Origin of the sequence: Sphingopyxis solisilvae (genome assembly GCF_015475875.1) — a bacterium.
Taxonomy (GTDB): Bacteria; Pseudomonadota; Alphaproteobacteria; order Sphingomonadales; family Sphingomonadaceae; genus Sphingopyxis; species Sphingopyxis solisilvae.
Genome location: NZ_JADKYM010000021.1, coordinates 1 through 53492 on the forward strand (window position 1 = coordinate 1; position 53492 = coordinate 53492).

The window sequence follows — 53492 nt, forward strand, 5'->3', positions numbered from 1 at the left end:
GAACCCCCCCCGTCTGGGGGGGAGGGGGACCGCCGCCGCAGGCGGTGGTGGAGGGGGCTATCGGCCTGACGCGCCGCCGAAGGGCGCCACCCCCCCTCTCCGTCAGCGTTTCGCGCTGCCACCTCCCCGCAAGCGGGGAGGATTTGCCGTCCACACCTCCCCAAAACCGCCATCTGCGCGCTTCGAACCTCGGCAAAGGCCCCTTGTCGCAGCGACTTGCCAGCCGCGCCGATCCCCGCCAATTTGGTTTCGAAAAGAAACCAACGGAGCGGACCATGATCGACGATTTCGAGCAGCAGCGTGTGACACTTTCCACCGGCATCGAACTCGATGTCGTCGACATCGGCCCGCGCGATGCGCCAACGCTGATCTTCCTTCACGGTTTTCCCGAATCGCACCGCACCTGGCGGTATCAGCTGCCATATTTTTCCGACCGATACCGGTGCATCGCGCCCGACCAGCGCGGCTATCGCGGTTCGTCGAAGCCGCAGGACGCCAAATCCTATACCCCCGACAAGCTGATCGCCGACATCTTTGCCCTTGCCGACGCGCTTGGGGTCGGAGAGTTCACCATCGTCGGTCACGACTGGGGCGGGGCGATCGCCTGGGGCGTGGCGCTTGGCGGCCAGCCGCACGGGCTGCATCCGGCGTGGTCGGGGCGCGTCACCCGCGCCGTCATCGCGAATGCCCCGCATCCGGCGATCTTCCAGCGCCTGTTGCACACCAACGCGCAACAGCGCGCGGCCAGCCAATATATCCGGACCTTCCGCGATCCGGCGAGCGACCCGATCATCGCCGAACATGGCATCGCAGGGATATTGGCGCACGCCTTTGCCGGGCGCGTGCCGAGCGGTGGGATCCAGCCGCCCGACGAGATCGCACGTTTGCTAAAGGATTGGGAAGACCGCGACAGCTGCCGCGCGATGATCAACTGGTATCGCGCCTCGCCGACGGACGTGCCGCCGATGGACGCACCCTATGCCGAGCCACCGGCGGCGCCTTTTCCCAAACTCCACATTCCGACGCTGGTGATCTGGGCGCTCGACGATGTCGCGCTGCCACGGTGCAATCTGGATGGAATCGAGGCGCTTGTCTCCGATGTCACGATCGTCGAGGTTCCCGATTGCGGCCATTTCGTACCGTGGGAAGCGCCCGATGCGGTCAATCTGGCGCTGAACGAGTTTCTCGCCGTCAACTGATCGGAACCGCTCGACGTTCGGGGCAAAAAAGTGGCGGGCGGCATAGGCGCCGCCCGCCGTTGGGGGGGGGTCTGAATGGCGCGCCGCGATGGCGCGCGAAAGGGTCTCGTCACTGGCAGTTTTTCCCCGTTTTCTGCCAGCGGTCCACGCATTGGAACGGCGAGTTAACCATAGATTCGGCCGATATGGCAGGCTTTCACATTCTCCCCAACTTGCCATACTCGCGACATGGAAGTGGGAGGACTCAGCGTCGCCGTAAAGGTCGACCGGATTGACGGGCCAACGAGTTGGACCGTCGAACAGGACGACCACATCCTCTATCTTTATGAGGCGGGAAGCTATCACTGGCTGGAAACCTGGCTCGACGACCGGCGCACGTCGCTGGGCGATCCGTTGCCCGGCGAAATCTGGTTGGCGCCCGCCGGTCAGCGCTATCATGGCACCGCAAAGGGCGCGGCGGTCCGCTATATCGAGGTGATAATCCCGCCGACGCGGCTTACCGTCACACCCGGTACCCGGCCGCTTGCGGGTCATTATGATCCGGCTTTGGCGGGTGAGGTGCGCGCGCTGGCCGCGGGCGACACCGCGGCCGCCGAACGATTGCTGGCCTCTCTGGCGGCGACGCTGGGCGGGATGGCAGCGCGGCGCGAGGCGCCCGCGGTCACCCAGCGCATCAACGACTTGATGGCTTATATCCAGACCCAGCTCGAATTGTCGCTGACCGTCGAGGACATGGCGGCGCAGGCGGGCATGTCGGTCAACAGCCTGATCGTGCATTTTGCCCGCGCGACAGGCTACACTCCGGCGCAATATATGTTGCGCCAGCGGCTGCGCCGCGCATGCTGGTTCCTGATGAACCGCCCGCTGTCGGTCGCCGAGATCGCCTTTGCCACCGGATTTTCGAGCCATGCCCATCTGTGCGCGATTTTCCGGCGCAAGCTTGGTATGTCGCCGGGCGAGTGGCGGCGGCGCCATGTTTCGGCTACCCTCGAACCGCCCTGGGAGGATTGACGATGTCCCACACCGCCATGATGTTGATTGCCGGAATGGGGCTGCTGATGCTGACCCGCTTGGTCCAGCGTGACGCGGCGCGGGCCACGCGGTTGTTCCTGATCCTGTGGTTGATCGTTTCGATCGGCAACCTGCTGGTCGGCGTCTTGTACGCCGGATACGGCTGGAGCGAAGAGGCCGCGATCTGGCTTTTGGTGTTCGGCCTGCCCGCCGCGATCGCGCTGGCGGCAAGGCGGATCGGCGGTTGAGCTGTCAGTCTTCCGGGCGCAACAGGCAACCGCTGGCGCCCGCATAGCGCGCGCTGCGCGAGGCGAGGAGCGGAACGCTGCCGGTGACGGTCTTTGTCGCGGGATCTTCGGCCAGCGACACCATCTCCATTCCGGGTTCGAAATCGCTCTGACAGCTTTCGAGGCTGCGACCCTGGACATAGCGGCACGAACAGCCGACGCGCGCGGCATAGGCCGAACCCAGTTCGGCCTGCGCCTGGAATGCCGGAAACTTCCACACCAGCCCGCCAACGAGCAGCGCGGCCAGCAGGATTGCCCAAGGTAGGCAGCCGCCCCAACGACTTGGCTTTTTCGCGAGGCGGACAGGGGCCGTTTCCGGCGCAGCCGCGGGGGCCGGTCGGTCGGGCGTTGAAGGATCGGTCGGGTTGGTGCTAGTCACCGGAACCATGATCACGAAAAAACGCCTGCTGGCAAGTGCCGCGCTGACCGCCCTTGGCGCCTGGTCGCTGACGCAGGCGGCGGGGCAGGGCGCGCTGGCCCCCGCCGCGCCCGCGCCCAAGTTCGGGGCTTCGCTCGACAATGTCGGTGCGGCGGAGGCGCCGCAGCCGCTGCCCACGCTGCCCGCGCCGGTCAAAGCGCGCGCCGATGCATTGTTCGTCGATGCCGAAAACGTCGGTGAAACGCGCGCGCTGCTGGTACTGCGCGACGGCGAGCCGATCTACGAGCGCTATGCAGCGGGATTCGGCCCCGATTCAAAGTTGATCAGCTGGTCGATGGCCAAGAGCATCACCGCGGTGCTCACCGGATTTCTCGTTGCCGACGGAAGACTGGCACTTGATGGCCCCGCGCCGGTCGCGGCGTGGCAGCGGAGCGGCGATCCGCGCGGTGCGATTACCCTGCGCCACCTGCTCCATATGTCGGCGGGGCTCGAACATATCGAAAATGGTGATCCGGTCTGGCGCGGCGATACGGTCGACATGCTGTTCGGCCCCGGCGCCGGTGACATGGCGGCCTTTGCCGAGGCCAAGCCTGCGGCAGCCCAGCCCGGCGAGATATTCAACTATAGCTCGGCGACCAGCGTGATCCTGTCGGACATATTGGCCGACACGCTGACCCCGTCGCAGAACCCCGACGCGCGCCGCGACGCGATGCGCGAGTTTATCGCGGGGCGGCTTGCCGAACCGTTGGGGATGACGAGCCTGACCCCGGAGTTCGATGCCAGCGGCACGATGATCGGCGGGTCGATCATGCACGCGACGGCGCGCGACTATGCGCGGTTCGGCGAGTTTCTGCGGAACCATGGAGTCGTGAACGGCCAGCGGCTGCTGCCCGAAAGCTGGATGAAATTCATGCTCAGTCCTGCGGCCACCGACGGCGGCTATGGCGGGCATATCTGGCTCAATCGCAGGCGTCCGGCGGGGGCGCAGGCTGCGCTATGGCCCGATCGCGGTCCGAACGACCTGTTCGCGTGCATCGGCCATCAGGGGCAATATATCATCGTCTCGCCATCGCAGCGGGTGACGATCGTGCGGCTGGGAGTCACGAAAGGCGACCAGTTTCCGGCGCTGCGCCGTCATCTGGCCGATCTGACCGCCGCCCTATAACAGGAAGTCGCCGACCAGCGTCGTGACGCAAGTGCCGGTCAGTTCGACCATGTCGCCGTCGAGGCGGCAGCCGACATGGCCGCTGCGCGCGCTCGCCTGATACGCCGCAAAGGCGTCGCGCCCGAGCCGCGCTGCCCAAAAGGGTGTGAGGACGCTGTGCGCCGATCCGGTGACGGGATCCTCGTCGATCCCGGCGCCGGGAGCAAAGGCACGGCTGACGACATCGGCGCCGGACGGATCGCCGACGCCGGGTGCGGTGGCGATGTACAGGACATCGCCGCCTTCCCTGAGCGCGCGAAAATCGGGCGCCAGCGCCCGCACGCTCGCCGCGTCGGGATAGACGATCAGCGCGTAACCGCCAGCGTGCCACAGCGTTTCGACCGGCTCGCGGCCAAGCGCCCGCACGACGTCGGGCATCGCCTTCGGTGCGGGTGGGTAAGCGGGCAGCACCATGCGGTAGCCGTCATCCTCGCCGTTGCGCGCGACCCGCAATATCCCCGCCTTGCGGGTGCGAAAGCGCATGTCGCTTCGCCATTGCGCCGCCGACAACAGCACATGTCCGCTCGCCAAGGTGGCGTGGCCGCAGAGCGTAACCTCGACCGTCGGGGTGAACCAGCGCAGCTCGTAATCCGCTTCGCCGCTTTCGTCTGGGACGAGGAAGGCGGTTTCGGAAAGATTATTCTCCGCGGCAATTGCCAGCAGGGTCGTGTCATCGAGCCATTCCTCCAGCGGCATCACCGCCGCCGGATTGCCGGTGAAGGGCCGGTCGGCAAAGGCATCGACCCGGCTGATCGGAAGGCGTCGCGCGGCGCTCATGGATAGAGAAATCCCATCGTCCAGCCGTCACCTGCCCGCTCGAACAGCGTCCGTTCATGCAGCCGGTGCGCGCGGTCCTGCCAGAATTCGATGCGCTGCGGCGTCACGCGCCAGCCCGACCAACGCGGCGGACGCGGGACGTCCTGTCCCGCAAAGCGCGCCTGCATCTCGGCAAATCGGGTTTCAAATGTGGCCCGATCGGCCAGCGGGCGCGATTGGTCGCTGGCCCAGGCACCGAGTTGGCTGTCGCGACTGCGCGTGGCGAAATAGGCGTCGGCCGTCGCGTCGTCTACCGGGGCCACGGGCCCCTCGATCCGGATCTGGCGGCGCAGCGATTTCCAGTGGAAAAGCAGCGCAACCTGGGGGTTCGCCGCCAGCTCGCCGCCCTTGCGGCTGTCGAGATTGGTGTAAAAGACGAAACCGTCCGGCCCGTGGCCTTTCAGCAGCACCATACGAATGGAGGGTGCGGCGCCGGGCGTCGCTGTCGCCAGCGCCATGGCATTGGCATCGTTGGGCTCGCTGGCGCGCGCTTCACCGAACCATGTGTCGAAAAGCGCAAAAGGGTCATCGGTCATGCGCGCGGTCATAATGCGAGCTGATGGCGGGGAGCAAGCATTAAGCCCCTCCCCTTCAGGGGAGGGGTTTGGGTGGGGCCCATCGGCCTTGCGCAAGGACGATGGGCCCCACCCGCTGCGACTAGCGAACAAGTTCGCAAGTCTCGCTGCCCTCCCCTGAAGGGGAGGGCGTGGATTGAGGCAAACTTGATCGTGCTCGCGCCCATTCCCACATGGCCGCGCAATGGGCCTTCACGGCCCGTCACTAATCGGGCTACAGGAGCATGATGGCCGATCCTTATTCCACCCTGGGTGTTACAAAGACTGCAAGCGATGCGGAGATCAAGTCCGCGTATCGCAAGCTTGCCAAGGAACTCCATCCCGACAAGAACAAGGACAATCCGAAGGCGTCGGAACGCTTTTCCGACGTCACCAAGGCCTATGATATTTTGTCGGACAAGACCAAGCGCGCGCAATTCGATCGCGGCGAGATCGATGGGGACGGGAACCCCGCCATGCCCTTCGGTTATGGTGGCGGCGGTTTTCGCGGCGACCCGCGGGGCGGTGCTGGCGGCTTTTCGGGTTTTGGCAACGAAAGCGCGGATTTCGGCGATATTTTCGAAGGTCTGTTCGGCGGCCGCGCCGGCGGCGGGCCGTTCGGCGGTTTCGGCGGCCGCAACGCGCCGCCGCAAAAGGGCGCGAATGTCGCGTACCGTTTGGCGGTGTCCTTCATCGATGCCGCCACGCAAGCGCCGCAGCGGATCACGCTGGCCGACGGCGGCACGATCGACCTGAAGCTGCCCGCGGGGGTCGAGACCGGAACCCAGATGCGGCTCGCCGGTAAAGGCCAACCAGGACCGGGCGGCGCGGGTGACGGGATTGTCACGATCACGGTCAAGGACCATCCCTTTTTCGAACGCGACGGGGCCAACATTCGGCTCGACCTACCCGTGACGCTGGATGAGGCGATCAACGGTGCGAAGGTTAAGGTGCCGACGGTCGATGGTCCCGTGATGCTGTCGATCCCCGCCGGATCGACCTCGGGCAAGGTGATGCGGCTGAAGGGCAAGGGTTTCAGCCAGAAGGGCGGCGGGCGCGGCGATCAACTAGTACGCCTGATGGTCGATTTGCCCGCCGAGACCGGCGACCTGGCTGCCTTGCTGGGCGACTGGACCGACACGCGCGCCATACGAGCCGACCTTGGCGTGTAAAGCGTGAGCGGGGAGACGGACCAGCAGGCCGCCGAAGCGCTGGCAAAACAGGTCGCAAAGGAAGTCGACGAGGAGTTTCTGGCCGAAGGCCATTCGCCGCATTCGCCCGAAGCGCGCGCGGAGCGCGCCAAGCGGATCAAGCTGCGCGCACGGGCGCAGGGCGTCATCGACGCCAGTCGCCAGCGGCTCGGTCCGGGAACACGGGTTTTCCATATCGTCCGACGCGTCGTCGTCGGCACCTATACCGACGGGTTCATCCATGCGGGCAATCTGGCCTATCTGGCTTTGATCGCACTGTTCCCGTTTTTCATTCTGGTGGCGGCGGTGTTGTCTCTCATCGGTGGCAGCGTTGGCGGGGAGGCGGCGATCGAGGCGGTGTTTTCAACGATGCCGCCGTCGGTCGCGAATGCGCTGGCCGGGCCGATCCGCGAGGTGATGAGCGCGCGCACGGGCATCTTCCTGTGGCTCGGCGCACTGGTCGCGCTATGGACCGTGGGCAGCCTGATCGAAACGGTGCGCGACATTTTGCGCCGCGCGTATGGAACGAGCTTTTCCAAAGGCTTTTTTCACTATCGGCTGATGTCGATCGGCATCATTACCGGCGCGGTGGTGTTGATGCTGGTGTCGTTCAGCATGCAGGTGCTGATCGTCGGGGTCGAACAGTTTGTGACGCGCGTGCTGCCGCAGGAATATCGCGCTTTGGGCGTCGTCGCGATTTCGCGCGGGGTGTCGGGACTGGGGCTGTTTCTCGCAATTTATATGTTGTTCTACAGCCTGACCCCGTCGAAATACCGGCGCTTGAAACAATGCCCGAAATGGCCGGGCGCGCTGTTCACCACCCTGTGGTGGATCGCGGTCACGCTGGCCTTGCCGCCGCTGCTCGCCAGCTTGCTCAGCTATGACGCGACCTACGGTAGCCTCGCAGGCGTCATGGTCGCGCTATTCTTTTTCTATCTCGTCGGATTGGGTATGGTGATGGGAGCCGAACTCAACGCCGCACTCGTCGAGGTTGAGGATTTGGGCCATGACGCTATTGGGCGCGTCGACAATGTAACCATAGCAAGGGCCGGAGACGCAGAATGACGGGTTTGATGCAGGGCAAGCGGGGGCTGATCATGGGCCTCGCCAATGACAAATCGCTCGCCTGGGGCATCGCCAAGGCGCTGAACGCGCACGGTGCCGAGCTGGCAATCAGCTATCAGGGCGATGTGATGCTGAAGCGGGTCAAGCCGCTCGCCGACGAACTGGGCTGTGATTTTCTGATCGATTGCGATGTTGCCGACATGGGCAATCTTGACGCCGCCTTTGCGACGCTGGCCGAGCGCTGGCCGACGATCGACTTCGTGGTTCACGCGATCGGCTACACCAACAAGGAAGCACTGCGCGGCAAATATGCTGACGTCACGCTCGATGATTTTCTGATGACGATGAACATCAGCGTGTACAGCTTCACCGCGGTCGCCGCCCGCGCCGCGGCGATGATGACGCCTTTCGATCCGGAGACGGGCAGGGGCGGTGGCTCGATGCTGACCCTGAGCTATTATGGCGCCGAAAAGGTGATCCCGCATTACAACGTCATGGGCGTCGCCAAGTCGGCACTGGAAACCAGCGTAAAATATCTCGCCAATGATTACGGCCCGCAAGGCGTGCGCGTGAACGCGATCTCGGCGGGGCCGATCAAGACGCTCGCGGCATCGGGCATCGGCGATTTCCGGCTGATCCTGAAATGGAACGAGCACAATGCCCCGCTCCGCCGCAACGTGACCATCGACGATGTGGGCGGTTCGGCGCTCTATCTGCTCAGCGATCTGGCGTCGGGGGTGACGGGCGAAACGCACCATGTCGATGCCGGATATCACACCGTCGGCATGAAACAGGAAGACGCCCCGGATATTGCGCTTGTCTAGAACCCTCTCCCCTTGGGGGAGAGGGAGGGGCCCGTCGCGAAGCGATGGGAGGGTGAGGGTCTGACAAAGAGCCGCTTCACGACCGATGACGACACGGTTGACCGCGCACGCCGTCTCCGGCGTGACGCGACGCCTGCTGAAAAGAGGCTTTGGTCTGTTCTTCGCGGCAATGGGCTTGGCGGCTTCAAATTTCGCCGCCAGCAACGGCTTGGCCCGTTCATCGCTGACTTCGTCTGTCAATCGGCGCGACTGGTGATAGAGGTCGATGGTGATAGCCATGCGGCGCAAATCGACTATGACGCGCGGCGAACGGACTTTCTGGCGCGAGAGGGATATCGGGTGCTGCGTTTCGCAAATAGCGATGTGATGGAAAATCTGGACGGTGTGTGCCGGGTGATCGAGGCTACGCTTGCGGACAGTCCCTCACCCTCCCACGCGGCTGCGCCGCGCGGGCCCCTCCCTCTCCCCCAAGGGGAGAGGGGAGTATGAGTTTCAATAGCTTCGGGCGCGTGCTTCGCTTTACCACTTGGGGCGAAAGCCACGGCCCCGCGCTCGGTGCAGTCGTCGACGGCTGCCCGCCGCGGCTGTCGCTCAGCGAAGCCGATATCCAGCCCTACCTCGACAAGCGTCGTCCCGGCCAGTCGCGTCACACGACGCAGCGGCAGGAGCCCGATCACGTCCGCATCCTTTCCGGCACCTTCGAGGGCAAGACCACCGGCACGCCGATCAGCCTGATGATCGACAATGTCGACCAACGATCGAAAGATTATGGCGAGATCGCACAGGCCTATCGCCCCGGCCACGCAGATTACAGCTATGACGCCAAATATGGCATCCGCGACTATCGCGGCGGGGGCCGGTCGAGCGCGCGCGAGACCGCCGCGCGCGTCGCCGCTGGCGGCGTCGCGCGGCTGGTGATTCCCGAAGTGCAGATCCATGCCTGGGTCGCCGAAATTGGCGGCGATGCGATCGATCCTGCCAACTTCGACCTCGAAGAAATTGATCGCAATCCCTTTTTCTGTCCCGATCCCGCTGCGGCGCAGCGCTGGGAAGGCCTTATGGACGCCGCGCGCAAGTCGGGCAGTTCGCTCGGCGCGGTCATCGAATGTGCCGCGAGTGGTGTCCCGGCGGGCTGGGGCGCACCGATCTATGCCAAGCTCGACAGCGACCTGGCCGCGGCGATGATGGGGATCAACGCGGTCAAGGGCGTCGAGATCGGCGCCGGTTTCCAAGCGGCGCGGCTACGCGGCGAGGAAAATGCCGATCCGATGCGCCCCGCGACCGACGGCAGCAACCGCCCCGATTTCCTGTCGAACAACGCCGGCGGCATCGCGGGCGGCATTTCGACCGGCCAGCCGGTGGTGGTCCGTGTCGCATTCAAACCAACCAGCTCGATCCTCACCCCGGTGCCGACCGTCAACAAGGCAGGCGAGGCCGCCGACATCGTGACCAAGGGGCGCCATGATCCCTGCGTCGGCATCCGCGGCGCGCCGGTGGTCGAGGCGATGATGGCGCTGGTGCTCGCCGATCACAAGCTGCTCCACCGCGCGCAATGCGGCTGACGCGGAGATGATCGAGGCATTGCGAGTCGCGGTTGCGGAGCATCAAGCGACGATCGGCCTGGTGGTGCTGGGCCTGATGTTTCTGGGTTTCGTGCTGGAGCGGTTCCCGGCCACCGTCGTTGCGATATTGGGTACATGCGCTTTTCTGTTTCTCGGCATTTTGTCGGGAAAAGATTTGTTTTCGGTCTTTTCCAACCCGGCGCCGGTGACGATCGGGGCGATGTTCATTCTGTCGGGGGCGCTGCTGCGGACCGGCACCCTCGACGCCATCGCCAACCGCATCATCGCCCGGGCGCAACAACATCCGCGGCTGGCACTGGTAGAGATGTTCGTCGGCGTTTACGTCGCGTCGGCGTTCCTCAACAACACGCCGGTCGTGGTCGTGATGATCCCGATCATGATGAAACTGGCGGGTGCATTGGGACTGAGCGCCAAACGGCTGCTGATGCCCTTGTCCTTCGTCGCGATTTTGGGCGGGACGACGACGCTGATCGGGACGTCGACCAACCTGCTGGTCGCGGCAGTGGCCGATGCCAACGGGCTCGACCGGTTCGGCATCTTTACCATCACCCCGGTCGGACTGGTCGCCGGAGTGGCGGGCGTGACGGCGCTGCTTTACATTGCGCGCCGTTTCCTGCCCGACGAGGCGCCGAACCAGATCGCGTTGAGCCAGGAACATCGCGGATTCCTGTCCGAGGTCCGTATCGTCAAGGACGGCAATCTGGTGGGCAAGCCGGTCGGCGAGGTTCCGTTTCTGAAGCGGGCGAGCGTCAAGTTGGTCGGGCTGAAGCGCGGGGCCACGCTGCGACGCACGGGCATTGCAGACGAAGTGCTGGAGGCGGGAGACCTGCTGGTGCTGCGGCTGGAACTGGCCGAACTGCTGTCGTTGCGCGAAAACCGGAACGTTGTCATCGGGCTGACCGCCGGGCATGACGACATCGCCCACGACAGCGAAGAAATTGTCGAGGCCATGATCGCACCCAGCCATCCGGCGATCGGGCGCCGCCTGATCGAAATTCCGTTCCTGTCGGCGCTGCGGGTGCGCATTCTGGGGGTCGCGCGTTTTCGCAAGACCCCGGGCCCGGACTTGCCGAATGCGCGCATCCAGGCCGTCGACCGGGTATTGGTCACCGGCCCCGCCGACCAGATCGAGCAAATGTACGCCAATCCCCACCTTTACGGTGTCGGATCGACCACCGAGCGCGAGTTCCGGCGCAGCAAGGCGCCGCTGGCGATCGGCGCGCTGCTGGCGGTTGTTTTGCTTGCCGCTTTCAACATCATGGACATCGGCGTCGCCGCGATCATCGGTGTCGGTTTCATTCTCGTCACGCGCTGCATCGACGCCGACGAGGCGTGGGATTCGATCGACGGCAATGTGCTGGTGCTGATCTTTGCGATGCTGGCGGTCGGGCTGGCGCTCGAAAATTCGGGCAGCGTTGCCCTGATTGTCGGCGAGTTGACACCGCTGCTCCGCGACGTTCCGCCCTGGGCATTGGTCATCGCAACCTATGTCGTCGCCGGTTTGCTGACGGAAATCATCACCAACAATGCCGTGGCAATCCTGGTGACGCCGCTGGTGATCGCGCTGGCACGCGAATTGGGTGTCGATCCCTATCCACTGGTGATCGCCGTCATGTTTGCGGCTTCGGCCAGCTTTGCGACGCCGATCGGTTACCAGACCAACACCCTGGTCTATGCGGCGGGCAACTATCGTTTTGCCGATTTCCTGCGGGCAGGGATTCCCATGATGCTGGTGGTCGGCACGGCGACCTGCGCCGCCATCGCGCTGCTTGTCTGAACGGCGCGTCGCCTGACATCGACGGGGTGGACGTCGCGGCGCAATTGGTGAAGGATGGTTTTTCGGGCGCCGCAAAACGGGCGGCACCGGACCAAGGGAAAGGGTGATATATGGGGTGGTGGTTCCGGATTCCGTTGTGGCAGCGTGTCATCGCTGCGTTGATTCTCGGGGTCATCACGGGGTTTGCATGGGGACCGGAAGCCGCCAGTATCAAATGGATCGGCGATTTCTTCATCAAGGCGGTGAAGATGCTGGTCGTCCCGCTGATCTTTTTCTCGCTCGTATCCGGGGTCGCCGCGATCGGCGACCTGCGCAAACTGGGCAAAGTCGGCGGGCGCGCCATGTTGTTGTTCGTCATATCCGGACAGATTGCGGTGTGGCTGGGGCTGATGCTGGGAAGCTTTGCCCGGCCGGGCATCGGGGTCGATACCAGCGCGATCCAGCGTGGCGCGGTTCCCGAACCTAACGCCGCCAGCTGGACCGACATGATCCTGTCGATCGTACCCGAAAGCCCGGTGCAGGTCATGGCCGACGTCCAGGTGCTGCCACTCATCGTTTTTGCGCTGCTCATTGGCATCGGCATCTTGATGGCAAAGGACGAGGGGGCTCCGGTCGCGAAAATTTTCGATAGCGGCGCCGTCATCATGCAAAAGGTGACGATGATCGTCATGGAACTGACGCCGTTCGGCGTGTTCGCGCTTATGGCGTGGGTTGCCGGGGTGCTCGGACTCGACGCGCTCCAGTCGCTGGCGAAGCTGGTGGCGCTCAACTATATCGGCTGCCTGTTCATCATTCTGGTGCTGTATTCGGCGATGATCCGGTTTCTGGCCAAGGTGCCGGTGGTCGGTTTTTATCGCGGGATGATCGACGCGATCGCGGTCAGCTATTCGACTGCCTCGTCAAACGCGACATTGCCCGTAACGCTGCGCTGCACCCAACGGAATCTTGGGGTTTCGCCCAGCGTGTCGAGTTTCGTCGTTTCGTTGGGGGCGACGATCAACATGAACGGCACGGCGATGTATCTCGGCCTGGCGACGCTGTTCGGCGCGCAGATTTTCGGCGTCGATCTCAGCTGGGGCGACTATATCATGATCTCGGTAACCGCCACGCTGGGCGCGATCGGCGCCGCCGGCATTCCCGGTGCGGGCCTGATCATGATGGCGCTGGTCTTTGGCAGCGTGGGCGTGCCGCTGGAAACCATCGCGTTCGTCGCCGGTGTCGACCGGATTATGGACATGATGCGCACCACGACCAACGTCACCGGCGATGCCGCAGTTGCGGTGACCGTCGCGTCGATGACCGGCGAGCTCAACGTCGAGGAACTGGTGTCGTCGGACGACGTCTAGGGCCGGAACCCTAAGCCCGCCCGGACCGCCGCGCGAAAACGGCGTGCCGGCTTCGATCAATCCGGATGGGCGTTTTCGTCGCGGCTTCCGCGGAACCGGCCGTCGCTGCGCGACGGGCGCGCCTCGGGAACGGTGACGGGCGCCTCGAACGTGCGTGGCGGGGGCGGTGCGGGCTGGCGAACGGTCGTTGCCGGATGCTCGAACGCGGGCGCCCGGTTTGGCCGCGCCGCAGGGGCGCTGGCGCCGTCGGGGGCTGGGCGCCGCATTTCGCCGTTGGTACGCGGCGCCGGTCGTGTCCTGGCGCCCTGCTCGTCAGCAATCGGTGCCGCGCGAACCGGTCGCGGCCGGGAAACCGCGCTGCCATCTTGCGGGACGGGCTGCGGACGAAAACGATCGCGGTCGGGTCGGGTCGGATTGCCCGTTGCGGGCGGCGCGGCTTCGGTGCTGCTGCCCGGCCTGCCTCCGCGCCATGCGCCGCGATCCCGATTGTTGTCGCCGTCGCCGCGTTGCCAACGGTCCGGTCCACGGTCGGGCCGAACGGGAGGAGTGGCGGCAGGCGGCGTCCCGTCGGCACGTCCCGGACGGCCGCCGCGCGGGCCGTCATTGTCGCGATCGCTACGTTGCCATCCACCCGGCCGCGCCGGACGGCCATCGCCCGGGCGTCCGTCGCGGTCGCCGCGGGTCCAGCCGCCGGGGCGTCCCGGCTGACCATGGCCGCGGCTGCCATGATATTTCCACCAGGCGCGGCGTCCGCCCCAATAGTTCAGATAGTGATCGCGCAGCGGGTAACGGTTGCGATAGCGGTCGAACATCCACAGCCCGTGGCCGGGATAATAATAATTGTCGTACCAGCCGCCGCCGAACCCGATGTTGAGGAAGCCGCCGCCATAATCCGAAGCGTCGTAGCAGTCATAGCCGTAGCCGTCGTCATAGGCATAACCGTCATAGTCATAATAGCTGCTGCCGTAACGCGCCGCGCAGTCGCCGCCCGACGCATAGCCAGCGCCATAGACGTCGCCGTAATAACAGCCGCCGAGCGTGGTCGTGGCGAGCGCACCAAGTGCGACCGACATATGTCTTTTAAGCTTTCCGGGCATGACGCCATTCCTTTGCCAAACCGCAGGCAGCGGTTGTGTTGGCGATAGGCTGTACGAGTCGAGTTGAATTTGCGGTGAATGGTGGTCCATGTAGATTTCGGCGTTACTTGCAACAGTGTCAGTAGTAGTTTACGTCCGCTGTGGACTGTCCAGAGAACGAGGATGAACCGATGAACGCGCCAACCAAGATCGAATGGTCCGAAGCCCGTTTCGGCCCGGAGACGCAGCATTGGTTGCCGCGCAATCCCGACCATCTTCTCGACCATATTCCCGGCGAGGACGGGCTGCCGGTTATCGGCAACACGCTCGAACAACTCGGCGACTATCGCGCCTTCACCACCCGCATGGTCAACACCTATGGCCGGGTTTATCGGAACAACAGCTTCGGTGGCCGCAGCGTCGCGCTGCACGGACCCGAAGCGAACGAACTGGTGATGTTCGACCGCGAAAAGATCTTCTCGTCCGAACAGGGCTGGGGACCGGTGCTCAACCTGCTGTTCCCGCGCGGGTTGATGCTGATGGATTTTGAAAAGCATCGCGCCGACCGCAAGATATTGTCGGTTGCCTTCAAGCCCGAACCGATGCGCCACTACGCCGAATCGCTCAACGAGGGGATCCGCGACCGGGTCGCGGCGTGGAGCGGCAAGCGCTTCAAATTCTACCCGGCGATCAAGGAATTGACGCTCGACCTGGCCGCGACCAGCTTTCTCGGCATTCCCTGGGGGCCGGAAGCCGATAAGGTGAACAAGGCGTTCGTCGACATGGTGCAGGCGTCGATCGGTGTTGTGCGGGTGCCGATGCCGTTCACCGCCATGGGCCGCGGCGCGAAAGGGCGCGCCTATCTGGTCGACTATTTCGGTCGCATGGTGCCCGAACGCCGCGAAGGAACCGGCGAAGATATTTTCAGCCAGATTTGCCGCGCCCGCGATGACAATGGCGAATATCTGAGCGCCGATGCGATCGTCGATCATATGAATTTCCTGATGATGGCGGCGCACGATACGATCACCAGCTCGATCACCTCGCTGGTATGGATGCTGGCCAAACATCCCGAATGGCAGGACCGGCTGCGCGAAGAAATGCTGGCGGTGTCACCGGCGGGCGAGGGTGTCGGCCACAACAGCCTCGGCGAACTCGAACTGACCGAATGGGCGTTCAAGGAAGCGCTGCGGCTGGTGCCGCCGGTGCCGAGTTTTCCGCGCCGCGCGCTCAAGGATTTCGAATATGGCGGCTACCGGATTCCCGCCGGGACGTCGGTGGGGGTCAGTCCCGCCTTCACCCACATGATGCCCGAACATTGGCCCGAGCCCGAAAAATTCGACCCGATGCGCTTTTCGCCCGAAGTAGCGCGCGAGCGGCACAAATATGCGTGGGTGCCGTTCGGCGGCGGTGCGCACATGTGCCTGGGGCTGCACTTTGCGTATATGCAGGCGAAGATCTTTTTCCATCATGTGATCACGACGCACCGCATCGTCGTCGCGCCGGGTTACGAGCCGAAATGGCAGGTACTGCCGATCCCGCGGCCCAAGGACGGGCTGATGGTGACGTTCGAACCGCTCTGAGCTTGCACAGGGAAGCGCCGCACCCCATTGGAACAGGGTGAAAAACGCTCGTCCCTATCTGGCCTGGTTCGCCTTTGCGGTGTTGCTGGCGCTGGGCGCCATCCGCGCCATGCAGTGGGTCCGCGATCATCCCGAACATATGCCGACCGCTCGCTTCGAACTCGCGCACCCGCAAGGCTGGGCGACGCACCGCAAGCTCGTGGCGATGGTCAGCGATAACGACGCCTGCTTTGCGGCGCTCGACCGCGCCGGCGCGGGGTATGAGCGGCGGCCGGTCGTGGGCGAGGGCGTGTGTCGTGCGGCACAGCGGATGGTGCTGACCGGCGACCGGTTTGTGCCGACGATGCGGCCCTCGAACGCGGCGCCCGGCTGCGCCGTCTCGATCGCGATGGCGCTTTGGAACCGCGACGTTGTCCAGCCGCTGGCACAGAGATATTTCGGGCAAAAGGTCGTCGCGCTGGAAAATCTGGGAAGTTACAACTGCCGCAAGATTGCGGGGCGCGAGGCGCAGAGCGAGCATTCGACGGCGAATGCGATCGACATTTCGGCTTTCGTCCTGGCCGATGGCACGCGGATCTCATTGATCAACGACTGGGAAGAACCCGATGTGCGCCGCGAATTTCTGGTCGCGGTGCGCGACGGATCGTGCGGGCTGTTCAGCACCGTCTTGTCACCCGATTATAACCAGGCCCACGCCGACCATTTCCACTTCGATATGGCAGCGCGCACCGCGGGGTGGACTGTCTGCCGTTAGCGTAGGGGTTTCGCATAAAGAATTGTGCGTACCTCTTCGGCGAAACCGCAGGCTTCGTGCCATGCCTGACTGCCCAGATTGTCGAGTTCGACATCCGATCCGATTTGCGCATAGCCGCCGCTGCGTGCGCGCTGCTCGATCGCCGCAAGCAGCTGGCGTCCGGCGCCGGCGCGGCGATGCCCGGCGTCGATCCAGATGCCCTCGATGTGCGGATATGAGGGCACGACGCAGCCGTCGAACATTGTCCGCAACTGCACTTCGGCGAAACCTACCGCCCGGCCGTCCGCATCGGTCAGCATGAAATTCCACAAGCTTGGATCGGCCAGCATCGCCGGCAATTCGCTGGCGAGCTCCGCCGCCTCGGCATCCGGCCACAATCGGGCGCGCATCGCCGCCCATGCGCCGACATCGTCAAGTCGTGCATCGCGAACAATCATCGTCAAACGGTAAAGCTCTCGCCGCAACCGCACGCGCCCTTGGCGTTCGGATTTTCGAACACGAAACCGGCAGCGAAATCATCCTCGACCCAGTCCATCGTGCTGCCGATCAGGTACAGTACCGACGCGCCGTCAATGTAGAAGATGCCGCCCGGGGTCTCGATCTTCTCGTCGAACTTCGCTTCCTCGGTCACATAGTCGACCGAATAGGCAAGGCCCGAACAGCCGCGGCGCGGGGTCGACAGCTTCACGCCAATCGCTCCTGCGGGCGCGGCCGCCATCAACTGGGCAACGCGCGCTTCGGCGTTGGGGGTCAGCGTGACCGCGGCTGGGCGGGTTTTCAACGTCGTCATCTCACACTCCTTCCCCTCTCCCCTTGTGGGAGAGGGATGTGAAGACTTGGCAACTTGCTGCCTAGTCGAAGCTGGGTGAGGGGGTGCGGTCGAAGACCGCGCGAGCCTGCGGCTCGCAGACCCCTCATCCAACTGCGCCTAGTCACTTCGTGACAAGGCTTCGTATCCTTCTCCCGCAAGGGGAGAAGGCGGTTTTACAACATCCCCAGCTCCAACCGCGCTTCGTCGCTCATATTCGCGGGCGACCACGGCGGATCCCAGACCAGATTGACTTCGGCGTCGCCGACGCCCGGCACCGCGCCGACGCGCAATTCGACCTCGGCGGGCATCGATTCGGCGACGGGGCAATGCGGGGTCGTCAGCGTCATCGTGACCACCGCATGGCCCTCGTCGATCTCGACATTGTAGATGAGACCCAGATCATAGATATTCACCGGAATTTCGGGGTCGTAGATGTCCTTGAGCGCATTGACGACAGCTTCGTACAGATCGCCGCCGACGCCGTGCGGATCGACCGCGGCCGGTTTCTCGGCCAGGAAACCGGCGAGGTAGTCGCGCTTGCGTTCCAGCTTTGCGCTCATCGTTTCCGGCGCGCTTTCCGCGTCCGCAACGCGCGCTTTTGGTGGCGCATCGACGCTCGTAACTTCCTCGACCTTGATCATGCGGTCCTCGCTCATCCGAAAATCCTCTCGACGCGGGCGAGGCCGTCGATCAGCGCCGCCACATCGTCGTCATTGTTGTACACGCCGAAACTCGCGCGCGCGGTCGCGGGGACGCCCAGATGCTCCATCAACGGCTGCGCGCAATGGTGACCGGCGCGGATCGCGACCCCGCCTTCGTCCAAGATAGTGCCGATATCGTGCGGATGAACCCCTGCCATCGAAAAACTGACGATTCCGGCACTGTTTTCAGGGCCATAGAGAGTGATGCTGTTGCGCCGTGCCAGCGCCTCGCGCAAGCTGCCGACCAGCGCGCATTCGTGCGCGTGGATCGCCTCGACGCCGACCGCATCGACATAATCGACCGCCGCCGCCAGCCCGATCGCCTCGATAATCGCGGGTGTGCCCGCCTCGAAGCGGGTAGGGGCGGGTGCGTAGGTGGTCATTTCAAAAGTCACGCGGTCGATCATCGACCCGCCGCCCTGCCACGGCGGCAGCGTGTCGAGCTTGCCGCTCCACAGAACGCCGATACCGGTGGGGCCGTAAAGCTTGTGGCCCGAAAAGACATAATAGTCGCAGCCGAGCGCCGCGACATCGACGGGCAGCCGCGGCACCGCCTGACAGCCGTCGATGAGCAGCTCGGCGCCGACGCGATGCGCGAGTTCGGCCGCGCGCGCGACGTCGAGCGGGCTGCCCAGCACGTTCGAGACATGCGCGAAGGCGACCATCGTGTGTTCGGGGGTCAGCACCTTTTCGGCGGCGTTCAGATCGATGCAGCCGTCGGCGGTCAACGGGCACACGTCGACCTGCCAGCCCGCAAGCTGCCACGGCACGATATTGCTGTGATGCTCGAGCGTGGAGAGCAACACGCGGCCCTTCTTCGGGTGCGAATAGGCGACGAGGTTGATCGCCTCGGTCGCGCCCCGCACGAACACGACCTGATCGTCCTTCGCGCCGACAAAGGCCGCGATCCGCCGCCGCGCCGCTTCATAGGCGAGCGTCATGTCGGCCGAGCGCGCGTAGACGCCGCGATGCACGGTCGCATAGTCGCGGCCCATGGCGTTGACGGTGGCGTCGATGACGGCGTGCGGCTTCTGCGCCGTGGCGGCGGTGTCGAGATAGTGCCAGCCGGGGGTGAGGCCCGGAAACTGCCCCCTGATCCCGTTCGTGTCGAGCGAAGTCGAGACACGCTGGCGCCCGGCTTGACGTCCCTCGACTTCGCTCGGGACGAACGGAGAAGTGAGGCTGCTCACACCAACTCTCCCAGCTTCGCGAGCGCCAGCTCCTGCAACCGCGCCTCATCCTCGGCGCCGTCGAACACGCCGGCGACAAACGCCTGCAACATGAGCTTTTTCGCCTCGCCTGGCGGAATCCCGCGCGATTGCAGATAATAGAGCGCCATCGCGTCCAACTCGCCAATCGCGCACCCATGCGCGCATTTCACATCGTCGGCGTAGATTTCCAGCTCGGGCTTGGCATTGGCGGTCGCGCTGCGATTGAGCAGCATCGCCTTCACATCCTGCGCGCTGTCGGTTTGCTGCGCATCGCGCGCGACCGCAACTTTGCCGAGGTAGGTGCCCGTCGCGGTCCCGCCGAGCACCGAGCGCACGACCTGCCGCGACGTCGCACCGGGTTCGGCGTGGGTGACCGTCGTGACGATTTCCAGATTCTGCTCGCCGCCGCCGATCTGCGCCGCGCCGAGCGTGAAGTCGGCGCCTTCGTGCAGCGTGACCGTGAGTTCGATGCGGCCATAGGCGCCGCCGATGTTGAGGATATGCAACGCGGCGACCGCACCTTTGCCGAGCACCAGCTCGATCTGGTGGATCGCGCCTGCATCCTGCACAATCGCGCGGCGGAAATCTCCGCGCGCGGGCACAACGATGCTCTCGGGCGCGGGCAGCGGCCACGCCGCGGTCACCGCGTCGATGTTGCTATAGCGCCACGCTTCGTCGCGACGCGAGGGCAGAGGCGCGGCCATCACTCTGCTGCCCGACGTTGTTCGAGCCAGGCAGCAACAAGAATATGGGCTCTCTCTTCGGCACACTCATTGACCTGAAGTCCGACAAGGTCCCCACGGCGGGCGCGTTCAGCCTTGGAAATCTTGCGATCTTTCAGGGAGTCAACTTCGGCCCGGACATCTGGCGTGGTGCAAAAGATCATGGCGTCGCAACCGAGCTTGTCCACCATAGCGTTTTTGGTCGATTTCGTCGTCTTGCAGGTGACCACATCGCCATTCCATTTCACTGAACCGCGCCACTCGGTCATCTTGCGGGCAATCACGACAATATCGTCCTCGAGCGCGTCCGCTCGTGCGGTGTCCGCGACGGCGGGCTGCGGGGCGATCAGGAAAAATGCCGCCAGCATCACGCCGCAAGCTCCGCATAACCATGCGCTTCCAGCTCGCGCGCGAGGTCGGGGCCGCCCGACTTAACAATCCGCCCAGCGGCCAGAACATGCACAAAATCGGGCTGCACATAGTCGAGCAGGCGTTGATAGTGGGTGATCAGCAGCACCGCCTTGTCGGGGCGCCGCATGATCGCGTTGATCCCGTCGCCGACGGTGCGCAGTGCGTCGATGTCGAGGCCCGAGTCCGTCTCGTCGAGGATGGCGAACTTGGGGTCGAGAATCCCCATCTGCACCATCTCGTTGCGCTTCTTCTCGCCGCCCGAAAAGCCGACATTCACGGGGCGCTTGAGCATGTCCATGTCCATCTTGAGCAGCGCGGCTTTCTCGCGCGCGACCTTCAGGAATTCGCCGCCCGAAAGCGGTTCCTCGCCGCGCGCGCGGCGTTGGGCGTTGAGTGCCTCGCGCAGGAACTGGACGTTTGACACGCCGGGGATTTCGACCGGATATTGGAAGCCGAGAAACAGGCCGGCGGCGGCGCGCTCGTGCGGCTGCATATCGAGCAGATCCTGTCCCTCAAAGGTCGCCGACCCGTCGGTCACCTCATAACCCGGCCGCCCGCCGAGGACATAGGACAGCGTCGATTTGCCCGCGCCATTGGGGCCCATGATCGCATGGATTTCGCCCGCATTGATGGCGAGCGACAGGCCCTTCAGGATCGGCTTGTCGGCGACGGTGGCGTGGAGGTTTTCAATTTTGAGCATTATAGATCCGCAATAACTCAGGGTGTTGCTTTAGGTGGCGTGCGAGCCGCACGTCGCGAAGGCGTTTCAACAGTCGGTGAATATAGAAGAACGCGAGCAATGCGCCGACCGAGGCAGCTGTCGGATTATCCCGAGTGAAGCCGAGATAGCTGCCCGAGGAGCAGAGCAGGAGCATGAATAATGCAAACCAGAACTCGCTTCCGAGGTTTTCGGGCAAATCGTTGCTCACCCCACGCTCCCCTCGAGGCTGATCCCCAGCAATTTCTGCGCCTCGACCGCAAACTCCATCGGCAGCTGTTTCAGCACTTCCTTGGCAAAGCCGTTGACGATCAGCGCCACCGCTTCTTCCTGCCCAAGCCCGCGCTGCATGGCGTAGAATAGCTGGTCGTCGCTGATCTTGCTCGTTGTCGCTTCATGCTCGACGGTCGCGGTCGGGTTGCGGACCTCGATATAGGGCACAGTGTGCGCGCCACTGAGCGACCCTAAAAGCAGACTGTCGCACTGGGTGAAGTTACGCACCCCCTCGGCATTCGGCGCCACCCGCACGATCCCGCGATAGGTGTTGTTCGACTTGCCCGCGCTGATCCCCTTGCTGACGATCGTCGAGCGCGTGCGCTTGCCATTGTGGATCATCTTGGTGCCGGTGTCGGCCTGCTGGTAATTGTTCGTCACCGCGACCGAGTAGAATTCGCCGACGCTGTCGTCGCCGTTGAGGACGCAGCTCGGATATTTCCAGGTGATCGCCGAGCCGGTCTCGACCTGCGTCCACGACACCTTGCTGCGCGCGCCTTGGCACAGCGCGCGCTTGGTCACGAAATTATAGATGCCGCCCAGCCCCTCGGCGTTGCCGGGATACCAGTTCTGCACCGTCGAATATTTGATCTCGGCATCGTCGAGCGTCACCAGTTCGACCACCGCGGCGTGGAGCTGGTTTTCGTCGCGCATCGGCGCGGTGCAGCCTTCGAGGTAGCTGACATAGGCGCCTTTGTCGGCGATGATCAAAGTCCGTTCGAACTGCCCGGTATTCTCCGCATTGATGCGGAAATAGGTGCTGAGCTCCATCGGGCAGCGCACGCCTTCGGGGACGTAAACGAAGGTGCCGTCCGAAAAGACCGCGCAGTTGAGCGTCGCGAAATAATTGTCGTGCATCGGCACGACCTTGCCGAGCCATTTTTTCACCAACTCGGGATATTCGCGGATCGCCTCGGAGATCGACAGGAAGATCACCCCCGCGCGTTTCAATTCCTCGCGGAAGGTCGTCGCGACGCTGACGCTGTCGAACACTGCATCGACCGCAACCTTGCGCGCGCCCTCGACCCCCGCGAGCACCTTTTGCTCCTCGATCGGGATGCCGAGCTTTTTATAGACCTCAAGAATCTCGGGATCGACTTCGTCGAGGCTGCCTAGCTTGGGCTTCGGCTTGGGCGCCGCGTAATAGTATGCGTCTTGGTAGTCGATCGGCGGCACGTTGAGCTTCGCCCAATCGGGCGTCTCCATCGTCTGCCAGTGGCGGAACGCCTTCAGCCGCCAGTCGAGCATCCATTCGGGCTCGTTCTTCTTCGCCGAGATGAAGCGGACCGTATCCTCGGTCAGCCCCTTGGGCGCAAAGTCGGTCTCGATGGTCGAGGACCAGCCATGCTCATAATCGGCGACCTTCGCCGCGGCATCGTGTGCGGCCTGGTCTTTCACGGGGAGGTCTGTGTTGTCGGTCATGCTTCTATCCTCCCCTCCCGTTTGCGGGAGGGGTTGGGGGAGGGAATGTTCATTGGGTGAGCGACCTCTACAGGCCCTCCCCAAACCCCTCCCGCAGGCGGGAGGGGCTTACTAAGGCTCGCCAAACTGATCCCTGCCAGAGCCCCGCGCACCGCGCCGTTCACGACGCCCCAGTGCGGCTGCACCTTGCAGCTGCCCTCGAGCGAGCAATCATGGCGCCCCTCGGCAACGCAAGAGGTGAGGGCGATCGGGCCTTCGACCGCCTCGATGATGTCGGCAACGCTGATCGCTGCCGCGGGCCGCGCGAGCCGTACGCCGCCGCCGCTGCCGCGCGAGGCGACGAGGAGTCCGGCGCGGGCGAGGCCGCTCACCAGCTTTTGCGCGGTCGGTCCGGGAATGCCCGTCTGTTCGGCGAGCATGCCCGCGTGAATCGGCACCGACCCGCACTGGCGGGCAGCGGCGCTCATCAGCACCACGGCATAATCGGCAAGGTTGGACAGGCGCATAAGATTGCGAACGATTCTTAACTGGAGTAAATTACTCCACTTATATAGGCGAAGCCGTCCCACGGTGCAACCAACCGGCCTTTGCCGGGCACCAAGAAAAAAAAAGGCACCCATCTGGCCGGGGCCAAATGAGTGCCGAGATGAAGGTCTCAGTCCTCGTCAGAGGATGAGCTCTTCTGGGTCGCAAGGGGGAATTATGCCGACGCGCTGATTCGCGATTGTACGGAAACGCCAAAAACGGCCTAGTTCACATTTTGATGGTTAACGGGGCGTGGGCTCGGATTCACTCCCGATTCAATCGTCATTGCGAGCGCAGCGAAGCAATCCAGAGCGTTTTACGCAACTCTGGATTGCTTCGCTGCGCTCGCAATGACGATGTTGAGACTTGGAAGCCTATGTTTCGGACACCATCGGGCCGACCTTGCCGGCCAGTTGCTTGCGGCCCTTGGTCGTCGCCTGCGTATAATGGGTCGGCTTGCTCAGCTGGCCCGGGGTGGCACCGGCAAAGCGCTTGATCTCGCGGATCAGATGCGACTGGTCGTAAAAGGCGTCGCCGAGCTGCGCCGAATCGAGCCCTTCGCCGCGCGCGAGCGCCGACGCGGCGCGCACGGCGCGATATTTGCGCGCCAGCATCCGCGGCGACAGGCCGTAATAATGTTTGGTCATGCGCTCGACCGAGCGGATCGACATGCCGGTGGCGTCGACCAGATCGGCGACCTGCGGCGAGGGCGAGGCGGTCAGCCATTCGTCGACGGTGCGGATGAACCACAGCGGCGCCGCTTCGCCGCGCGTCAGCACCTCGCGCGCGAAATTATTGCCGATCACCAGCCGCGCGTCGATATCGGGTGCCTGTTCCAGCGCCGCCGCAACCTCCTCGATCCACGGCCCGAAGCGCTGAACCGCATCGATCGCACGGTCGGTCAGCTTTTCGGCATCGTCGCCCATCAACGCCGCCCAGCCCGCGGGCAGCAGGCCGAACCCGAACAATTGTGCGGGACAATTGCTGATCGCGCGTACCCGCCCGCTGGTCGGACCGATGATGATCGCCCGCGATACCGGGGCGGTGTGGCCATCGGCAAAGATATATTCGCCGTCGGCGTTCGTCACGAAGCGGAACTGCGGCCGGTCGGCGCGTTCATATTCGTCGAATTTCGGCAGGTTGAGCCGCGCGAAATAGAAGCTCGACACCATGTCCGCCAGATCGGGATCGGGCGGGAAATAGTGCAATTCGAACGGCGCGCTGCCGTCCGCGTCCAAACGCGAGGATGAAGCTTCTGACATGACGAACCCAGACCATGGCGACCTTTCCCTGGCCGCTTTGTTATCTGGAGCAAATCATTTGCATTTCTTCCCTGCGCGTCAAGTGCGAAGTTTGTTATTATATTACGTTCGCGATGCGGCGATCCATGCGTCGACGCGCCGTTCCAGTATGTCGAGCGGCACCGGCCCCGATTCGAGCACGACGTCGTGAAAGGCGCGATAGTCGAAGCGCTCACCCATCGCGGCTTGAGCGCGGCCGCGCAGTTCCATTATCTTGAGCTTGCCGACGGTGTATGCGGTCGCCTGGCCCGGATAGACGATATAGCGTTCGATCGCCTTTTCGATGTCGCCGTCGGGGTTGGGAGTATTGTCCTTCAGATATTGGATCGCGCGTTCGCGGCTCCAGCGCTTGTCGTGAATGCCGGTGTCGACCACGAGGCGGCAGGCGCGCCACAGCTCCATGCCGAGCCGGCCGAAATCGCTGTAGGGATCGGTGTAAAAGCCCATGTCCTTGCCGAGCTCCTCCGAATAGAGTCCCCAGCCTTCGGTATAAGCGGTGAAACCGCCGAAGCGCCGGAAGGGCGGCAGGCCGGTCAGCTCGGTCTGCACCGCGCGTTGCAGGTGGTGACCGGGGACGCCTTCATGATAGGCGAGCGCTTCCAGTTCGGTCTTGGGCATGTCGCGCAGGTCGTAGAGGTTGACATAATAGGTACCGGGTCGCGATCCGTCGGGGGAGGGCGACTGGTAGAAGGCCTTGCCCGCCGATTTCTCGCGGAACGCCTCGACCGCCTTCACCTGCAGCGCGGCCTTGGGGAGGGTGTTGAAAAAGGCGGGCAGGCGCGCTTCCATCGCCTTGGTGCGCTGGTCGACTTCGGCGAGATAGGCCTCGCGCGTCGTGTGATAATATTGCGGGCTGGTGCGCAGATGTTCGAAGAATTGCCGCAGCGTGCCCTTGAAGCCGACCTTGGCCATGATCGCCTTCATCTCGCCGTGGATGCGCGCGACTTCCGAGAGACCGAGGTCGTGGATCTCGGTCGCGGTCATGTCGGTGGTCGTGTAGCTCGCGAGCAGCGCCTCGTAATAGGCCTTGCCGTCGGGCAGCCGCCAGACGCCGTCCTGCGTCGGCGCGTTCGCCTGCTGGCGCTTCATTTCGGTCAGCAGGCGCCCATAGGCGGGACCGGCGCTGTCGTTCCATGCGGCTTTCGCCGCGTTGGTCAGCCGCGCCTTTTCGGCCGCGTCGATTTCCAGCTTGCCGACCTTGCCGACAAAATCCTCGATCACCGCATTGTTCGGCGCTTGCAGGTTACCGATGTCGGAGATCAGATAGGCATAGACCCATTTGGGCGGCTGAACGCCGTTGGCGGCGCGCTTCACCGATTCGGCGGACAGCGCGTCGAGCACGGGGCCGAGCCCGCGGATGCGCGCAACATAGGCCTCGGCCTCGGCGACACTGGCGACGCGGTGGATGTTGATCAGGAAGGCGGGGAGCTGGCTTTGCGGCCCGTTCATCTGGTCGAACACATAGCCATGGTTGCGAAACGGAAACAGCCGTTCGGCGCGCGCCGCCTGCGCGTTGAACAGCTCGAACGACAGCGCCTCGTCGGCCGACAGCGTGGCCGGGTCAAAGCTGCCGCGCATTGCCGCGGCGGTCGCTTGTTGCAATTTGTGGTTTGCGACTGCCGCCTCTTCGCCGACGTCGTTCCAGCGGCCATAATCGCCGTCGCGAATCCCGCGATACGCCTTGCCCTGCGGGCTGAGTGACAGTTGCGCGGCGTCATAATTGTCGAAAAACTGCGCGAGATTCGCACCGGCCGGCACGGGTGTAACGGTGGCGGGCGCTTCCTGCATCGTCGCGGGCGCGCAGCCCGCCAAGGCTAACAGCGCGAGGCCGGTGGACAGGCGAGCGATAATTGGAAACTGCGACACGAATTTCTCCCGGTTTTTCCGATGGATTTTTGGCGATACCCAACAGGTTGAGGCGGGGCTTGCCATAGCCGCGCGGGACGCGCAATGGCGGGCCATGTCGATCTTTGCCTCCGCCGCCGATGCCGCCTACGCGCTGGTCCGCCCGATCGTTCACGCCACCGATGGCGAGGCGGCGCACAATCTGACGCTCGGCGCGCTCGAGCCACTGCCGCGGGCGCGCCGCGCGCTGACCAGCCCGATACTGGCGACCGAATTTGCCGGGCTGAATTTTCCCAATCCGGTCGGTCTGGCGCCAGGCTTCGACAAAGACGCGCGCGTTGCCCACGCAATGCCGCATTTCGGCTTCGGTTTTGTCGAGGTTGGCACGCTGACCCCGCTGCCGCAGGACGGCAACCCTCGACCGCGGCTGTTCAGGTTGGTCGAGGACGGCGCGATCATCAATCGTATGGGATTCAACAATGGTGGGCAGGAGAAGGCCGCCGATCGCATCGCGTGCCTGCGCCGCCACGGACTGCCGGTCCCGCTGGGCATCAATATCGGCGCCAACAAGGACAGCGCCGATCGCATCGCGGATTATGCCAAGGGGACTGCGGCGATGGCGCCGCTCGCCGATTATCTGACCGTCAACATCAGCTCGCCGAATACCCCGGGGTTGCGTGCGTTGCAGGACAAGGGAGCGCTCGAAGCCCTGCTCGACGGCGTCGCCGCGACGCAGCCCGTTGGTGCGGCCAAGCCGGTGCTCCTGAAAGTCGCGCCCGACCTCGAACCCGCCGACATCGACGATATTGTCGCGGTGGCGATCGACAAAGGTCTGGCGGCGGTCATCGTGTCGAACACCACGATCACCCGTCCGGCGCTGGTATCGCGCCATGCGGCGGAGGCGGGCGGCCTGTCGGGCGCGCCGCTCGCCGATCTGGCGCTCCAGCGGGTCCGCGATTTCCATCTCGCCAGCGGCGGCAAAGTGCCGCTGGTCGCCGCGGGCGGGATTGCTTCGGCTGAGCAAGCATGGGAGCGCATCCGGGCGGGCGCGAGCCTCGTGCAGATATATTCGGCGATGGTCTATTCGGGACCGGGTCTTGCCGCGCGCATCGCGCAAGGGCTCGAAAAGCTGACAGTGCGCGATGGGTTTGCGCGGGTGAGCGACGCGGTGGGAGTAGGCGAATAAATCCTCCCTGCGGCGAAGCCGTGGGGAGGGGACCGCCCGCGAAGCGGGTGGTGGAGGGGCAGCGACGGTGCGTTAAAAGCCCCTCCGTCAGCGCTTCGCGCTGCCACCTCCCCATCGCTACGCGACAGGGAGGATCGGTTAGGCTTGCACTCCCCCCAACCCCGCGCCAATGTCGCCGCCATGTTGAAAAGATTCCTGCCGCTTGCCGCGGTCTTCACCTTGACCCTTCCGTCACCCGCCCTCGCACAGGGCGTCACCTCGTCCGCCGACTCGCGCGCGACCGAGGCGGGGCGGCAGATCCTGCATCAGGGCGGCACCGCCGCCGACGCCGCGGTCGCGATGGTCGCCGTACTCACATTGGTCGAGCCGCAGTCGAGCGGCATCGGCGGCGGCGGCCTGATGCTGCATCACGACGCCACGGACGGCAGCATATCGACGATCGACGGCCGCGAAATGGCGCCGGCGGCGGCGAAGCCCGATCGCTTCCTTGGCGCGGACGGGAAGCCGCGCAGCTATTCGGATGCCATTCCGGGCGGGCTGTCCGTCGGCGTACCCGGCAATATCCGCCTCATGGAAATGGCGCACAAGAAATGGGGCAAGCTGGAGTGGTCGGCGCTGTTCAAGCCTGCGATCAAGCTGGCCGAAGAAGGTTTTGAAGTCACCCCGGTGCTCCACAACTGGATGACGCGCTTCGAGCCGCTGTGGAAAGATTTCCCCGATGCGCGCGCCATCTATTATGTCGACGGCAAACCGGCGCCGGTCGGGACGCGGATCCGCAACCCGGCCTATGCCGCGCTGCTGCGCGACGTCGCGGCGCGCGGCCCCGACGCTTTCTACTCCGGCGCCAACGCCCGGGCGATCAGCGATGCGGTCGCCAACGCGCCGCGCAACAAGGCGACGCTGACGGTCAAGGACGTCGCGGCGTACAAGGCGAAGGAACGGCCCGCGGTCTGCACGACCTATCGCATCTACAAAGTGTGCGGCATGGGGCCGCCCTCGTCGGGGGCGACGACGGTGTTCGGCATCCTCGGCATGATCGAGGGCTGGGACATGAAGGCGATGGGCAAGGACAATCCCATGAGCTGGCACCTTTTGTCCGAAGCGATGCAGCTCGCCTATGCCGACCGCGGTGCCTATCTGGGCGATGGTGATTTTGTCGACGTTCCCGTGGCGGGACTGCTCGACAAGAAATATCTGGCCGAGCGCCGCCGGCTGATCTCGCCCTTTGGCGCCGCCGGCCGCTACGAACCCGGCACGCCGCCGGGCGCCAAACCGCGTGCCGAGGCACCGCCGATTCCGGAGCAGGGGACGACCCACTTTGCCGTGGTCGACCAGGCGGGCAATGTCGTGTCGATGACCTCGACGATCGAGAGCATTTTCGGCAGCCACCTGATCGCCAATGGTTATTTCCTCAACAACGAGCTCACCGATTTCGACCTCGCCCCGACGGTGAACGGCGTTCCGACCGCCAACCGCGTCCAGGCGGGCAAGCGCCCGCTGTCGTCGATGTCGCCGACGATCGTTTACGGCCCCGATAACAAGCCGATCCTGGCGGTCGGTTCGGCGGGCGGCAAGCGCATCATCATGCACGTGACGAAGGTGCTGGTCGGCGTGCTCGACTGGGGGCTCGACGCGAAATCGGCGATGGAGCTGCCCAACCTGTATTTTGGTGAAAAGGGCGTGCTGATCGAGGATATCGAAGCGGGACAGGCCATTGCCGCAAAGATGCAGCCCTTTGGTTACAGCGTGACGCCGACCGACCTCGGATCGAAACTGAACGCGGTCGAGCGCGTCGATGGCGTCTGGCGCGGCGCCGCCGACCCGCGCGGCCCCGGCACGTCGGCCGTGGATGACGCGCCGCCGCAGGGGTGAACGAGCTGATCTTGCTATCTCGTCATTGCGAGGGCCGCAGGCCCGTGGCAATCCAGAGCGGCGCAACACCGCTCTGGATTGCTTCGCTTCGCTCGCAATGACGTGTATTTGAAACGATAAGAACTGAAAAACAGTCTCCCTGGAGAGAGATAGAATGAAGCTGGAAAACCCCCATCTCGACCATTTTCCCAGTCTGGTCGCGATGTTCTTCGATCGCGCGAGCAGGGGCGGCGAAGACCCGTTCCTGTGGCGCAAGGCCGATCGCGCGTGGCAACCGCTGAGCTGGCGACAGGTCGCCAACCAGGTCGCGGCGCTGGCGCACAATCTGCGCGAGATGGGGCTGAAAGACGGCGACCGCGTAGTGCTGGTCAGCGAGAACCGTCCCGAATGGTGCATCGCCGATCTGGGCATCATGGCCGCCGGCTGCATCACCGTGCCGACCTATACCACCAACACCGAACGCGACCACCAGCATATTCTGGACAACAGCGGCGCGCGGGCGGTGATCGTTTCGACCGCGAAGCTGGCGCGCACCTTGATGCCTGCGGTCATGCGCTCCGACGCGAACATCGTCATCAGCATGGAAAGCCTGCGCGTCGGGCAGCAGGGCGATGTCGCGGTGCATGACTGGGACGGGCTGGTGCAGGGCGGCGAGGCCTGGCTGGCCGAGGCGCAGACGCGCGGCGCCGCGATGAAGCGCGAGGATACCGCCTGCCTCATTTACACCAGCGGCACCGGCGGCGCGCCGCGCGGGGTGATGCAGCATCACGGCGCGATCCTGCACAATGCCGCAGGTGCGGCCGAGGTGCTGGTCAATGATTTCGGCATCGGTGACGAAGAGGTGTTCCTGTCGTTCCTGCCACTCAGCCACGCCTATGAACATTCGGGCGGCCAGTTCCTGCCGATCATGGTCGGGGCGCAAATCTATTATAGCGAGGGGCTCGAAAAGCTCGTTTCGAACATCGAAGAGACGCGCCCGACGATCATGGTCGTCGTACCGCGCCTGTTCGAGGTGATCCGCGCGCGGATGATCAAATCGGTTGAAAAGCAGGGCAAACTCGCGAACTGGATGCTGAACCAGGCGCTGCGCGTCGGCGAAAAAGACTATGAGCGCCGGATGGGCGTGCTCGATCGCCCGGTCGACCTGATCCTCGACAAATTGTTCCGGCCCAAGATCCAGAAACGCTTTGGTGGGCGAATGAAGGCGCTGGTGTCGGGTGGCGCGCCGCTCAATCCCGAAATCGGCGTGTTCTTCCATTCGATCGGGCTAACCTTGCTGCAGGGCTATGGCCAGACCGAGGCGGGGCCGGTGATCAGCTGCAACCGCCCGAGCACAGGGATCAAGATGGACACCGTCGGTCCGCCGCTGATGAACACCGAGGTCCGCATCGCCGACGACGGCGAGATTTTGGTGCGCGGCGAACTGGTGATGAACGGTTATTGGCGCAACGATGCCGAGACGGCGCGGGTGCTCGTGGACGGTTGGCTGCACACGGGGGATATCGGCCATATCGACGAGAAGGGCCGCATTGTCATCACCGATCGCAAGAAAGACCTGATCGTCAACGACAAGGGCGACAATGTGTCGCCGCAGCGCGTCGAGGGCATGCTGACGCTCCAGCCCGAGATTTTGCAGGCGATGGTCTACGGCGACAAGCGCCCGCATCTGGTCGGCCTGCTTGTCCCCGACCCCGAATGGATGACCGAATGGGCCGAGGCGGAGGGGTTGCCGAAAGACCTGTGCCGCCTGCGCGAACATGAAAAATTTCGCGCGGCGCTGCGCGCGGCGGTGGACCGCGTCAACGGCCAGCTGTCGGTGATCGAAAAGGTCCGCAAATTCGACTTCGCCGACGAGCCGTTCACGATCGAGAATGAACAGATGACGCCTTCGATGAAGATCCGCCGCCATGTGCTGCGCGAGGTCTATGCGGACAAGATAGCGGCGCTGTACAAGGCATAAAGCCCCTCCCCATCAGGGGAAGGAATTTTCACTCGCTAGAGCAGACGGGGTTGCGACCCGAAGAACTCGGCGCAAACCGGTCCCCGCCTGCGACTGAACCGCCGGTTCAGCCAGCGTCCCCCGCCGGTTTGCGATAGGGGACGAATTCGCCAAAGACACAGGTCGGGCCGCGGATGCCGCTCGACCGATCGACCAGATGGAAAAAATCGCCTTCGCAGGTCGACGATCCGAACTGGCGGACCACCATGATATCGCTATCGCGGGCGAGCCCGGGGCAGCTGTTTTTCAGGTCGTTGCGGTACACCAGATTGCCGCCCGAACGGTACAAGAGGATGCTGTCCGACACGCGGATCGTGTCGTTGCTGCGGTAATTGGGCAGGCATTTGATCGGGGCGCCGGGGATCTTGCCCGCCAACTGGCGGTCCAGCCTTTCGGCCTGCCGCGGGGTTAGGGCCGCGGCGCCCGGTTCGGCGGTGCCGGCGGGCGCGCAGCTGGCGAGCAGCGGCGCAATCGCGACCAGCAGGGCCGCGGCCGGCGGATTCAGCTTTGCCATGAACATGCTCCTTGAAGCGGGACAGGATAGGCCCGGCAAATGAATGGGTGCTGAAGCGGGCGCGTCATGCCGCATCCTTCAGCGCGCGGATCCGGCCGAGGTCGGCGGCGTCGCGCGCGCGCAGGAAGGGATTGGTGGCCCGCTCGGCGCCGATGGTGGTCGGAACCGTCGCTTCACCTGCGGCGCGCGCCGCTTCGACCGCCGCCAACCGCGCGGCGAGCGCGTCATTGTCGGGCTCGACGGTTACCGCAAAGCGCGCGTTCGACAGCGTATATTCGTGGGCGCAATAGACGCGCGTCGCATCGTCGAGCGCCCCGAGCTTTTGCATGTTCGCGAACATCTGCTCGGCCGTCCCCTCGAACAGCCGGCCGCAGCCCATCGCGAACATCGTGTCGCCGACAAAGATCGCGGCATCATCGGCGAAATGATAGGCGATGTGGCCCGCGGTGTGCGCAGGGACGTCCCAGACTTGCGCAACATGATCGCCCAGCCGTACCGTATCGCCGCCCGTCACCCGGACGTCGAGCGTCGGTATGCGTTCATATTCGGCCGCTGGTCCGGTGATCGTACAGCCCGTGGCTTCCTTGATCTCGGCATTGCCGCCGGTATGGTCGGGATGCCAGTGCGTGTTCCAGATGTCGGTGATCGTCCAGCCACGTGCCGCAGCGGCGGCGAGCACCGGATCGGCGACCGCGGGATCGACGACCATGGTCGCGCCGCTCGCGGCATCGTGGACCAGCCAGACATAATTGTCGCTGAGCACCGGAATGCGGACGATGTCGAGTGCGGTCACGATCTTCTCCTTTCCATCGTCGCGCCCTTTCAAGACGGAGCGGTGGCGGCGCAGCCTTGGTCGCGAAGTTCAGGGCAACAGGGCGTCATAACCACGCTCGTTGAACTCGATCAGGCAGAATCCATTGCCGAAAGGGTCGGCGAACATGGCCTGTCTGCCATAAGGCAGGTCCAATGTCTCGCCCTCTTGTACCGCGCCGGCCGCGACGGCTTGCCGGGCGGCATCTTCCAGTCGGGCGACTGAAAAGTCCGGATGGACCGGCGTCCAGTGCCGGTTGTAGCGGCGAAAATCGCCAGCGCCGGGACCGATCGCCGACCCGGCGCGTTTGGCGATCAAATAGATCGGGACCTCACAGCCGGTCAGTTCGGCGATGTCGTTGTCGAACCGCCGCGCAACCGTGAGCCCCAGCGCGCTCGTATAGAAACGTTCCCCAGCGGCGAGGTCGGGCACATCAATGTTGACCAACAGCCCGGGCATCGCGGCGACGTCTACCAGCTGCCTGTATTGGGCATCGATGCCCAGGGTTCCTGCGGCGGCAGATGGCCTTCCTGCAACAGCTCGACCGAAATGCCGTCGGGCGAGCGCACGAACGCCATATGCCCGTCGCGTGGCGGGCGGTTGATCGTCACCCCTGCGTCCATCAGCCGCTGGCACGTCGCGTAGATATCGTCGACCCGGTACGCGAGATGGCCGAAATTGCGGCCGCCCGTATATTCCTCCGGGGTGCTGCCGTCCGCCGGCGGCCAATTATAGGTCAGCTCGACCTCGGCGATGCCGGCCTGTCCGGGCGCGGCAAGGAAGATGAGCGTGAAGCGCCCGGCCTCGTTATCGAAACGGCGCACTTCCTCCAGTCCGATCAGCTTGAAGAAATCGACGGTGGCTTGCGGGTCCGACACGCGGATCATCGTGTGAAGATATTTGGTCATGCGCCCATATTAGGCGCGAAGCGTCCGACCTTCAAATGCTTCGAACAAAGATGTGAACTCATCGGGCACCGGCGCCGTTGCCCCTTGCGCTTCCTCGACATGGACGTTGACGATCGTGCCCGCGGCCCGCAGATCGTCTTGGCCCGCGCCATGCAGTTCGAACAAAAAGGTCATCGAACTTCGGCCCACGCGTGAGGCGCGTACGCAAATGTCGATTTCCTCGTCGAGCAGGATCGGCACCTTGTAATCGACCTCGGCGCGCGCGACGTGGAATTCGGGGCTGTCGCGCTGCGGCCAGCGGTCATAAACGCCCGCGGCGCGCCAATATTCGGTGATGCCAAGGTCGAAATATTCGAGGTAACGGCTGTTGAACACCACCGCCTGCGCGTCGATCTCGGCATAGCGCACGCGCTTGGTTACATGAAATTTGAAGTCGCTGCGGGCCATATCTGTCCTCTAACTGTTGGTGAACCGCGCGACGGTGTCGATCAGCAGCGCGATGTCGGTCTCGCGCGACAGGCGGTGGTCGCCGCCCTTGACGAGCGTGACCTGTACATCCGTGCTGGCGAGCGCTGCCGCCAGGCGCAGGCTGATGTCGGACGGCACGTCGCCATCCTCCTGCCCGTGCAGCAGCCGCACCGGGCAGGCGAGGGGGATGACGGTGTCGAGCAACCGGTTCGCCTCGCCCGACTGGAAAAAGCCGCGCGTCGTCACATAGGGCTGGTCGCTGTACGGGGTTTCCTCGACCAACGCCCCCTCGGCCATGATGATCGCCTTTTCGGAATCGCTGAAACCCCAGGCAGTGAAATCGGGCGCCGCCGCGATGCCGACCAGCCCGGCGACGCGGCCCGCCCCGTCGCGCCGGACCAGCGCCAGCGCGGTCAGCAGCATCAACCAGCCGCCCATCGACGATCCGACGACGATAACCGGTCCCTCGACCTTGGCGTCGATCAGGTCGAGCACATCACCGCGCCAGTCGAGCAGGGTCTGGTCGGCGAACAGCCCGTCCGACAAACCGCATCCGGCATAGTCGAGCAACAGGCACGCCTGACCCTCGCTCGCCGCCCAGTCGAACAGCGCCGTCGCCTTGCCGCCCGCCATGTCGGACATATAGCCGGGCAAAAAGACGATCGTTGGTCCGGTGCCCGGGGTGAAGCGAAACGCCAGCCGCGGCCGACCGACGCGCTCCAGAAATTCGGGGGCTGTGTCCACCGCGGTCAGATCACCCAGTCGATCGTGTTCATCTGGGTGACGGCCTGACCTTTGGCGCGCCGCTGTTCGACCATGATCCGGTTCAGCCGCTGGATCGTATCGCTGCCGGTGGTGATGCACCAGCCGGGGACGACCGCGTGAACCAGCGCGCACAGCCCGCCCCAGATCATCGTCACCCCGAATTTCGACGCGACGCCGAAATGCTCGATATAGTTCTCGTTGACGCTTTTCGGGTGATCGACGAACAGGCGCTTGAACACGGGCAGGGCTCCTTTACGGCTGCCGCTGCCCTAGCGAGCGGGCGACCGGCTCGCAAGGGCAGGCTGCCGCCCGGTGCTCATTCGGTGAGGAAGGCATCGACTGCCTTGGCAAAGGCTTCGGGCTGGTCGAGCATGATGAAGTGGCGACTGCCGGGCACCATTTGCGGGGTGAAGCGGGCGAGCCCCGCATATTGCGGCTCGAACGCGGTCTTGGCGCGCTCTGGCGGCATCAACGCGTCGTCCTGCGCATAGAGCAAGGTGACCGGCACCGCGACCGCTCCCAGTTCGCTGCGCAGGTCGGTGGTCATGACATCGTAAAACACCTGCCCCGTGACGCGCGGATCGGCCTGGCGCATCCAGCCGGCGATCGCGGTGCGTCCGGCGGCGCTGTTCGACATGCCCGCGGCCATGCTGGCCGGGCCGGGATCGGTGACGGGGGTCGTCGGCACCGGCTGGCCATATTGCGCGCGCATCATCGCGGCCATCTGTTCGGCCTGCGGCTTCATGCTCTCCGCCGTCGCGGTGGGGTCGAACAGGGTGCCGATAAAGGGCAGCGCGTCGACGATCATCAGCTTGCCGACCTCGCCCGGCGCGCGCGCCGCGATCATCAGCCCGGTCAGCCCGCCCATCGAATGGCCGATGACCGCGGGCGCGGCGCGGCCCTGATCGGTGATGCAGTCGTCGATATAGTCGGCAAGCTCGCGCATCATCGGGTCGAGCACCGGCCCCTCGGCATTGACCCCCGCCGCGTCGCCAAAGCCGCGGATCTGGACGCGGTGCAGGCGGTGCGAGCCTTTCAGCCGGTCGGCGGTGGCGTCCCATACGCTGCGCGGGCTCGACAGGCCGGGGATCAGGACGACGTCGGGGCCGTCGCCCTCGACCAGCACGGTGATGCGCTTGCCTTCGACCAGCCCCGTCGGACAGGGCTCGGCGGCGTGCGCCGGGCTCGCGATCAGGCCGGCGAGCAGGGCGAGAACGGCCATGACGGTGATGCGGTTTTTCATGATCGTCAGTCTTTCAGGAAAATGGCTTCGATCGGCAGGCCGAACAGGTCGGCGATGCGAAAGGCGAGCGGCAGCGAAGGGTCATATTTGCCCGTTTCGATCGCGTTGACCGACTGGCGCGACACCTCCAGCCGGTCGGCAAGATCCTGCTGGCTCCAGTCGCGCTCGGCGCGCAGGACTTTGAGGCGGTTCTTCACGGGCAGGGTCCGCCGTCACCGATCGTCACCTTGTTGACCAGCGACCCGACCGCCAGCCCGAGGCACCAGACCGGAAACACATAGAAGAGCGGCACCCGCGGCACGTCGGTGAACAGTTCCAAAATGCCCCAGCCGCTTGCCAGTGCCAGCGTGAGGCCGGTCGCAACCAGCATCTTGCGGATTTCCAGCATCCGGACATATTCGTCGGTCAGTTCGGCGATGTAGCGCGCCATCGCCCAGATAAAGCCCGAAGTGGCGAGCGCCGGAACCAGCGCCACCGCAACGGTCAGCGGGGTCGCCGCGGCATCGTCGGGAATGATCCAGCTCGCCAACATGACAGTCGCGATATAGGCCAGCGAAATCGGGATCATGCGGCCGACGTACCGGCGCTGCGCGGGGTTGGCGGCCATCGCTCAACCCTTCCGGCAAGCTGCACGCGGGGTGGTCGCGAGCATAATGATGGGCAGGACGAGGACAAGAATGCTGCCCACCGTCCCCGGAATCGCGTCGGCGATCCACGCGAGGGCAATGGCGAGGCTGGCGGACGCCCACAGCAAGGCACGGATTAGAGGTGGCATCGGTAAAGCTCCCTTGTTATTCAGTAAAGGAACATTGACATGATGAGTCGGATTTGTCAAGTAACATTGACAAAATGACAAGGGCGCTATTGACGCGGCGCGACCCGATCAGCTTTCGTGATCACGCCGGTCAGCGCGTTGCAGGCGGTACAGCGAGCTTTTCGGCGGCCCGTTCCTAGCGATGTCCGGTGCCATGGCGCTGCCGCCAGTTGAGCAAATGCGCCGTCACCAGTGCAATGGCCCCCGCCGAACTGAAGAGACGATCGGCGGTTTCGGGGTTGGCGGTCGTCAGCCATCCCTCATGCGCGGCCAAGCCGAACGCCAGCAGGCCGACTCCTGCCGCCGCGAACAGCGGCGCCGTCCCCCGGCGATGGCGGCGCCAGCCTTCGGCCATCGCGATCAGCGCGGCGGGCAGGGCAAGCATCAGGATTGCCGCGTGCAGCCATTCGGGCAAACGGAGCCAGCCGCCAAGCGCAGGCGCGACGAGCAGTGCGAGCGGCAGCGCAAGGCAGTGGACGAGGCAGGCCGACGACAAGGCGATGCCGACGAGATCCGCGGCCCGGGCGCGCGGCGAGGGAAGGCACATCGATTTTCTTTCACGGGAGAGGATTGCGCCTCCTCATAATGATACAATGTATCATTTCAAGCCTTGTTGTGAATCCGCCCCCTTGCCGCCCATACCGCATGCTGGCAAAGGGGCGCTGTTTTAGCCCGCCAGAAAGGCCGTTTTTTCGATGTCCGAGATGATCCGCGTCACCCTTCCCGATGGCTCTGCCCGTGAAGTCGCGCGCGGGACTACCCCGGCCGAGATCGCGGCCTCCATCGGGCCGGGCCTTGCCAAGGCGGCGCTGGCGGCAAGAATCGACGGCGAGCTGCGCGACATCATGCGGCCGCTGGAAGAAGACACGAACCTGTCGCTGGTGACGAGCCGGGACGAGGCCGACGCGCTCGAACTCGCGCGCCACGATTTTGCGCATGTGCTGGCGGAGGCGGTGCAGAACCTGTTTCCCGGTACCCAGATCACCTTCGGCCCGTCGACGAGCGACGGCTTTTATTACGACTTCGCGCCGACCGCCGAGCATGGCCCGTTCCGCGACGAGGAATTGCCGCTGATCGAGGAGGAGATGCGCCGCATCATTGCCGCCGACAAGCCGCTGCGCCGCGAAGTGTGGGACCGCGACGCGCTGATCGCGCGCTGGCAAAAGGATGGCGAGACTTTCAAGGCTGAATGGGCCGCCGAATTGCCCGAGGGAGAGGAACTCACCGTCTATCGTTCAGGTGACGGCTGGATGGATATGTGCCGCGGCCCGCATCTCGCCTCGACCGGCAAGCTGGACCCGGCGGCGTTCAAGCTGACGCGCGTGTCGGGCGCCTATTGGCGCGGCGACCAGAAGAATGCGCAGTTGAGCCGCATCTATGGCACCGGCTGGCTCAACAAGAAGCAGCTTGCCGAGCATCTCGTGCGGCTGGAGGAGGCGGCGAAGCGCGACCATCGCCGACTGGGGCAGGACATGGACCTGTTCCACCTGCAACAGGAGGCGCATGGCTCGGTCTTCTGGCACCCCAATGGCTTCGTCGTGTGGCGCGAGCTCGAGGCCTATATGCGCCGCGCGATCGATGCGGCGGGCTATCGCGAGGTCAAGACGCCGCAGGTGATGGACGCGCGCCAGTGGGAACAGTCGGGGCATTGGGGCAAATATCGCGAAAATATGTTCGTCATCCCCGACGAGGTGCCGAATATCGAGGATGAAGGTCCGATCGTCTCCGACGCTGCCGAGTGGATGGCGCTGAAGCCGATGAACTGCCCGGCGCATGTGCTGATCTTCCGCCAGGGCATGAAAAGCTATCGCGACCTGCCGCTGCGCCTCTACGAAAATGGCTGCTGCCACCGCAACGAACCGCACGGCGCGCTGCACGGCCTGATGCGCGTGCGCCAGTTCACGCAGGACGATGCGCATATCTTTTGCCGCGAGGATCAGATCGTCGAGGAAGTGCGCAACTTCTGCGCGCTCGCCGACCGCATCTACAAGGATTTCGGTTTCGACTATGCGATCAAGCTCGCGCTGCGCCCCGAAAAGCGCTTCGGAACCGAAGAGATGTGGGACAAGTCCGAGGATGAGCTGCGCAACGCGGTGATCGAGGCGGGCCTTGCGACCGAGCAATATGGCTGGGAAGAACTGCCCGGCGAAGGCGCCTTCTATGCACCCAAGCTCGAATGGCACCTCACCGACGCGATCGGCCGGACGTGGCAGGTCGGGACGATTCAGTCCGACCGCGTGCTCCCCGATCGCCTCGACGCCTCGTATATCGGCGAGGATGGCGAGCGGCATCGCCCGGTGATGCTCCACCGCGCGATCTTCGGCAGCTACGAGCGTTTCATCGGCATTTTGATCGAGCATTTCGCGGGTCGTTTCCCGACCTGGCTCGCGCCGGTGCAGGCGGTGGTCGCAACAATCGTCAGCGACGCCGACGACTATGCCAAGGACGCGGTCGCCCAACTTACTGCTGCGGGCATCCGCACCGACAGCGACCTGCGCAATGAAAAGATCAACTACAAAGTGCGCGAACACAGCCTCGCCAAAGTCCCGTACCTCCTCGTCGTCGGCAAACGCGAAGCCGAGGAAGGCACGGTCGCGATCCGCACGCTCGGCCAGGACGGCCAGCGCATCATGCCGCTCGCCGAAGCGATGGCGATGCTGAAGGCCGAAGCGACCCCGCCGGACCTTAGGGCTTGAACGCGAAGCGGCGGCGCTGGTTGTGGTGGCTGGCGCTTCTGGCAGTGCTCGGCTTTGCGCTGCTCGCGCGCGGCTATTGGAACGCAACGCGCGACCCGGTCGTGCGCACAGCGACGGTCGGGGTCACGGCTTGGCCTGAAGGACAGCCACCGCTCCGCATTCTGCTGCTTTCTGACACGCATGTCGCGGGCCCGGACATGCCGCCCGAACGGCTGGCGCGCATTATGGCTGGACTCAACCGGCTGCGGCCCGATCTCGTGCTGGTTGCGGGCGATCTTGTCAGTGAAAAGCGGTTGGCGACGCGCATATATACGCCGCGTGACGTTGTCGCTCCGCTCGCAGAGCTGCACGCGCCGCTTGGCGTCGTCGTCACCCCCGGCAACCATGATCACTGGTTCGCTCCCGATGCGCTTCGCGACGAACTCGAGCGGTTGGGCGTGCGCGTACTCCAGAACGAGACAATCAAACTCGGCCCGCTGATTGTCGGCGGGATTGACGACGACTATTCAGGCCATGACGATGTGCCGAAAACGCTGGCGGCGATGGACGCGCTGGGTTCTGGAGTGCCCTTGATCGTGTCGCACAGCCCCGATGTCATACCCGCCATCCGCCGTCCGGTCGCGGGCGTGTTTGCCGGGCATACCCATTGCGGCCAGATCCGTTTTCCGTTCGTCGGCGCAATCACCTATGTGTCGCGCTACGGTGATCGGTTCGCGTGCGGTGACATGACCGAGTACGGCCAGCGCATTTTTGTCGGGGCGGGACTCGGAACCAGCATTCTGCCGCTCCGCTTCCTGACGCCGCCCGACGTCTGGCTGGTTACGCTCGGTCCCCGGGTCACGCCCGATGGGTAGTTCTGCGCTGCCAGGTCTCGCGGGAATCGGCCGCCACGCTCCGGACGAGCGTCTGCCACGGCATCGTCACGCCGAGGGCTATATCGCGGTCGTGCTCGGCGGCGGATATGAAGAGGCGGGCGACGCGGGGCGGTTTGCGGTGCGGCCCGGCATGGTCGTGGTTCACGGGTGCTGGACCGCGCATCTCGACCGTTTCGGGGCGCGCGGGGCGGAGGTGCTGAACCTGCCCAAAGTGCCGGGACTGGCGCCCGGCGTCGGCACGATCGACGATCTCGACATGGCGGCGCGGCTGGCCGAGCGCGACCCGCGCGCTGCGGCGGCGTTCGTTGCCGAGCGGTTCCGGACGAGCAGCGTGCGGCACGCCGACTGGCCCGACCTGCTCGCCGCAGCGCTGCGCACCGACCCCGACCTTGCGATCACACCATGGGCGCGCAGCGTCGGCCTCGATCCCGCGTCGGTCAGCCGCGGTTTTGCGCGCGCCTATGGCACCAGCCCCAAACGCTTCCGGCTCGAGGCGCGGACGCGGCGCGCCCTGGCTGGTTTGCACGGATGGCGCGGCACGCTCGCCGATCTCGCCGCCGAGCAGGGGTTCGCCGATCAGGCGCATCTGGCGCGTGCAGTGGCCGCGATGACCGGGTTGCCGCCCGTGCGGCTGCGGGCAAAGTCCGTTCAAGCCAGCGGGGTGCGGTGCAGCTAGTCAGCGGCCATGCATCGCCGACATCTCCTAGCCGCCGCGCTCGCCGCACCCGCGTTCTCGTTCCTTCCCGCGCTTCCCGCCGTCGCGCAGGGCAACAAGCCCCCGATGCGCACACGCTGGAACGTCACCGGGTCGGAGGGCTATGACGCCATTGCGTTTCTTGGCCCGCTGTGCGGCCGCGACCTTTATCTGAACTATTATACGGCCGAAGCCGACGCTTTCGCACCCCGCTTGCCCGCCGCCATTCGCGCCGACATCCCGCGACTCGCCGACGAATCGGACCAGTCGCCCTTTGGCCTGCTTTGGCCGAAACTTGCCAATGCGCTGAGCGGTGCGGGGGTGACGACACTCGATTCGGTGATCGCGCTGCTCGCCGACCCCGACGCGCGGCTGAGGCCCAGCTACGCGGCTAACCCCAACGGGTCGGCCGAGGAATGGGCGTGGCTGCGAGCGCAGTCCGCGCGCCTCGCCCGCATCTTCGCGGCGATGCGCGAGGCCGGATTTCCTGCCTTCCACCGCGAAGCGATCGGCGCCGGCTTCGACGGTCGGATCACCGAAGTGCAGCGCGCGCTCGCAAGCTATGACGTCATCCACTGGCAGGAAAAGCTGACCGGTCGCACTTTTGATCCTGTCATCAACATCGTGCTGCTCGCCTTTTCCAAACCGCATGGCGTCAAGATGCAGGGCCAGACCTTCCTGCAGGCCGCCGATTACGATACCGCGACCACCGTCCGCATCGCGGCGCACGAGATGCTGCACCCGCCGATGCCGATGGACGGGCCCGCGGCAACCGCGGCGCTGGCGCTGCTCGCCAAAGACCCGCTGATCCCGCGTATCGTCGCCGACCATGATCCCCAATGGGGCTACACGACGCTCGAGGGGATGCTCGACGAGGATATGGCGCAGGCGCTCGATCAGCTTATCAGCGAGGCGCTGGGTGTTGCGCGCAACCCCGCCGACCGCTGGCGCAAGGCCGACGACGGCATCCATGTGCTTGCGGGCGCGATCTACGGAATGCTGCGGCAGGACCGGTGGACCGAAACCGGTGGGTCGATCGAGGCGTGGCTGGCGAAAGCAGTGCGCGCTGGCCGCTTCGATCCGCCGCGGCTCCACGCGATCGCGGCGCAGGTTCTCGAACGACCGGTGAACGCGCTTTGGCCGATTCGTTGAGGGGCTAGGCGGGACCGCCGCGCTGCGGTATCGGCCGCGCGGTGAATGGATTGTCCCAATTGATCGGTCTAGCGCCGCTGACGCTGGTCGGCGCCGCCGCGATGACCTTTGGCGCCGCCTATGTCCGCGGGCTTACCGGGTTCGGCATGGCGATCATCCTCGTGCCGCTGCTCGGGCTCATCATGCCGCCAGGTGAGGCGGTGGTGATGGGCATATTGCTGCAACTCCTGATTGGTCCGGTCGGCATCGGCATGATCGTCGCCGACGCCGACCGCGCAACCGCGCTGCCGATCGGGCTGCTCGCGATGGCGCTCACGCCGCTCGGCATGGTCGCGCTCGATCACACGCCCGCCGACGTCGCACGCCTGCTCATCACGCTCGCGGCGGTCGCCGCCTTTGTCGCGGTGCTGCTTCCCAAACAGGCGGAGGGGCACCGGCCCGGCAAGCTTGCGGTCGCGGGGACGGGGATCGCCTCGGGCATCCTCACCGGCTTTGCCGCGATGCCCGGCCCGCCGGTCGTGCCCTTTTATCTGCGCCGCCGCGTCGAGCCCAAGGTCGCGCGCGCGTCGATGCTGATGATCTTTTTCATGACCGCAATCGCCGGAACGCTCGCCGCGCTGTGGCTCGGTATTGCCAGCTGGCGGCTGCTCCTCGTCGCGCTCGTCCTGTTCGCGCCGATGTGGCTCGGCAACCGCGTCGGCGCCAGCCATTTCGGCCGCGTCCCCCCGCATGTCTGGCAGGCGATGGTCGCGCTCGTGCTGGGTGTCGCCGGGGTATCGGCGGTGGTGCGCCTGTTGAACTAAAGACTCCGCAGCGCCTGCGCCGGTTTCGCCGACAGCAGGGGCCAGCTTCCTGCAATGCCGATCAGGAACGACAGGCCGGCGCCGCCGACCAGCGTCGCGCCGACGATCAGCGGATCGGGGGCGAAGGTGAATTCAAACAAATTGACGACGACATAGCGCGCCGCGATCAGGCCCAGCGCGAGCGCCAGCACCGCGAGCACCGCCGCCAGCACCGCATATTCCATCGCCTGCGCGCCCAGGATCTGGCGCCGCGTCGCGCCGAGCAGTTTCAGGATCACGCTGTCATAAACGCGCCGTTCGCGGCTGGCAGCGATGGCGCCGATCAGCACCGCGATACCGGCCAGAATCGCGATGCTGGCGGCGGCGGCGATCGCCTGGCTCATTTGGGTGAGGAGCAATGTCACCTGGCTCACGACGTCGCGGACTGCGATCAGCGATGCCGAGGGAAAGGCACGCGGGATGCTGCGCGCGAGTTCGGCCTCCGCCGCATCGCCGACCGCGACGGTTGCGACCATGTTGTGCGGGGCGGCGTCGAAGGTGCCGGGGGAAAAGACCAGCACATAGTTGAGCCCGAAATTGTCCCAGTTGACGGTGCGGAAGGATGCGACCTTTGCCTGTACCTCGACCCCCAGAACATTGACCGACAAGGTGTCGCCGATCTTGAGCCCGAGCGACTTCGCCACCTCCTGTTCGACGCTGACCAGCGGCGAACCGGCATAATCGGCGGGCCACCACGCTCCGCTAACCAGCTCGCTGCCGCTCGGCAGGACGGGGCTGTAGGTCAGGCCGCGGTCGCCGCGCAGCACCCACGCGCCTTCGGGCAATTCGGCGAGTTCGTCGACGCGCTGGCCGCGAAACTCGGTGACGCTGCCGCGCAGCGCGGGGATCATGTTGATCTGCGCGTCGGGGGCGGCCCTGGTCACTATCGACCGGAACTGTGTCGCGCCGTCGCGCGGCACGTCGAGAACAAAGAAGCTTGGCGCGCGTTGCGGTACGGTACGCGAAATTTCGTTGGTGATGCTGGTCTGGATCGCGGCGAGCGTGACGAACAGCGTCAGCCCCAGCCCAAGCGCGACCACCAGCGCGCCCGTCGCTGCGCCGGGCCGGTGGAGATTGGCGAGCGCCAGGCGGAGCAGCGGGCGGCGCGGGCGGGGCAGGCGGCTGGCGGTGGTGCGTACCAGCCAGCCGAGCGCGACCAGAACAAGCAGCAGGCCGATTGCGGCACCGACGAAGCCGAGCGCGAACAACGGTTCGCGCGCAGTGCCGACGGCGAGCGCGATGATCGCCACCAGCGCCGCCGCGACCGCGACCAGGGTGCGGCGGTCGATGCGCGCCGGGCCGCTGACGGTGGCGCGGTACAGCCCGGCGGCGGGGACGTTGCGCGTCGCGGCCAGCGGCGGCAGTGCAAAGGCGATCGCGATCAGCAAGCCATAGGCTGCACTGACCGCCAGCGGCAGCGGATAGATGGCGATGCCCGGTTTCACCGGCAGCACATCGCCGGCAATCGCGCCGATCAGCGCGGGGGCGAGCGCGCCGACGATCAGCCCGGCGAGGATCGATATGGCGGCAACGGCGAGAATCTGGAGGCCATAGATGCGCGCAACCGTGCCGCTGTCGGCGCCCAATACTTTCAGCGTCGCAAGACCCGGCCGCTTGCCCGCCAGGTAGCTGGCGACGCCATTGCCGACGCCGATGCCTGCGATGACCAGCGCGGCGAGCCCGACGAGCGAGAGGAACTGGCCCATGCGTTCGATGAAGCGGCGCGTGCCGGGTGCGCCGTTGCTGCGGTCGGTTATGTCCCAGCCGGCGCCGGGAAATTCTGTGGTCAACGCCTTGCCGACGGCTTCGGGATTGGCACCGTCGGGCAGCCGGACGCGATATTTGCTTTCGAACAGGCTTCCCGGCTGGATCAGCTGCGTGGCGGGCAGGTCGGCCAGACCGATGATGGCGACCGGGCCAAGCGTGAATCCTTCGCCCAGCCGGTCGGGCTCTTCGGCAATGATGCCGTCGATCCGGAACGCTTTTTCGCCAAACTTCACTCGCTCGCCGACCTTCAGGTCGAGACGCGATGCCAGATCTTTGCCGACCCAGATCGCATCCTGCGGCGGCGGACCCCGGCGGGTGCCGCTTTCCAGTCGCATCGTGCCATAGAGCGGGTAAGCGCCATCGACCGCTTTCAGTTCGGACAACAGCGCGTCACCCTCGGGCGCGTTGGCCATCGCGCGCATCCGCACGGTGGACGAGGTTTCGCCCGCCCGGCGGAACGCCGCCATTTCTTCGGCCGTGGCTTCGCGCTGCGGGATGCCGAATTCGATATCGCCGCCCAAAATGGTCTGCCCGCGCACCTCGAGCTCGCTGGTGATCCCGCGCGTCAGGCTGCCGATCGCGGCCAGCGTCGCAACACCCAGGAACAGGCAGACGGCAAGCAGGCGCAGCCCGCGGATGCGCGTGGCAAGGTCGCGGCGCGCGATCCGCCAGAGCGAGGCAAGGGGGAGCATCAGCCGATCCTCCCTTTCGCAAAGCGATGGGGAGGGGGACCGTCTGCGAAGCAGATGGTGGAGGGGCCTTGCGACGGTTGCGCGATAGCCCCTCCGTCAGCGCTGCGCGCTGCCACCTCCCCATGGCTGCGCCACAGGGAGGATTTGCTGCGTTCAACCTTCACGTTGCCCGCTCTTCGATTTTCCCGTCGTGCATCACGACGACGCGGTCGCAATGTTCGGCCAGTTCGGGATCGTGGGTGATGATGAGCAGGGTCGCGCCGAGCGCGGCGCGGCGGGCGAAGATCAGTTCGATGATCGCATGGCCGGTCGCGGTGTCGAGATTGCCCGTCGGCTCGTCGGCAAAGATGATCGCGGGCTCGCTCGCCATCGCGCGCGCAATCGCGACGCGCTGCTGCTCGCCGCCCGACAGCTGCGCCGGATAATGGGTCAGCCGGTGACCCAGCCCGACCGCTTCGAGTTCGGCAGCGGCGCGCCCGAAGGGATCGGTGAGCCCTGCCAGTTCGAGCGGCACAGCGACATTTTCGAGTGCGGTCATCGTCGGGAGCAAATGAAAGGCTTGGAGCACGATGCCGATACGGCCGCGCCGCGCGCGCGCCAGTTCGTCCTCATCCATCGTGGCGAAATCCAGCCCGGCAACGCGGATGCTGCCGCCATTGGCGCGTTCCAGTCCCGCCAGCACCGCCATCAGCGAGCTTTTGCCCGACCCCGACGGCCCGAGCAGCGCGACCGACGAACCGGCGGGCACCTCCAGATCGACGCCGCGCAAAATTTCGACCGGGGTCTTGTCGCTGCCGAGCGTGAGCGTCACATTATGGGCGGCGATCGCCATTGCGGGCGATTGTCGGTGCGTGTCGGGCAAGGAGAGAACCCTTTTGGAAAAGCGAACAGCCGGATGGCGCTCTTTGGCCATATATGGTGCGGCGCTGGCGCTTTGCCAACCGCTTGCCGCCTGTGGATCGGCGGAAACCCCTGCGGCTTCGACCAGCGACAAGGTCGCGGCGAAAAACTCTCCGGCAATCCCCGCCGACGCGCCGCTGGTGATCGCCTTCGGCGACAGCCTTTACGCCGGCTATCAGCTCGGTCCCAACGAGGGGCTGGCGCCGCAACTCCAGGCGGCGCTGCTTGCCGACGGGGTGGCGGCGCGGGTGCAGAATGCCGGGGTGTCGGGCGACACCACCGCCGCGGGACGCCAACGGCTGGCCTATGTTCTGGACAATGCCCGGGTGAAGCCGGCGCTGGTGTTGCTGGGGCTGGGCGGTAACGACATGCTGCGCGGCATCGGTCCCGACGAAACGCGCGCCAATCTCGACGCGATGCTCGCCGAACTCAAGAAGCGCGGCATTCCGGTGCTGCTGACCGGCATGATGGCGTCGCCCAATATGGGCAGCGATTATGCCAGAAAATTCAACCCGATCTTTCCCGAACTGGCGGGAAAATATGGCGTGAGTTTCTACCCCTTCATTCTCGACAATGTGGTGACCGACAGGACGCTGATGCTGGCCGACAACCTGCATCCCAATGCCAAGGGGGTGTCCGTGATGGCCGAGGCGCTGGCGCCGCTGGTCGAACAGGCGCTGCCCGACGCGGGGTAGCGCCCTTGTCCGTCGCGCCTAACTCCCCCGCGGCCCGAACAAGATGATCGCCGCGCCGCCCAGGCACACCGCGGCGCCGATCAGGTCCCAGCGGTCGGGTTTGGCGCCTTCGACCGCCCACAGCCACAGCAGCGCGGCGACGATGTAAACCCCGCCATAGGCGGCGTAAGTGCGCCCCGCATGTTCGGCATCGACCAGCGTGAGCAGATAGGCGAACAGCGCCAGCGACGCCATGCCGGGGACCAGCCACCACACCGGCTTGTCAAGCCTGAGCCACGCCCAGAAGGCAAAACAACCCGCGATCTCGGCGAGTGCGGCGGCGATATAGGCAAAGGCGGTCATCGGCCGACCGTGGCGCGTTGCCTGACGAAAGGGAAGGGGGCTGTAAAGGAGGGCGTAGGCGGCTGTCGGCTTTGGGGTGGGGAGTGGACGTTAAATCCTCCCCACTTGTGGGGAGGTGGCAGCGCGAAGCGCTGTCGGAGGGGGCTCGCGTCCTTGTGCCACGCAGCTTGAGGCCGCTAACCCCCTCCACCGCCTTCGACGGTCCCCCTCCCCGCAAGCGGGGAGGACTTCTTAAGTCCGCAACCGGTCGCTACCCGCCATCGTGCTCGCCCGACAAAAAAGGGGCGACCAATCGGCCGCCCCTTCCTTCTTTATCGTTGCTTCCGAAAAATCAGAACGCGAAGCCGACGCCCGCGACAAAGGTGTCGAAGTCGCCGAAGTTGCTGATGAACTGGTGGCGATATTCGGCCTTGGCGTACAGGTTCTGGCCCAGCTTGTGCTGGTAACCCGCGCCGACATAGGGATCGTCGATGTCGCTGAAGGTGTAGCCGCCGGTGATGTAGGCCTTGCCGTTCGCGCCAACCTTGGCGCCGACGCGGCCGCCGGCCGAGAACTGGACGTCCGCACCGTCGACGAGCACCTTGTCGCCCGCGACTTCGGCGCCGACAAACGCGGCCGAGCCGAGGTCGAAGTCATAACCGGCGGCGAGGCCGAGCGTGCCTTCCTCGATGCCGTTGCCGGTGATCAGGCCGCCGCGCACTTCGACGCGGCCTTCGCCGCCTTCGGCAGCCATGGCGGGGGTTGCAACGATGGCCGTCAGGAGAGCGGCTGCAACTGCGAATTTCTTCATTTTGTTTTCCTTCTGCTTTTACCTGGCCACGCCCTTTGGGTCGCGGTCCACCGCCTAAATGGCGTTCGCGGCTGTCGCTTCAATGAACGGATCGTTCAGAATGTGACAATTTTCTTACCTGTGTTATTTTTACCACACAGTATAGAATAGGTATGCAATCGCAACGCGCCGAATCTGGCGCTTAACTGCCGATTTGAGGTGTGGCGATCGCGATCCGACAACGCCGGAGGGTGCATGATTCAGCCCAGCGCGGCCTGTTTCTCTTCCGCAATCCGGTCGAGTTCGGCGCGCGTCGGCTTGGTTGCGGCGCTCTTGAGTTGCCCGCACGCGGCCATGATGTCACGCCCGCGCGGGGTGCGCACCGGCGCCGAAATCCCGGCCTTGAAAATCAGGTTGCTGAACGCGCGCACGCGATCGGGTGTCGAGCATTCATAGGGGGCGCCGGGCCAGGGGTTGAAGGGGATCAGGTTGACCTTCGCGGGTAGCTTGTATTGCTTGATCAGCCGGACGAGCTCGCGCGCATCGGCGTCGCTATCATTCTTGTCCTTCAGCATGACATATTCAAAGGTGATGCGCCGCGCATTGTTTGCGCCGGGATAATCGGCGCACGCCTGCAGCAGTTCCTCGATGCCATATTTCCGGTTGAGCGGCACGATCTCGTCGCGCACTTCCTTGCTCACCGCATGCAGCGAGACAGCAAGATTGACCCCGATCTCTTCGCCCGCGCGCACCATCATCGGCACCACGCCGCTGGTCGACAGCGTGATGCGGCGCTTCGACAGCGCGAGCCCGTCGCCGTCCATCACAATCTTGAGCGCGCCCTTGACCTCGTCGAAATTATAGAGCGGCTCGCCCATCCCCATCATCACGATGTTGGTGAGCATCCGCCCGTCGGCGGTGTAATGGCCGACCGCATCGTCGTCGGCGTCGTCGTCTTCGGGGTCGGCACCGAAACCGGCCATCGTCCCCTTCGGCCATTCGCCGAGCGCGTCGCGGGCGAGCAACACCTGCCCGACGATCTCGCCCGCTCCCAGGTTGCGCACCAGCCGCATCGTGCCGGTGTGGCAGAAACGGCAGTTCAATGTGCAGCCGACCTGGCTCGACACGCACAAGGTTCCCCGATCGGCGTCGGGGATGAAAACCATCTCATATTCCTGGCCGTCGGCGGCGGCGAGCAGCCATTTGCGCGTGCCGTCGCTGGACACCTGCGCCTCGCGCACCGTCGGGCGGCCGATGATGAAGCGGTCGGTCAGCCAGGGGCGCATCGTCTTGGCGATGTCGGTCATCGCTTCGAAATCGGTGACCCCGCGGTGGTACATCCAGTGCCAGATCTGCTTGGCGCGCAGCTTCGCCGCCTTTGCATCCAGCCCCGCTTCGACCAGCACGCCGCCGATCGCGTCGCGGGTCAGACCGACCAAGTCGATGCGGTTGCCGCCGCGCAGCGGGACGGTGCCCGTCGTGACGGGGTCGATATGGCCGGGAATCTGCATGATGGGCGGGCATATAGGGGCGAAGCGCCGAAAGCGCAATTCGGCGCGGTATGGCGATGCAGGGCCATGTTCGCCTGCGACAAATCCGGGGCCGCGGTCGTGCCCTGATCGCGGCCCCGGTGCGGTCACCCCCAAGGCGGGGTGGCCGCTCAGTTCCGGGCCGCTGCGACGCGGACGGATTCGCTGCGGGTTGCGCCCGCAATCACCAGATCGGCTTCGGCGCTGGCGACACGCAGCGTGTCGCGGCGGCATTGGCGGACGTCGTTCTTGCCCTTGAGGTCGAAATCGGATGCGCTGCCGCACACTTCGGCGACCGCGCGCCAGATGCGCCGGTCAAGGCTTTTGGTTCCCGCCTCGGTCCGCAGGTCGAGGTCGCGGTGCTGGACGGCGATCGCCGGATTGGCGGGCGTCGTTTGCGCAGTGGCGGGCTGACCGAGCGATACGGCGGTCAGCGCGGCGAGGATCATCAGCTTTGTCATCTTCTGTCTCCATCGGCCGGCGGAGGAGGGGAGGAAGCCGGCCAATCGGAAATAGGCGATCGCTCGGGACAGCAGGAGCAACGATGTTGCGCAGTCGTTCTGCAAAATTGCAGAATGAGGCGGTCGGCGTTATGGCGCACAGGAAGCGGCATGTACGACTGGAACGACCTCAAGGCCTTTCTCGCGGTGGCGGAAACAGGCAGCACGCTGGCGGCGGCACAAACGTTGCGCGTCAGCCAGACGACCGTCGCGCGCCGGATTGCCGCGCTGGAGGCGGCGACCGGGCTCAATTTGTTCGAGCGACGGCAGGCGGGTTATGCGTTGACCCCGGTCGGCGAGGCGATGCTGGCGAGTGCGCAGGCGGTGCGCGATGCCGCCGACCGGTTTGACGAAGCGGCAGGTGCGACGTCGCGCGACGCCGGCGGCACGGTCAGCCTGACGACGATGGAAATCTTTGCGGTGACCGTCTTGCCGCCGATCCTGCGCGACCTGCGCGCCGAACATCCGGCGATCCGCATCCAGCTCGACACGTCCGACGACCAGCGCGACCTGGCGGCAGGAGCCGCCGACATCGCGATCCGCAACAGCAAGCAGCCGACGGGCGCGGGGCTGGTCGGGCGTCGCATCGCCGACAATCCCTGGACCGTCTATTGCAGCCGCGATTATGCCGACCGCCACGGTATTCCGCACACGCGCGACGAACTGGCGGCGCATCCCTTCATCGGCGGTGGCGGCTATGTCTGGGAACCCTATCAGGCGTGGCTCCGCCAATATGACCTCGAAGGATCGGTGGTGATGAAATATGACACCGGCACCGGGCTGCTCGCCGGGGTCCGCTCGGGGATGGGGCTCACCATCCTGCCGGGCTTTATCGCCGACCGCGAACCCGATCTGATCCGCTGCATCCCGCCGCGGAGCGACGATACAACCGGACTATGGCTGCTGACCCACGAACGGTTGCGGCATGTCCCGCGGGTGCGGCTGGTGCTCGATTTTCTGGCGAAGGAACTGATGAAGCTGGCGCGCGACCATTGAACGGTCAGCGCAGCCGCGCACACCCCAGCGCGGCGGCGTCGATGGCGGTTGCGGCGCCGCGCAGCCGGTAAGTGTCGGCGATCGCGCCGCCCGCGGGCGTGGCGCTCGTCACGCTCATGCTAGGCGCCGATCGCATGGCGGCGATGATCGCGGCATCCATCCGCGCGTCGCTGGCCCAGCCGTGCGCGCCGTTGCCGGTCAGGATGAAGCGGCGGCTGCCGATCGTCAGGCGGAGGTCGCGGTTCGCCGCGCGCGCTTTGGACAGCCGGACATAGAATTGCCCGCGGATTCGCGATTTCGGCCAGTAACCGACGCTGGCGTAGGCCTTGATCGCGGGCCGCCCGACCGTCGCAGAGGGGGCTGCGATCGCATAGCAGCGCGCAGCGGCCGGGTCGCGAAACGCACCCCAGCCGTCGAAAACGCCGAGCGCGTCACGCGGCGCCGCCAGGGCGGCCAGCGGCAGTATCGCCGCGATTGCGAAAAGAGGGGCCAGGCGCCGCATTGCGCCTCGTTTGCGCGAATGGGGATGCTTTGCAAGCATGGCTTGCGCCCGCCGGTGCGTTCGTTAAGGAAGGTGGACATTTTCGGGGGACGGGATTCGGGGGATTTCCCCGTCCGCCCGGACTCTCCAGGGATTTCTCCCGCACGGTACAGGGACGATGTAACAAGATGAAAGCGACGATCGAACGCGCGGTGCTGCTCAAGAGCCTCGGCCACGTCCAGTCCGTGGTCGAACGGCGGAATACGATTCCCATTCTGTCGAACGTCCTGATCGAAGCCGACGCGTCGGGCCAGCTCAAATTGATGGCGACCGACCTCGACCTGCAGGTCGTCGAAACAATCGCGGCGAAGGTCGAAACCGCTGGCACGACCACCGTATCGGCGCACACCTTGTTTGAAATCGCCCGCAAGCTGCCCGAGGGATCGGAAGTCAGCCTGGCCGCTGCCGAGGGCAAGATGCAGGTCAAGGCCGGCCGATCGAACTTCAACCTGCCGACCTTGCCGCGCGACGATTTTCCGGTGATCGCCGAGGGCGATTTGCCGACCAATTTCGAACTGCCGGTGGCGGAGTTGATCCAGATCATCGACAAGACGCGCTTTGCGATCTCGACCGAAGAAACGCGCTATTACCTCAATGGGATTTTCCTGCACGTCGCCGAGGACGCGACCGGACCGGTGCTGAAGGCCGCGGCGACCGACGGCCACCGCCTCGCGCGCTACACCGTCACGCGGCCCGACGGCGCCGCCGGGATGCCCGACGTGATCGTGCCGCGCAAATGCGTCGCCGAAATCCGCAAGCTGCTCGACGAAGCCGAGGGTAATGTCGAAATCAGCCTGTCGGCGAGCAAGATCCGGTTCCAGCTCGGCAATGCCATCCTGACCTCGAAACTGATCGACGGGACGTTCCCCGACTACAGCCGCGTCATCCCGACCGCGAACGACAAGCTGCTCAAGGTCGATCCGAAAAGCCTGTACCAGGGCGTCGACCGCGTCTCGACGATCGCCAGCGAAAAGACCCGCGCGGTCAAGGTCGGGCTCGACAAGGACCGCATCACGCTCAGCGTTACCAGCCCCGAAAACGGCACTGCGGCCGAGGAAGTGGCGGCGGGTTACGACAGCGACGCGATGGAGATCGGTTTCAACGCACGCTACCTCAGCGATATTTTGGGGCAGGTCGATGGCGACAGCGTCGAACTGCACCTCGCCGACGCCAATGCGCCGACGCTGATCCGCGAGAGCGAAAAGAGCCCGGCGCTTTATGTGCTGATGCCGATGCGGGTTTAAGAGCCCGCTACAAGTTCCGTCATTGCGAGCGCAGCGAAGCAATCCAGAGCGGTTTACGCTACTCTGGTTTGCTTCGCTGCGCTCGCAATG

Annotated in this window: 59 protein-coding genes; 24 read left to right on the top strand and 35 right to left on the bottom strand. The window is 65.0% G+C overall.

Features of this window, described 5'->3' with window-relative positions:
- Window positions 1–275 precede the first annotated feature (275 nt).
- The 3 genes from IR187_RS13290 (at window position 276) to IR187_RS13300 (ending at window position 2458) form a co-directional block, all read left to right on the top strand.
- The gene (locus IR187_RS13290) at window positions 276–1199 is read left to right on the top strand and encodes an alpha/beta fold hydrolase (RefSeq protein ID WP_194955065.1); all 924 of its coding nucleotides are present in this window, start codon (window positions 276–278) and stop codon (window positions 1197–1199) included.
- 228 nt (window positions 1200–1427) lie between these two features.
- Window positions 1428–2210 (top strand): helix-turn-helix domain-containing protein, encoded by a 783-nt coding sequence (locus IR187_RS13295; protein WP_194955066.1) that lies wholly within the window; start codon window positions 1428–1430, stop codon window positions 2208–2210.
- 2 nt (window positions 2211–2212) lie between these two features.
- Window positions 2213–2458: a hypothetical protein gene (locus IR187_RS13300; RefSeq protein ID WP_194955067.1), complete on the top strand. Its 246-nt coding sequence runs from the start codon at window positions 2213–2215 to the stop codon at window positions 2456–2458.
- Window positions 2459–2462: 4 nt separating this feature from the next.
- Here the strand turns inward: IR187_RS13300 and IR187_RS13305 are convergent, their stop codons facing one another.
- The gene (locus IR187_RS13305; RefSeq protein ID WP_228765933.1) at window positions 2463–2885 is read right to left on the bottom strand and encodes a hypothetical protein; all 423 of its coding nucleotides are present in this window, start codon (window positions 2883–2885) and stop codon (window positions 2463–2465) included.
- Here IR187_RS13305 and IR187_RS13310 point away from each other — a divergent pair.
- Window positions 2884–4041, top strand: a complete 1158-nt coding sequence (locus IR187_RS13310) for a serine hydrolase domain-containing protein (RefSeq protein WP_194955068.1) — start codon at window positions 2884–2886, stop codon at window positions 4039–4041. The genes IR187_RS13305 and IR187_RS13310 overlap by 2 nt on opposite strands.
- Here IR187_RS13310 and IR187_RS13315 read toward each other — a convergent pair.
- Entirely contained in the window at window positions 4036–4857 is an 822-nt protein-coding gene (locus IR187_RS13315) for a PhzF family phenazine biosynthesis protein (protein ID WP_194955069.1), read from the bottom strand. The two genes, IR187_RS13310 and IR187_RS13315, sit on opposite strands and share 6 nt — an antisense overlap.
- Window positions 4854–5432, bottom strand: coding sequence for a pyridoxamine 5'-phosphate oxidase (gene pdxH, locus IR187_RS13320; RefSeq protein WP_194955070.1), 579 nt, complete (start codon window positions 5430–5432; stop codon window positions 4854–4856). Before pdxH ends, IR187_RS13315 begins: the two co-directional genes overlap by 4 nt.
- A gap of 266 nt (window positions 5433–5698) precedes the next feature.
- Between pdxH and IR187_RS13325 the strand changes: the two genes are divergently transcribed.
- The 7 genes from IR187_RS13325 to IR187_RS13355 all read left to right on the top strand — a co-directional run bounded on the left by IR187_RS13325 (window position 5699) and on the right by IR187_RS13355 (window position 13235).
- Entirely contained in the window at window positions 5699–6622 is a 924-nt protein-coding gene (locus IR187_RS13325) for a DnaJ C-terminal domain-containing protein (RefSeq protein ID WP_194955071.1), read from the top strand.
- A 3-nt stretch (window positions 6623–6625) separates the two neighbouring features.
- A complete protein-coding gene (locus IR187_RS13330; protein WP_194955072.1) occupies window positions 6626–7705 on the top strand; it encodes a YihY/virulence factor BrkB family protein in 1080 nt (359 codons plus the stop codon).
- A complete protein-coding gene (gene fabI, locus IR187_RS13335) occupies window positions 7702–8529 on the top strand; it encodes an enoyl-ACP reductase FabI (RefSeq protein ID WP_194955073.1) in 828 nt (275 codons plus the stop codon). The genes IR187_RS13330 and fabI overlap by 4 nt, the downstream gene beginning before the upstream one ends.
- Window positions 8530–8541: 12 nt before the next feature.
- Entirely contained in the window at window positions 8542–9018 is a 477-nt protein-coding gene (locus tag IR187_RS13340) for an endonuclease domain-containing protein (RefSeq protein ID WP_228765934.1), read from the top strand.
- The gene (aroC, locus tag IR187_RS13345; protein WP_194955074.1) at window positions 9015–10091 is read left to right on the top strand and encodes a chorismate synthase; all 1077 of its coding nucleotides are present in this window, start codon (window positions 9015–9017) and stop codon (window positions 10089–10091) included. The genes IR187_RS13340 and aroC overlap by 4 nt, the downstream gene beginning before the upstream one ends.
- 7 nt (window positions 10092–10098) lie before the next feature.
- Window positions 10099–11889 (top strand): SLC13 family permease, encoded by a 1791-nt coding sequence (locus IR187_RS13350; protein WP_194955075.1) that lies wholly within the window; start codon window positions 10099–10101, stop codon window positions 11887–11889.
- A gap of 110 nt (window positions 11890–11999) precedes the next feature.
- Window positions 12000–13235, top strand: a complete 1236-nt coding sequence (locus IR187_RS13355; RefSeq protein WP_194955076.1) for a dicarboxylate/amino acid:cation symporter — start codon at window positions 12000–12002, stop codon at window positions 13233–13235.
- A 56-nt stretch (window positions 13236–13291) separates the two neighbouring features.
- Here the strand turns inward: IR187_RS13355 and IR187_RS13360 are convergent, their stop codons facing one another.
- Window positions 13292–14332: a hypothetical protein gene (locus IR187_RS13360; RefSeq protein ID WP_194955077.1), complete on the bottom strand. Its 1041-nt coding sequence runs from the start codon at window positions 14330–14332 to the stop codon at window positions 13292–13294.
- A gap of 170 nt (window positions 14333–14502) precedes the next feature.
- Here IR187_RS13360 and IR187_RS13365 point away from each other — a divergent pair, with 170 nt between their 5' ends.
- The gene (locus tag IR187_RS13365) at window positions 14503–15894 is read left to right on the top strand and encodes a cytochrome P450 (protein ID WP_194955078.1); all 1392 of its coding nucleotides are present in this window, start codon (window positions 14503–14505) and stop codon (window positions 15892–15894) included.
- A gap of 37 nt (window positions 15895–15931) precedes the next feature.
- Complete coding sequence (locus IR187_RS13370; RefSeq protein ID WP_324187698.1) at window positions 15932–16648, top strand: extensin-like domain-containing protein; 717 nt, start codon at window positions 15932–15934, stop codon at window positions 16646–16648.
- On the opposite strand, the gene IR187_RS13375 is transcribed toward IR187_RS13370, so the two are convergent.
- The 12 genes from IR187_RS13375 to IR187_RS13430 all read right to left on the bottom strand — a co-directional run bounded on the left by IR187_RS13375 (window position 16645) and on the right by IR187_RS13430 (window position 26609).
- Window positions 16645–17085, bottom strand: a complete 441-nt coding sequence (locus tag IR187_RS13375; protein ID WP_194955079.1) for a GNAT family N-acetyltransferase — start codon at window positions 17083–17085, stop codon at window positions 16645–16647. The genes IR187_RS13370 and IR187_RS13375 overlap by 4 nt on opposite strands.
- A gap of 2 nt (window positions 17086–17087) precedes the next feature.
- Complete coding sequence (locus tag IR187_RS13380; RefSeq protein ID WP_194955080.1) at window positions 17088–17438, bottom strand: HesB/IscA family protein; 351 nt, start codon at window positions 17436–17438, stop codon at window positions 17088–17090.
- Window positions 17439–17632: 194 nt separating this feature from the next.
- Entirely contained in the window at window positions 17633–18115 is a 483-nt protein-coding gene (locus tag IR187_RS13385; protein WP_194955081.1) for an SUF system Fe-S cluster assembly protein, read from the bottom strand.
- On the bottom strand, window positions 18112–19257 hold the full coding sequence (locus tag IR187_RS13390; RefSeq protein ID WP_194955118.1) for an aminotransferase class V-fold PLP-dependent enzyme: 1146 nt from the start codon (window positions 19255–19257) through the stop codon (window positions 18112–18114). The genes IR187_RS13385 and IR187_RS13390 overlap by 4 nt, the downstream gene beginning before the upstream one ends.
- An 89-nt stretch (window positions 19258–19346) precedes the next feature.
- Window positions 19347–20075 (bottom strand): SufD family Fe-S cluster assembly protein, encoded by a 729-nt coding sequence (locus IR187_RS13395; protein ID WP_194955082.1) that lies wholly within the window; start codon window positions 20073–20075, stop codon window positions 19347–19349.
- Entirely contained in the window at window positions 20075–20464 is a 390-nt protein-coding gene (locus IR187_RS13400; protein ID WP_194955083.1) for a hypothetical protein, read from the bottom strand. Before IR187_RS13400 ends, IR187_RS13395 begins: the two co-directional genes overlap by 1 nt.
- A complete protein-coding gene (gene sufC / locus IR187_RS13405; protein WP_194955084.1) occupies window positions 20461–21204 on the bottom strand; it encodes a Fe-S cluster assembly ATPase SufC in 744 nt (247 codons plus the stop codon). Before sufC ends, IR187_RS13400 begins: the two co-directional genes overlap by 4 nt.
- Window positions 21191–21433 (bottom strand): hypothetical protein, encoded by a 243-nt coding sequence (locus IR187_RS13410; protein ID WP_194955085.1) that lies wholly within the window; start codon window positions 21431–21433, stop codon window positions 21191–21193. Before IR187_RS13410 ends, sufC begins: the two co-directional genes overlap by 14 nt.
- A complete protein-coding gene (gene sufB / locus IR187_RS13415; protein ID WP_194955086.1) occupies window positions 21430–22917 on the bottom strand; it encodes a Fe-S cluster assembly protein SufB in 1488 nt (495 codons plus the stop codon). The genes IR187_RS13410 and sufB overlap by 4 nt, the downstream gene beginning before the upstream one ends.
- The gene (locus IR187_RS13420; protein ID WP_228765935.1) at window positions 22914–23423 is read right to left on the bottom strand and encodes an RrF2 family transcriptional regulator; all 510 of its coding nucleotides are present in this window, start codon (window positions 23421–23423) and stop codon (window positions 22914–22916) included. Before IR187_RS13420 ends, sufB begins: the two co-directional genes overlap by 4 nt.
- A 393-nt stretch (window positions 23424–23816) precedes the next feature.
- Window positions 23817–24650, bottom strand: coding sequence for an AraC family transcriptional regulator (locus IR187_RS13425; protein WP_228765936.1), 834 nt, complete (start codon window positions 24648–24650; stop codon window positions 23817–23819).
- Window positions 24651–24806: 156 nt separating this feature from the next.
- On the bottom strand, window positions 24807–26609 hold the full coding sequence (locus tag IR187_RS13430; RefSeq protein ID WP_407699088.1) for a DUF885 domain-containing protein: 1803 nt from the start codon (window positions 26607–26609) through the stop codon (window positions 24807–24809).
- Between the two features lie 94 nt (window positions 26610–26703).
- On the opposite strand from IR187_RS13430, the gene IR187_RS13435 reads away from it, so the two are divergent.
- The 3 genes from IR187_RS13435 to IR187_RS13445 all read left to right on the top strand — a co-directional run bounded on the left by IR187_RS13435 (window position 26704) and on the right by IR187_RS13445 (window position 31606).
- A complete protein-coding gene (locus IR187_RS13435) occupies window positions 26704–27774 on the top strand; it encodes a quinone-dependent dihydroorotate dehydrogenase (protein WP_194955088.1) in 1071 nt (356 codons plus the stop codon).
- Between the two features lie 180 nt (window positions 27775–27954).
- On the top strand, window positions 27955–29646 hold the full coding sequence (gene ggt / locus IR187_RS13440) for a gamma-glutamyltransferase (protein ID WP_194955089.1): 1692 nt from the start codon (window positions 27955–27957) through the stop codon (window positions 29644–29646).
- Between the two features lie 154 nt (window positions 29647–29800).
- Entirely contained in the window at window positions 29801–31606 is a 1806-nt protein-coding gene (locus IR187_RS13445) for an AMP-dependent synthetase/ligase (RefSeq protein WP_194955090.1), read from the top strand.
- 106 nt (window positions 31607–31712) lie between these two features.
- Here the strand turns inward: IR187_RS13445 and IR187_RS13450 are convergent, their stop codons facing one another.
- The 12 genes from IR187_RS13450 to IR187_RS13505 form a co-directional block, all read right to left on the bottom strand.
- Window positions 31713–32159, bottom strand: a complete 447-nt coding sequence (locus IR187_RS13450; RefSeq protein ID WP_228765938.1) for a hypothetical protein — start codon at window positions 32157–32159, stop codon at window positions 31713–31715.
- Between the two features lie 64 nt (window positions 32160–32223).
- Window positions 32224–32952 (bottom strand): hydroxyacylglutathione hydrolase, encoded by a 729-nt coding sequence (gene gloB / locus IR187_RS13455; protein WP_194955092.1) that lies wholly within the window; start codon window positions 32950–32952, stop codon window positions 32224–32226.
- 69 nt (window positions 32953–33021) lie between these two features.
- On the bottom strand, window positions 33022–33402 hold the full coding sequence (locus IR187_RS13460) for a VOC family protein (RefSeq protein WP_324187699.1): 381 nt from the start codon (window positions 33400–33402) through the stop codon (window positions 33022–33024).
- A gap of 38 nt (window positions 33403–33440) precedes the next feature.
- Window positions 33441–33878, bottom strand: coding sequence for a VOC family protein (locus tag IR187_RS13465; RefSeq protein ID WP_194955094.1), 438 nt, complete (start codon window positions 33876–33878; stop codon window positions 33441–33443).
- A 9-nt stretch (window positions 33879–33887) separates the two neighbouring features.
- Window positions 33888–34325 carry an acyl-CoA thioesterase gene (locus tag IR187_RS13470; RefSeq protein WP_194955095.1) on the bottom strand — a complete coding sequence of 146 codons (438 nt, stop codon included), beginning with the start codon at window positions 34323–34325 and terminating at the stop codon, window positions 33888–33890.
- A gap of 9 nt (window positions 34326–34334) precedes the next feature.
- Window positions 34335–35099, bottom strand: coding sequence for an alpha/beta hydrolase (locus IR187_RS13475; protein WP_194955120.1), 765 nt, complete (start codon window positions 35097–35099; stop codon window positions 34335–34337).
- Window positions 35096–35350 carry a DUF6356 family protein gene (locus tag IR187_RS13480; protein WP_194955096.1) on the bottom strand — a complete coding sequence of 85 codons (255 nt, stop codon included), beginning with the start codon at window positions 35348–35350 and terminating at the stop codon, window positions 35096–35098. Before IR187_RS13480 ends, IR187_RS13475 begins: the two co-directional genes overlap by 4 nt.
- A 77-nt stretch (window positions 35351–35427) precedes the next feature.
- Entirely contained in the window at window positions 35428–36354 is a 927-nt protein-coding gene (locus IR187_RS13485; RefSeq protein ID WP_194955097.1) for an alpha/beta fold hydrolase, read from the bottom strand.
- A gap of 5 nt (window positions 36355–36359) precedes the next feature.
- Window positions 36360–36551: a helix-turn-helix transcriptional regulator gene (locus IR187_RS13490; protein ID WP_011541000.1), complete on the bottom strand. Its 192-nt coding sequence runs from the start codon at window positions 36549–36551 to the stop codon at window positions 36360–36362.
- Complete coding sequence (locus tag IR187_RS13495; protein ID WP_194955098.1) at window positions 36548–36961, bottom strand: hypothetical protein; 414 nt, start codon at window positions 36959–36961, stop codon at window positions 36548–36550. The genes IR187_RS13490 and IR187_RS13495 overlap by 4 nt, the downstream gene beginning before the upstream one ends.
- Window positions 36962–36964: 3 nt before the next feature.
- Window positions 36965–37129, bottom strand: coding sequence for a hypothetical protein (locus IR187_RS13500; RefSeq protein WP_194955099.1), 165 nt, complete (start codon window positions 37127–37129; stop codon window positions 36965–36967).
- Between the two features lie 175 nt (window positions 37130–37304).
- Complete coding sequence (locus IR187_RS13505) at window positions 37305–37715, bottom strand: MerC domain-containing protein (protein WP_194955100.1); 411 nt, start codon at window positions 37713–37715, stop codon at window positions 37305–37307.
- A gap of 148 nt (window positions 37716–37863) precedes the next feature.
- Between IR187_RS13505 and thrS the strand changes: the two genes are divergently transcribed.
- Genes thrS through IR187_RS13530 form a run of 5 tightly spaced genes read left to right on the top strand, consistent with a single transcriptional unit; the run spans window position 37864 to window position 43388 of the window.
- Window positions 37864–39864 carry a threonine--tRNA ligase gene (gene thrS, locus IR187_RS13510; RefSeq protein WP_194955101.1) on the top strand — a complete coding sequence of 667 codons (2001 nt, stop codon included), beginning with the start codon at window positions 37864–37866 and terminating at the stop codon, window positions 39862–39864.
- Window positions 39861–40718 (top strand): metallophosphoesterase, encoded by an 858-nt coding sequence (locus IR187_RS13515; RefSeq protein WP_228765940.1) that lies wholly within the window; start codon window positions 39861–39863, stop codon window positions 40716–40718. The genes thrS and IR187_RS13515 overlap by 4 nt, the downstream gene beginning before the upstream one ends.
- Entirely contained in the window at window positions 40711–41415 is a 705-nt protein-coding gene (locus tag IR187_RS13520) for a helix-turn-helix domain-containing protein (RefSeq protein WP_194955102.1), read from the top strand. Before IR187_RS13515 ends, IR187_RS13520 begins: the two co-directional genes overlap by 8 nt.
- A 9-nt stretch (window positions 41416–41424) precedes the next feature.
- Window positions 41425–42585 carry a hypothetical protein gene (locus IR187_RS13525; RefSeq protein ID WP_194955103.1) on the top strand — a complete coding sequence of 387 codons (1161 nt, stop codon included), beginning with the start codon at window positions 41425–41427 and terminating at the stop codon, window positions 42583–42585.
- A 59-nt stretch (window positions 42586–42644) separates the two neighbouring features.
- Entirely contained in the window at window positions 42645–43388 is a 744-nt protein-coding gene (locus tag IR187_RS13530; protein WP_228765941.1) for a sulfite exporter TauE/SafE family protein, read from the top strand.
- Here IR187_RS13530 and IR187_RS13535 read toward each other — a convergent pair.
- Together IR187_RS13535 and IR187_RS13540 are read right to left on the bottom strand one after the other, a co-directional pair.
- Entirely contained in the window at window positions 43385–45886 is a 2502-nt protein-coding gene (locus tag IR187_RS13535) for an ABC transporter permease (protein ID WP_194955105.1), read from the bottom strand. The two genes, IR187_RS13530 and IR187_RS13535, sit on opposite strands and share 4 nt — an antisense overlap.
- A 160-nt stretch (window positions 45887–46046) precedes the next feature.
- Window positions 46047–46718 carry an ABC transporter ATP-binding protein gene (locus tag IR187_RS13540; protein ID WP_194955106.1) on the bottom strand — a complete coding sequence of 224 codons (672 nt, stop codon included), beginning with the start codon at window positions 46716–46718 and terminating at the stop codon, window positions 46047–46049.
- 73 nt (window positions 46719–46791) lie between these two features.
- Between IR187_RS13540 and IR187_RS13545 the strand changes: the two genes are divergently transcribed.
- Entirely contained in the window at window positions 46792–47481 is a 690-nt protein-coding gene (locus tag IR187_RS13545; RefSeq protein WP_228765942.1) for an arylesterase, read from the top strand.
- A gap of 18 nt (window positions 47482–47499) precedes the next feature.
- Here the strand turns inward: IR187_RS13545 and IR187_RS13550 are convergent, their stop codons facing one another.
- The 4 genes from IR187_RS13550 to IR187_RS13565 form a co-directional block, all read right to left on the bottom strand.
- A complete protein-coding gene (locus IR187_RS13550; protein WP_194955108.1) occupies window positions 47500–47823 on the bottom strand; it encodes a YnfA family protein in 324 nt (107 codons plus the stop codon).
- A gap of 331 nt (window positions 47824–48154) precedes the next feature.
- Window positions 48155–48613 carry an outer membrane protein gene (locus tag IR187_RS13555; RefSeq protein WP_194955109.1) on the bottom strand — a complete coding sequence of 153 codons (459 nt, stop codon included), beginning with the start codon at window positions 48611–48613 and terminating at the stop codon, window positions 48155–48157.
- 239 nt (window positions 48614–48852) lie between these two features.
- The gene (rlmN, locus tag IR187_RS13560; RefSeq protein WP_194955110.1) at window positions 48853–50103 is read right to left on the bottom strand and encodes a 23S rRNA (adenine(2503)-C(2))-methyltransferase RlmN; all 1251 of its coding nucleotides are present in this window, start codon (window positions 50101–50103) and stop codon (window positions 48853–48855) included.
- A gap of 149 nt (window positions 50104–50252) precedes the next feature.
- Complete coding sequence (locus IR187_RS13565; protein WP_194955111.1) at window positions 50253–50582, bottom strand: UrcA family protein; 330 nt, start codon at window positions 50580–50582, stop codon at window positions 50253–50255.
- A gap of 150 nt (window positions 50583–50732) precedes the next feature.
- On the opposite strand from IR187_RS13565, the gene IR187_RS13570 reads away from it, so the two are divergent.
- A complete protein-coding gene (locus IR187_RS13570; RefSeq protein WP_194955112.1) occupies window positions 50733–51617 on the top strand; it encodes a LysR family transcriptional regulator in 885 nt (294 codons plus the stop codon).
- A 4-nt stretch (window positions 51618–51621) separates the two neighbouring features.
- Here IR187_RS13570 and IR187_RS13575 read toward each other — a convergent pair whose 3' ends face one another.
- Window positions 51622–52119, bottom strand: a complete 498-nt coding sequence (locus IR187_RS13575; RefSeq protein ID WP_194955113.1) for a hypothetical protein — start codon at window positions 52117–52119, stop codon at window positions 51622–51624.
- Window positions 52120–52286: 167 nt separating this feature from the next.
- On the opposite strand from IR187_RS13575, the gene dnaN reads away from it, so the two are divergent.
- Window positions 52287–53402, top strand: coding sequence for a DNA polymerase III subunit beta (gene dnaN / locus IR187_RS13580; protein WP_194955114.1), 1116 nt, complete (start codon window positions 52287–52289; stop codon window positions 53400–53402).
- Window positions 53403–53492: the final 90 nt, after the last annotated feature.

Bases quoted from the DNA above. Each gene is read 5' to 3' on its own strand.
- dnaN (WP_194955114.1), top strand. From the start codon at position 52,287: ATGAAAGCGACGATCGAACGCGCGGTGCTGCTCAAGAGCCTCGGCCAC.
- rlmN (WP_194955110.1), bottom strand. From the start codon at position 50,103: ATGCAGATTCCCGGCCATATCGACCCCGTCACGACGGGCACCGTCCCG.
- IR187_RS13360 (WP_194955077.1), bottom strand. From the start codon at position 14,332: ATGCCCGGAAAGCTTAAAAGACATATGTCGGTCGCACTTGGTGCGCTC.
- IR187_RS13290 (WP_194955065.1), top strand. From the start codon at position 276: ATGATCGACGATTTCGAGCAGCAGCGTGTGACACTTTCCACCGGCATC.
- sufC (WP_194955084.1), bottom strand. From the start codon at position 21,204: ATGCTCAAAATTGAAAACCTCCACGCCACCGTCGCCGACAAGCCGATC.
- IR187_RS13495 (WP_194955098.1), bottom strand. From the start codon at position 36,961: ATGGCCGCCAACCCCGCGCAGCGCCGGTACGTCGGCCGCATGATCCCG.
- IR187_RS13450 (WP_228765938.1), bottom strand. From the start codon at position 32,159: ATGGCAAAGCTGAATCCGCCGGCCGCGGCCCTGCTGGTCGCGATTGCG.
- IR187_RS13295 (WP_194955066.1), top strand. From the start codon at position 1,428: ATGGAAGTGGGAGGACTCAGCGTCGCCGTAAAGGTCGACCGGATTGAC.
- IR187_RS13500 (WP_194955099.1), bottom strand. From the start codon at position 37,129: ATGCCACCTCTAATCCGTGCCTTGCTGTGGGCGTCCGCCAGCCTCGCC.
- sufB (WP_194955086.1), bottom strand. From the start codon at position 22,917: ATGACCGACAACACAGACCTCCCCGTGAAAGACCAGGCCGCACACGAT.
- IR187_RS13505 (WP_194955100.1), bottom strand. From the start codon at position 37,715: ATGTGCCTTCCCTCGCCGCGCGCCCGGGCCGCGGATCTCGTCGGCATC.
- IR187_RS13445 (WP_194955090.1), top strand. From the start codon at position 29,801: ATGAAGCTGGAAAACCCCCATCTCGACCATTTTCCCAGTCTGGTCGCG.
- IR187_RS13465 (WP_194955094.1), bottom strand. From the start codon at position 33,878: ATGACCAAATATCTTCACACGATGATCCGCGTGTCGGACCCGCAAGCC.
- IR187_RS13570 (WP_194955112.1), top strand. From the start codon at position 50,733: ATGTACGACTGGAACGACCTCAAGGCCTTTCTCGCGGTGGCGGAAACA.
- IR187_RS13525 (WP_194955103.1), top strand. From the start codon at position 41,425: ATGCATCGCCGACATCTCCTAGCCGCCGCGCTCGCCGCACCCGCGTTC.
- fabI (WP_194955073.1), top strand. From the start codon at position 7,702: ATGACGGGTTTGATGCAGGGCAAGCGGGGGCTGATCATGGGCCTCGCC.
- IR187_RS13375 (WP_194955079.1), bottom strand. From the start codon at position 17,085: ATGATTGTTCGCGATGCACGACTTGACGATGTCGGCGCATGGGCGGCG.
- IR187_RS13420 (WP_228765935.1), bottom strand. From the start codon at position 23,423: ATGCGCCTGTCCAACCTTGCCGATTATGCCGTGGTGCTGATGAGCGCC.
- IR187_RS13325 (WP_194955071.1), top strand. From the start codon at position 5,699: ATGGCCGATCCTTATTCCACCCTGGGTGTTACAAAGACTGCAAGCGAT.
- IR187_RS13380 (WP_194955080.1), bottom strand. From the start codon at position 17,438: ATGACGACGTTGAAAACCCGCCCAGCCGCGGTCACGCTGACCCCCAAC.
- IR187_RS13350 (WP_194955075.1), top strand. From the start codon at position 10,099: ATGATCGAGGCATTGCGAGTCGCGGTTGCGGAGCATCAAGCGACGATC.
- IR187_RS13575 (WP_194955113.1), bottom strand. From the start codon at position 52,119: ATGCGGCGCCTGGCCCCTCTTTTCGCAATCGCGGCGATACTGCCGCTG.
- IR187_RS13385 (WP_194955081.1), bottom strand. From the start codon at position 18,115: ATGAGCGAGGACCGCATGATCAAGGTCGAGGAAGTTACGAGCGTCGAT.
- IR187_RS13310 (WP_194955068.1), top strand. From the start codon at position 2,884: ATGATCACGAAAAAACGCCTGCTGGCAAGTGCCGCGCTGACCGCCCTT.
- IR187_RS13470 (WP_194955095.1), bottom strand. From the start codon at position 34,325: ATGGCCCGCAGCGACTTCAAATTTCATGTAACCAAGCGCGTGCGCTAT.
- IR187_RS13395 (WP_194955082.1), bottom strand. From the start codon at position 20,075: ATGGCCGCGCCTCTGCCCTCGCGTCGCGACGAAGCGTGGCGCTATAGC.
- IR187_RS13540 (WP_194955106.1), bottom strand. From the start codon at position 46,718: ATGGCGATCGCCGCCCATAATGTGACGCTCACGCTCGGCAGCGACAAG.
- IR187_RS13565 (WP_194955111.1), bottom strand. From the start codon at position 50,582: ATGACAAAGCTGATGATCCTCGCCGCGCTGACCGCCGTATCGCTCGGT.
- IR187_RS13485 (WP_194955097.1), bottom strand. From the start codon at position 36,354: ATGAAAAACCGCATCACCGTCATGGCCGTTCTCGCCCTGCTCGCCGGC.
- thrS (WP_194955101.1), top strand. From the start codon at position 37,864: ATGTCCGAGATGATCCGCGTCACCCTTCCCGATGGCTCTGCCCGTGAA.
- IR187_RS13550 (WP_194955108.1), bottom strand. From the start codon at position 47,823: ATGACCGCCTTTGCCTATATCGCCGCCGCACTCGCCGAGATCGCGGGT.
- IR187_RS13315 (WP_194955069.1), bottom strand. From the start codon at position 4,857: ATGAGCGCCGCGCGACGCCTTCCGATCAGCCGGGTCGATGCCTTTGCC.
- IR187_RS13535 (WP_194955105.1), bottom strand. From the start codon at position 45,886: ATGCTCCCCCTTGCCTCGCTCTGGCGGATCGCGCGCCGCGACCTTGCC.
- aroC (WP_194955074.1), top strand. From the start codon at position 9,015: ATGAGTTTCAATAGCTTCGGGCGCGTGCTTCGCTTTACCACTTGGGGC.
- IR187_RS13365 (WP_194955078.1), top strand. From the start codon at position 14,503: ATGAACGCGCCAACCAAGATCGAATGGTCCGAAGCCCGTTTCGGCCCG.
- IR187_RS13305 (WP_228765933.1), bottom strand. From the start codon at position 2,885: ATGGTTCCGGTGACTAGCACCAACCCGACCGATCCTTCAACGCCCGAC.
- IR187_RS13300 (WP_194955067.1), top strand. From the start codon at position 2,213: ATGTCCCACACCGCCATGATGTTGATTGCCGGAATGGGGCTGCTGATG.
- IR187_RS13435 (WP_194955088.1), top strand. From the start codon at position 26,704: ATGTCGATCTTTGCCTCCGCCGCCGATGCCGCCTACGCGCTGGTCCGC.
- ggt (WP_194955089.1), top strand. From the start codon at position 27,955: ATGTTGAAAAGATTCCTGCCGCTTGCCGCGGTCTTCACCTTGACCCTT.
- IR187_RS13355 (WP_194955076.1), top strand. From the start codon at position 12,000: ATGGGGTGGTGGTTCCGGATTCCGTTGTGGCAGCGTGTCATCGCTGCG.
- IR187_RS13520 (WP_194955102.1), top strand. From the start codon at position 40,711: ATGGGTAGTTCTGCGCTGCCAGGTCTCGCGGGAATCGGCCGCCACGCT.
- pdxH (WP_194955070.1), bottom strand. From the start codon at position 5,432: ATGACCGATGACCCTTTTGCGCTTTTCGACACATGGTTCGGTGAAGCG.
- IR187_RS13555 (WP_194955109.1), bottom strand. From the start codon at position 48,613: ATGAAGAAATTCGCAGTTGCAGCCGCTCTCCTGACGGCCATCGTTGCA.